Origin of the sequence: Herbidospora galbida, assembly GCF_005233835.1 — a bacterium.
GTDB classification, from domain to species: Bacteria; Actinomycetota; Actinomycetes; order Streptosporangiales; family Streptosporangiaceae; genus Herbidospora; species Herbidospora galbida.
The window spans coordinates 1-55947 of sequence record NZ_SZQA01000024.1; the positions used below are offsets into that span (position 1 = coordinate 1).

Genomic DNA, 55947 nt, shown 5'->3' on the forward strand with positions numbered 1-55947 from the left:
GGCGGCCTGACCGCCTCCGGTGCCGCCCACGACGACGTCGACCCGCCAGCGCCCTCCGAGCACGTCACCGAGGGCGGCGGCGACGACCTCGTCCCGCTTGCCCTTCAGGAAGCCCTGGACGTCGCCCGGCTTCTCGAACCCCACCGTCACCACGTTGCCCTCGGCGCCGAGAAGGCGGCCCTGGGCGTTGAGGATCATCCAGGCGACCCGCTGCCGGTTCTTGACCGCCTCCAGCACCTGCGGCCACACCTGGGCCACCGCCCCCGCCCCGGCAGACGCCTGCGGCGCCTGGGGCGCCTCGGCCTGCGGCGCGGACGGGACGTCGGCGGGCCGGCCCCCGGAACCGGGCTTGGCGGCCGCCGGCCAGTCATCGGCCGGGGGAGCGGCGGGCTGACCGCCCGAGCCGGGCTTGACGGTCTCGGGCCAGTCGTCGGCTTGGGAGCCGGTGGCCGAGGGCGCCGCTCCGGGCTGGCCGCCGACGTGCCCGGCACCGGACTGGGTATCGGGGGAGCCGGGCTGCTGAGCCGAACCGTGCTCCTGCTGCGTGCCAGGCGCGCCTTGGTGCCCCCCGGCCTGCGGCGCTTGGTCTTGGCTCTGGTTGGCACCGTGCTGTGAAGTCTGCACTCCAGACGGCGTGGCCTGGCCCTGAGGGACACCGTGCCGTGAAGCCTGCCCTCGGAGAGCCCCAGGCTGGGCAGCCTGCCCTTGCACGCCAAGCTGCGGAGCTTGACCTTGGTTCATGCCCGGCTGCGGAACCTTGCCGACACCTGCTGATGGGCCGCCCGCATAACTCCCCGCCTGCGCATAAGACACGGGCTGCCCACCCGCACGAGGTGCCGCGACCCCGTCGCGCTCCAGCCGCTCCAGCCGGGTCAGCACCGCCGCCTCGCCGCCCTCGGCCGCCGGCAGCAGGATGCGGGCGCACATCAGCTCCAGGAGGAGCCGAGGCGACGCCGCCCCCCGCATCTCCGTCAGCCCCGCGTTGAAGATCTCCCCCGCCCGCGTCAGCTCGGCGGGCCCCATCGCGGCCGCCTGCCCCTGCAGGCGCTCCAGCTCGTCGGCGGGCCGGTCGAGCAGGCCGTTGGCGGCCGCCTCGGGCACGTTCGCCAGGATCACCAGGTCGCGGAACCGCTCCAGCAGGTCGGTCGCGAAACGGCGCGGGTCGTGGCCGCCCTCGATCACCCGGTTGACCGCCTGGAAGACCTGCCCGCCGTCACGCCGGGCGAAGGCGCCGACGATCTCGTCGAGAAGGTCGCCGTCGGTGTATCCGAGAAGGGACACCGCGCGGGAGTAGGTGATCCCGTTCTCGTCGGCGCCGGCCAGGAGCTGGTCGAGGATCGACAGCGAGTCGCGAGCCGAGCCGGCCCCGGCGCGTACGACCAGAGGAAGAGCCGCAGGCTCGTAGGGCACCGACTCCGACGCGAGGATCTCCTCCATCAGCGCTTTCAGAGTCGCCGGAGGCATCAGCCGGAACGGGTAGTGGTGCGTGCGCGACTTGATCGTCCCGATGACCTTCTCGGGCTCCGTGGTCGCGAAGACGAATTTCAGGTGCGGCGGCGGCTCCTCGACGAGTTTCAGCAGCGCGTTGAAACCCTCGCGGGTCACCATGTGCGCCTCGTCGATGATGTAGATCTTGAACCGCGCCGACACGGGCGCGAAGAAGGCCCGTTCACGCAGGTCACGCGCGTCGTCGACACCACCGTGCGAGGCGGCGTCGATCTCGATCACGTCGAGGTGGCCGGGCCCGGTCGGGGCCAGCGCGACACACGACTCACACACGCCACAGGGATCGGGCGTCGGCCCCTGCTCGCAGTTGAGGCTCCGGGCGAGGATCCGCGCGCTCGACGTCTTGCCGCATCCGCGGGGCCCGCTGAAGAGGTAGGCATGGTTCACGCGCCCGCTTCTGAGGGCCTGGCGGAGCGGGTCGGTGACGTGCTCCTGCCCTTTGACCTCTGCAAACGTCCCAGGACGGTATTTGCGGTAGAGCGCGAGACTCATGAACGGTCTCCTCGGGGAGAGCAGAACCGGAAGCAAAGAACCCCCCGCACACCCGCCAGAGCCCGCTTATCCTTGCTGCCTTCCGGCCCTGGGGAGGTTCACAGGATGACGCCGCGCGAGGGGTCCGAGGACAGTCTAGCCGCCACCCGCACCACCTGTGCCCAGCCCTCCGAACAGAAGGACGGCGCATGCGCCAAGTCATGTAAACTTCTCGGCGGAGGATTCGCCTAGTTGGCCTAGGGCGCACGATTGGAAATCGTGTTTCGGGAGACCGATCAGGGGTTCAAATCCCCTATCCTCCGCCACCAGAAGGGGCAGGTCATATCCGACCTGCCCCTTCTTTTTTCCGTTACGGCTCCGCCGCACCGGGCCGAGCCCCGCAACCGGCGCCAACCGGCCGCGCAGCCCGAGCCGGCAACGACGAACGCCGAGAAACCCGGGACCGAAGCCGCACTACCGCGCCGGACGATCCCCCCGTGGCCCTCCGCCCCAACCGCCGGCGATCCAGACCCCGCCCGGATCCGGCCAGTCGTCAGGCGCCTGCCGGGCTTCCCACCGGTCCACATACGCCGAGATTCCGGCCTCCGTCTTCGGCGTGGCCAGCCATTCCTCGACCGCCAGCCGGACTTCGCGCATCGCGATGGCGTCCGTCTCGTCGCCGTAGTCGACGGGCCAGGCGTCGAAGATGTCGTCGATGTTCATCCAGACGCGGTAGAGCCCGCCTGCGGCTCCCACGTCCACGTATTCCGTGACCGTCCCGGCCGCGCTCAGGAAGGGGTCGCGCATCTGTTCCGGGTCGTCATGGGCGAGCGCGGCGGTCAGGAACTGGTCGAGTTCGGCCACGAGCTCGGCCAGCCGTGCGGCTTCTTCCAAGGGGGTCATCCCCGCATGATCGCTCATCAGAAGGGCAGTAGCGCGCCCATGGATTTCGATGACCAAGCGCAACTCGACTCGTCTCAGGTCGAGAACCGTGGCCGGGGCGGGATCCCCGGTGGCGGGCTTGCGATCGGCGGTGGCGCGGCCGGCATCATCGCGCTGATCGTCGCCCTCGTCTTCGGCATCAACCCCGGTGACATCACCGGAGGGGGAGGCGCGGAGAACCCCGGCGTCCAGCCGTCGAGTGATCTCGGCGAGAAGTGCAAGACCGGCGCGGACGCCGACCAGGACGAGCAGTGCCGGGTCGTCGGTGTCGTCAACAGCTTGCAGGACTACTGGTCCACGCAGGTCGACGGCTACCAGAAGGCCAAGACTGCGCTCTTCGAGCAGGGCGTCCAGACCGAGTGCGGCGCGGCCGACTCGGCCGTGGGGCCCTTCTACTGCCCGGTCGACCGCTACATCTATCTGGACCTGAGCTTCTTCAACCAGTTGGAATCCCAGCTGGGCGCGGCGAACACCCCGTTCGCCCAGTCCTACGTGATCGCGCACGAGTACGGCCACCACGTCCAGAATCTCACCGGCACGCTCGAACAGAGCGGTGGCGAGGGCGCCGACAGCGGATCGGTCCGGGTGGAGCTCCAGGCGGACTGCTACGCGGGGGTCTGGGCCAAGAACGCCGTCGACACCGGCTTCTTCGCCAAGCCCTTCACCGACGCCGACATCCAGGAGGCGCTCGACGCCGCAGCCGCGGTCGGCGACGACTCGATCCAGCAGAAGAGCGGCGGCCAGGTGAACCCCGACGCGTTCACCCACGGCACCTCGGAGCAGCGGGTGACCTGGTTCACGAACGGCTATAAATCAGGAGATCCCGCACGATGTGACACGTTCTCCGGGTCGATCTGACCCGGGCCACCTTCGTCTCATAAACTACATAGCGTGATCTTTAAGTTGGTCGGCGACGAACGCCCTTATCCCGAGCACGGTCTCGGACACCGCGAGTGGGCGCAGATTCCGCCCCGCCAGGTCAGACTGGACGCGCTCATCACCACCAAGGCCAACCTCGACCTGCACTCGCTGCTGGCCAAGGACTCCACCTTCTACGGTGACCTCTTCCCACACGTCGTGCAGTGGGAGGGCGATCTCTACCTGGAAGACGGGCTCCACCGGGCCCTGCGCGCGGCGCTCCACCAGCGCTCGGTGCTGCACGCGCGGGTGCTCGAACTCTAGAGACGAAAAACGAAAGACCCGGTGTGATGATCACACCGGGTCTTCGTATGCGTGGCGGTGGTGGTGGGATTTGAACCCACGGTAGGTTGCCCTACACGCGCTTTCGAGGCGCGCTCCATCGGCCACTAGGAGACACCACCGCAGAGCAGCTTACCGGAGAATGGTCACTGCTCGCGCCTCGCGGCGAAGAAGGCCGAAAGCAGTGCAGAACATTCTTCTTCGCGTACGCCCATGACCACCTCCGGCCGATGGTTCAGCCGCCGGTCACGCACCACGTCCCAGAGCGACCCGACGGCCCCGCCCTTCTCGTCGACGGCCCCGTAGACGATCCGGTCGACCCGCGACAGCACGGCGGCCCCCGCGCACATCGTGCAGGGCTCCAGCGTCACGATGAGGGTGCACCCGGACAGCCGCCATTCGCCCAGCGCCGCAGCTGCGGCCCGGAGCGCCAGGATCTCGGCGTGCGCGGTCGGATCGCCGGAGGACTCCCGCGCGTTCGAGGCCCGCGCCAAGATCCGGTCACCGGACACGACGACGGCGCCCACGGGCACCTCACCCCGCTGCGACGCCTCCAGCGCCTCGGCGAGGGCCAGGCCCATCACCTGGTCGTACAGAGAAGATCACCTGAGCCGGTCGAGTTCTTCGCCGAACGCGAGGCGCTCGGCGACGACCGACAGGACGTCGGCGGGCAGCATGCCCTCCTCGACGCTCAGCTCCAGCAGCTCCTCGGCGCGCAGCCCGAAGTCGGCCAGCAGCTCGAAGTCGCCGCCGGGACGGACCCCGAGGTCGGGCGTCTCCTTGTCGACCGCGATGCCGGCCAGCTCGGCGAACAGCTCGCCGAGCGGGTCGGTCACCCCGGCCTGGGCGTCGGACAGGAACACCCTGGGGTCGAGGTCGCCCTCGTAGCGCACGAGGGCGAACCATTCGTCTTCGACCTCGACGCAGAGCAGCACGAGCTCGTCACCGGACAGGCCGAGAGCCTCGCCGACCGCGTCGCCGACGTCGTCGGCGATCTCGGCCTCGGACAGGTCGACCTCGGCCCCCGACCAGCGGCCGTTGGTGCGCAGGAAAGCGGCGGCGAAGAGATTGGTTCGCGTGGGCATGGCGAGGTCCCGAGGTTTTCTCAGCCGATGATGGCGTCGACGGCGCGTTCGAAGGGGTCGCGGAATCCGAGTCGGGCGGCGATGCTGAACAGCACCTCGTCGGGGTAGAGGTCGCGGTCGCCCGACAGGGCACCCAGCTCCATCTCGTCGAGGCCGAGGTCGGCGAAGACCGACAGGTCGCCTGCGGGCAACACGCTGTCGAGCTCCTCCTCCTCGGGGACCGGGACGTCGATGAAGTCGAGCACCTGCCGCGCCAGCGGCCACTCCCACGACGCGGTGATGTCTGACAAGAAGACACTCACCCGCTCGCCGAAGACCCGTAATGCCACGAAGAAGTCATCCCCAACAGCGACCAGGCCAATCGTTCCGGCGTTGCTGGGCTGCTGGCGCAGCGCCTGGAGCAGGCCCCGGAGGTCAGAGGTGAGGGCCACCGGGAGCATTTCGGCCTCCCAGTGGTCGTCTTCGCGGTAGACGACGATGGCGAAGTCAAGTACGTCTTCGTCTGTCATCTGATCTCCACCGACACGGTCATCACGGCCGTAATGGTTTCAGACGCGCGACACCCCCGTCCGGTTGTCGCGCAAATTGTGATCAAAACCGCCGGGCGGGTTCGGATGTCTGTTCCGCTAGCGATACCTTTTGTCCCATGGAGACCCATGTCGTTGACCACCCGCTCGTTTCGCACAAGCTCACGACCCTTCGTGACGTGCGGACCGACTCGCCGACCTTCCGGCGGCTGGCCGACGAACTGGTGACCCTCCTCGCCTACGAGGCAACCCGGGACGTACGCGTCACCGAGGTGACCGTGGAGACGCCCCTCACTCCCACTCAGGGGGTACGTCTGTCCCGCCCCACACCTTTGGTAGTGCCGATCCTGCGGGCGGGCCTCGGCATGCTCGACGGGATGATGCGGCTGCTCCCCACGGCCGAGGTCGGCTTCCTCGGGATGATCCGCAACGAGCAGACCCTCGAGGCCTCCACCTACGCCACCCGGCTGCCCGACGACCTGTCGGGCCGGCAGTGCTTCGTGCTCGACCCGATGCTCGCGACCGGCGGCACCCTGGCCGCCGCGATCCAGTTCCTCTTCGCCCGGGGCGCCGTCGACGTGACCGCGCTCTGTCTCCTGGCGGCCCCCGAGGGCATCGCCCACCTCGACTCGGTCTTCAAGGACTCCGGCCACCCCATCAAGCTCGTCACCGCGGGTCTCGACGAGCGGCTCAACGAGCAGGGCTACATCCTCCCCGGCCTCGGCGACGCCGGAGACCGGCTCTACGGAGTCGCCTGATTAGTTACACTTGGTGACTGCTCGGGTACGTACAGTAGTGACGACGTCTCTTTAGCGTCACTCGGTGTTACGTGGGGCGCGCACCAGGGAGAGCCATGAGTCAGTATGAGCAGGTCGAGGCCGTGCTCCGTGACGAGTTCGCCGGAATTCACCCGGCCTCCACTGTCACGCGCTGTATTCAGGCCGCCCACCATGGGGCCGTGGAAGTGACGGGTCACGCCTATCCCGGGCTGGTGGAGCGCATCGCGCGCCGGCACCTCCAGGTTCTCGCTACCGCGACGGAGTCATAGCGAGGCCGGTAGTTCCGGCTTTATGCGCTTTACCGAACCAGGTGCCTGGGTAATCTATGACTCAGTGGGAGTGGTGACCGCAGTGCAGGTCAAGAAGATTCTCAAGTGGGGAGCTGTTGCTCTGGTGGCTTTCTACCTGTTGTCGCGGCCGCATGACGCCGCCGACACCGTGACCGGCGCGGTCACCGGGGTCGTCAACGGCGCCAACTCAGTCGCCCAATTCTTCGCGCGACTGTCATGAGACTAGTCACCCACGGGGACTCCGCCCCGTCCTCCGTCAACCGCTACTTACTTCCCCACGAGCATCAGGTCATCATGGTTCGCCGCCATCCGGCCGTGCTGCTCAGACCGGTCGCCGAGATCTTCGGCGGCCTGATCATCGCGGGGCTCGCCAGCCAGTGGCTCGGCCCCGCGAGCGGTGGCCAGGCCCTTGTCATCATCTGGTGGGCCTGGCTCCTGCTGTTGATCCGCTTCGTGTGGAAGGTGGCGGAGTGGTCTGTCGACTACTTCGTCGTCACCTCTCAGCGCATGATGCTGGCCACCGGGCTGATCACTCGCAAGGTGGCGATGATGCCCCTCGGCAAGGTCACCGACATGAGCTTCCAGCGTGACCTCATGGGCAGGATTCTCGGTTACGGCGAATTCGTCATGGAATCGGCCGGTCAAGACCAGGCGTTGCGGACGGTCCCTTACATTCCGTATCCCGAGACGCTATACCTCGAGGTCTGCCAGATGATCTTCCCGAACAAGGACGACTCGGACGACTAACGTCCGTTATGCCGCTTTCCAGCGAGGATTCCCGAGGCGCGAACATAGTTCGCCCTCGGGATTCTTGACGGGAGGGTTACCCGATTCGACAGCTTCGTGCCATCATGGCGGGACCATTGACCAATCCCCTGCCCTGAGAGAACAGATGCCGAGTCAGGGAACCATAGGCGACCGCGTCCGAGCGCTGCGACTGAGCAGGCGCATGTCCCAGGCCCAGCTCGCTGGGCCCGATCTGTCCGACAGCTACGTCTCTCTCATCGAATCGGGGAAGCGAACGCCGACGCCCGTCGTCGCCCGCCTTCTCGCCGAGCGACTCGGCTGCACGACGGAGTTCCTCCTTCATGGAATCGAGCCGCGTCAGCGGATCGACACCGAGCTTGGCCTCCGGCACGCCGAACTCGAGCTGCACCACGGCGACCCGGCCATGGCGGCCGACCGATTCAGCGACATCGTCAAGGCGGCCGGCGAGGACAACGCCATGCTCGCCGCCCACGCCCGTCTCGGCCGGGCCCGCGCGCTTGAGGCGCAGGGCCGCATCGGCCGGGCCGTCGAAGCATACGAACGACTCCGGCGGGAGGCCGGCGCCCACCCCGAGCGCCTGGCCGCACTGCCGCTCACCGTCGCCCTCTGCCGGTGTTACCACCGGGCCGGCGACCTTGCCCGCGCCCGCGACCTGGGTGCACACGCGCTGAGCCGCGTCGAGGCCCTCGGGGTGACCCAGGGCGAACTCGCCGTCGAGCTCGCCGCGGCGCTCGCCGAGACCGAGACCGGACTTCCGTTCGTCGACCGCGTCCTTGTGGCCAATGGGCTGCCGCAGGTCGAAGACCGAACGACCGAGATCCTCGCGCTCTGGCAGGCCAGCGTGACCGCCGCAGAAGGGGAGGACTCGGCGCTCGCGGTGCAGCTCGCGGAGGACGCGATCGCGGCCGGACGGCCGTCGCGCATGGCGGTCCGGATGGCCCGCATCGCGATGACCTGGGCAAAGATCACAGCCACCCACCCCGAAGACGCCGATCTGGACCGCGCCAACGCCCTCGCGGCGTCCGCCGGCTCAGTGCTCGGCGCCTTCCCGGCCGAACACCTCGACCACGCTCGCAGCCTGATCGTGATGTCGTCGGTACGGCTGCGCTCCGGCGACACCGAAGGGGCGGCCGAACTGGCCAACCGCGCGCTCGACCAGCTGGTCGGCATCCGGGGCACGATTCCGGCGACGGCCTACCTCGTGCTCGCGGAAGTCCATTTGGCACGGTCCCAAAGCGCGACCGCCGAGCTGCGCAAGGCGCAGGACCTGCTCTCCGCGACCGGGCCCGCGCCCGACCGCGAGGCGGCCCGCACCTGGCGTGAGCTGGGTGACCTGTGGGGTCAGGCCGGTTCCCGTGAAGATCAGTCGAAGGCGTATCGTAGGGCGCTCGAAGCGGTGGGCGTCCACGCGAACATGCCGGGGGTCGTCGCGCCGGCCGTTCTCACCCGGTAGGACGACGCGAGACGCGGGCAGCCGAGGGCCGTCCGCGGGCCCGTACTCAGAAATCCGCCTCAAGACAAGCACCGGATTTGTGCCGGAAGCTCTGGAATAATTAGGGTCGACCAGTCATTGACTCATGGGATGACTGGTTTCCCCTTAGGAGGCGGACTGTTGTGAGTCTGCGTACGGCGCAGCGGGCGTCTCTCGTGGACCAGGTGATCGATCAGCTCAAGGAGCAGATCACTTCGGGCTCGTGGAAGCTGAACGCCAAGATCCCGACCGAGACCGTTCTGGCCGAGCAGCTCGGAGTGGGGCGCAACACGGTTCGTGAAGCCGTGCGGGCGCTGACCCACGCCGGGCTGCTCGACTGCCGTCAGGGCGACGGCACCTATGTCAGGGCCATCAGTGAGCTGTCCGGCGCGATGGCGCGGCGGCTCCGGGCGGCCGAGCAGCTGGAGATCCTGGAAGTCAGGCGAGCCCTCGAGGTCGAGGCGGCCCGGCTGGCGGCGACCCGGCGGAGCGACGGCGACATCGTCAACATCCAGGCGGCGCTGACCCAGCGCGAGCAGGCCTGGGCCTCCGGCGACGTCGACGCGTTCGTCGAAGCCGACCTGGCATTCCACGTCGCGGTCGTGCAGGCCACCCACAACCGGGTGCTGATCGACCTCTACGTCGACTTCTCGGCGGCGCTGCGCACGAGCATCGCGGCGGCCGGCGGGTCACTGGAGCAGAACTACATCCCCCACGACGGCATTCTGCGGGCGATCGCCTCGGGCGACGCCACGGCGGCCGAGCACGCGGGGCACGCGTGCATGGAGCACATCCTGATCGCCCTCACCGAGACGGGCGAGCTCGACTAGTTGATCCGCAGCGACATCACGAGGTAGCGGAAGGCCGGGTCGTCGCCCGCGTCGGTGATCAGCGCCGGGCGGGTGGGCGAGTCGAGGTGGATGACCGCCTGCTCGGTCTCCACCCCGGCCAGGCCTTCGAGCAGGAAATGCGGCTGGAAGGCGATGAGGATGTCGTCGCCGTCGAGGTCGGCCTCCATCATCTCGGCGCCCCGGCCGATCTCGTCACCTGCGGCCTGGATCAGCACCTGGCCCTGGGAGAACGACAGACGTACGGCCGAATTGGAGCCGGAGACCAGGGCCACCCGGCGGATCGCCTCGAGGAACGGCTGCACGCTGACCGTGGCCCTGATGCCCCAGTCGCCGCTCAGCCGTGAGCGGTAGTCGATGAACTGCTCGTCGAGCAGGCGGACCGTCGTCGACCTGCCGGCGCTCTCGAAGCCGGCGACGTTGCCGCCGAGGCAGATGCTCACCTCGCCGACGCGGAGCGACTTGGCGACGTCGACCAGCACCTTCGCCGGGATCATCGCGCCGTATTGCTGCTGGGCCTCGCCCTCGGGGTGCCACAGGAAGTCGCGGGCGGCCATGCGGTAGCGGTCGGTCGCCGCCATCGTCATGTTGACGCCGTCGGTGTCGACGCGGATCGCGGTCAGCATCGGCAGTGTGTTGTCGCGGCTGGCGGCCACCGCCACCTGGGCCACCGCCGAGGCGAACAGGGCGCCGCCGACCGCGCCGACCTTGGCGGGCATCGGCGGCAGCGTGGGGAAGTCGTCGGCCGGCATGGTCAGCAGGCCGAACTCGGCGCTGCCGCAGGTCAGCACCGCTTCGGTGCCGCTGGTGGTGATGTCGACCACCTCGCCCGGCAGGCTGCGGACGATCTCGGCCAGCACCCGGCCGGGCAGCAGCACCTGCCCCGGCTCGGCGACCGCTGCGTCGACGTCGGCCCTGGCCGACACGTCGTAGTCGAAAGCGGAGATGCGCAGGTCGCCAGAGGCGTCGAGGAGCAGGCCCGTGAGCACCGGCAGCGCCGGACGGGTCGGCAGGATGCGGGCGCACCAGCCCACGGCCTCAGCCAGCACATCGCGGTTGACCTGGACTTTCACCGTTGACCTCCGACCTCACCACTGGCAGTGACGACACGCTACCCATCACTACCGACAAAACCCGACCATCACCGCCCGTTCAGGTATGCCAGAACCGCCAATACCCGCCGATTGTCGTCATCACTCGGGGACAGGTCGAGTTTGCCGAAGATGCTGGCCGTGTGTTTGCCCACGGCGCTCTCGCTGAGGAAGAGGCGCTGGCCGATCGCGGCGTTCGAGCGGCCTTCGGCCATCAGTTCCAGGACCTCGCGTTCGCGAGGGGTCAGGCGGCCGATCGGCTCGTTGCGGGCGTTGCTGACCATGAGCTTGGCGATCACGTCGGGGTCCATCGCGGTGCCGCCGGCCGCCACCCTCCGGACCGCGTCGATGAACTGCTCGGTGTTGAAGACGCGGTCTTTCAGCAGGTAGCCGATGCCGCCGGTGCCGTCGGCGAGCAGTTCGCGGGCGTAGAGCTGCTGGACGTGCTGCGAGAGGACCAGCACCGGTAATCCGGGGACCTGTTTGCGGGCGGCCAGCGCGGCCTGGAGCCCTTCGTCGGTGAAGGTGGGCGGGAGCCGTACATCGACGACCGCGACGTCGGGGCGGTGGGTGACCAGGGCCTTCAGGAGTTCGGGGCCCGATTCCACGGCGGCGACCACGTCGAACTCATGGGCGCGGAGCAGGTGGACGAGGCCCTCGCGCAACAAGTGGAGGTCTTCGGCCAGTACGACCCTCATGATCGGTCAGCATACGCCGCCCGGAACGCGGTTGGACGCCGGGTTGAGCCGGATCCCGGTGGCCAGCATGATGGCGCCGAGCGCGATCATGAACGCGACCGTGGGCCACTGGAACGGCGGCGGCATGTACAGGGCCAGGAACCACGACCGCTCCTCCGGCTGGAAGATCAGCATGAACGTCGCCACCAGTCCCTGCGGGAACAGCGGCAGCCAGCACAGGCTCCAGCAGACTCCGTAGAGCAGGCCGCGCCAGCCCTTCGGCAGTGCGTTGACCGGCTCGACGTCCTCGCCGCCGGGAAGCGCGTCGAGCACCTCGATGGTCGCGGTGGTGCCGCCGCCGGGCGGGCTCGACAGGGCCAGCACCCCGTCGAAGGCCGCCAGCCGCCGCTCGATGCCGGCCAGTCCCCCTCCCGGTACGGCCTTCGCCCCGCCCGGCCCGTCGTCGGTCACCGTCACCCGCAGCGCCCGGCCGCGCCTGCTGATGTCGATGGCGACCTTGGACGCGTACCGGGAGGCGTTGGCCAGCAGCTCGCTGACGGCGAAGTAGACCGCCGACTCGACCGGCGACTCGGGCCGTTCCAGGAGGTCGGCCTGGACCTTGACCTTGAGCGGGCTGTCGAGGGCGAGCGCCCGGATGGCGTCGCCGAGACCACGTTCGGCCAGCACGGGCGGGTGGATGCCCCTGACGAGCTGCCGGAGCTCCTGGAGGGCGGTCGCCGACGACTCCCTGGCCTTCGCCAGGAGCGCCTTCGCGGCGGCCGGGTCGGTGTCGACGAGCTGTTCGGCGGCGCCGATCGTCATGCCGACGGCCACCATGCGGGCCTGGGCGCCGTCGTGGAGGTCGCGTTCGATCCGGCGGAGCTCGGCGGCCTGGAGGTCGAGCTGGTCGGCCCTGACCTGGTTGAGCCTGTTGACCTGCCCGACGAGCTGTGTGTTCGCGGTGGGGCCGAGCAGCGCCAGGGCGTACAGCGCGTAGTTCTTCAGTGCCGCCGGGGCAAGGAAGAAGGCGACGACGGAGAGGGCCAGGCCCCAGTACAGGCCCTCGACCACCGTCAGGTAGACGCCCCAGCCGATGACGAATGTGGGGCCGAACGTGAGCACCGACCGGGTCCACGGGTCGAGGATGATCCACACCAGCTCGCGCCAGGTCGCCGGATCGGTGATCACCCAGGCGAGCATCCGGTCGATGTGCGGCGAGGTCGCCGTGCGGTAGCGCTTGCCCTTGTGGTGGTAGTAGCCGTCGCGGGCCCGCACCAGCGCGGGCGGGCGCGGCCGGTAGGGGGTGGGGATGTCCACCCCCACCCAGCGCCGCATCAGGCGCCGGTCGATGCCGGCCATGAAGCGGATCAGCCGAACGGACGGCTCCAGCAGGAACACCATGCCCGCGACCGTCGACACCAGCACGCCGAGGATCGCCACCAGCGCGACCGGGATCTGGACGACCACCAGCGCCGCCAGCGCGAGGCCGTGGCCGAGCGCTCTGATCTGCTTCATGCGCATCAGTCTGACCGCGCGCGGCCTCCGAGGGGAGTGCACGAAGCCGCCCGAGGGGGGTGGGGTTTCCTCCACCCCGGATGGGTCACCAGACGCATTACCTCCGACCTCGCGAATTTCTACCGTTCTGGCCATGGCAATCATCACGGTGCAGAACCTGCGGAAGCAGTACGGCGACAAGGTCGCCGTCAAGGATGTCTCGTTCTCCGTGGAGGAGGGCGAGATCTACGGGATCGTCGGCCGCAACGGCGCCGGCAAGACCACGACCGTCGAGTGTGTGGCGGGCCTGCGCAAGCCCGACGGCGGGAGCATCCGCGTCGACGCCGACCTCAAGCAGCAGGTGGGGGTGCAGCTCCAGGAGAGCATGATGCCCGACAAGCTGCGGGTCCGCGAGGCGCTCGACCTGTACGCGTCCTTCTACGCCAACCCCGCGCCGGTGCAGGCGCTCCTCGACGAGGTGGGGCTCGACCCGAACGTCGCCTTCGCGAAACTGTCGGGCGGTCAGCGCCAGCGGCTCTCGATCGCGCTGGCCCTGGTGGGCAACCCCAAGGTCGCGATCCTGGACGAACTGACCACCGGCCTCGACCCGCAGGCCCGGCGCGAGACGTGGGAACTGATCACCCGGATCCGCGACCGCGGCGTGACGGTGCTGCTGGTCACCCACTTCATGGAAGAGGTCGAGCGGCTCTGCGACCGGGTCGCGGTCATCTCCAAGGGCACCGTCCTCACCGTCGACACCCCCGCCGGGCTGATCTCGCGCTCGGGCGGCGTCCAGCGCGTCACCTTCAAGTCGACGGTCCCCGTCGACAGCCTCAAGGACCTGCCCGAGGTCCACTCGGTCACCGTCGAGGCCGGCCAGGTGATCGTCACCGGCGACGACAACGTCCTGCGCGCCGTCGTCACGGCCCTGCCGAGCACGGCCGTCTCCAACATCAAGACCGAGACCAGCACGATGGACGACGCCTTCCTCGCCCTGACCGGCGAATGACCACCCCTCAGAACGAATCAAGGAGCTCTGCCATCATGGCCATCACCGCCCCCCAGGTCCGCCGGCTCACCTCCGTCGAGACCAAGCTCTACCTCCGCGAACCGGCGGCGATCTTCTTCGCGATCGGCCTGCCGATCGGCCTGTTCCTCATCCTCGGCGGGACCATCCCCGACTTCATGAAAGCCGACCCCGAGCTCGGCGGGTTACGCCCCATCGACACGCACCTGCCCGGAATGATGATCCTGCTATGTGTCCTGACCTGCGCGTTCTCGCTGCTCCCGACCGTGCTGGTCACCTACCGGGAGCGCGGCATCCTGCGCCGGATGTCGACCACCCCGGTCAGCCCCGTCACCGTCCTCGGGGTGCAGCTCGTCCTCAACGTCGCCACGACGCTGGTGACCACCCTGCTCATGCTCGTCATCGGCAATCTCGTGTACGACGTCCCGTTCCCCCGCGCGCCGCTCGCCTTCACCGGGGTGCTGCTGCTGGGCATGGTGTCGTCGTTCGCCATCGGGCTGCTGCTGGCCGCGCTCAGCCGTAACTCGCGGGTCGCCCAGGGTCTCGGCATGGCGGTGTTCTTCCCCAACCTGTTCTTCGCCGGCATGTGGGTGCCCCGGGCCCTGATGCCCGAGGCGGTGCGGGTCGTCGCCGACTTCACCCCGTCGGGGGCGTTCGGCGCCGCGATCGTCCAGGTGCTGACCGACGGCACCGCGCAGTGGCTGCACATCGGCGTGATGGCCGCGTGGGCCGTGGGCGCCGGGGTCGTGGCCGTCCGGTTCTTCCGCTGGTCGTGATTACCCGCCGGGTAATCGCCCACATGACCTGCCAGTGCTTAGGTTCGGAGACGTGACGATGACCTCAGTCGGCCCCCTGCTCCGCGGATGGCGGGAGAACCGCCGGCTCAGCCAGCTCGACCTGTCCGTCGCCGCCGACATCTCCACCCGGCACATCAGCTTCCTGGAGACCGGCCGGGCCCGGCCCAGCCGCGAGATGATCCTGCGCATCGCCGACTGCCTCGACCTGCCGCTCCGGGAGCGCAACCGCCTGCTGCTCTCGGCCGGTTTCGCCCCGGTCTACGGCGAGACCTCCCTGTCCAACCCCCGGATGGCCGCCATTCAGGCGGCCATCCGGCAGGTCCTCACCGGCCACGAGCCCTACCCCGCGGTCGTCGTCGACCAGCGCTGGAACCTCGTGGACGCCAATGCCGGCCTCGCCCTCCTCGCCGACGGCATCGACCCCGACCTGACCGCCAACGTGCTGCGCGCCTCCCTCCACCCGGAGGGCCTGGCCCCGCGCATCGTCAACCACGGCGAGTGGCGGGCCCACCTGCTCCACCGCCTGCGCCGCCAGATCGCCTTCACCGCCGATCCCGAGCTCACATCCCTGTACGAGGAGCTCCGCGGCTACCCCTGCGACCAGCCCGAACCCGAGATCGAGTTCCCCGGGCCCGGCGACATCTTCGTCCCGATGCGGCTGCGCCACGACGAGGGCGAACTCCGCTTCTTCAGCATCATGGCGACCTTCGGCACGCCCCTTGACGTGACCGTGGCCGAGTTGGCCATCGAATCGTTCTTTCCCGCCGACGATCACACTCGCCGGGTGATGACAGAATTCGCGAGATAAGATCACGTTCTACCCCGGAGGCCCAGCGTGCCGGACCAGGTGTTGAAGAACACGTTCCACATCGGCGTCGAGCCCAAGGTGGTCTTGGACCATCTGACGACCCCGGAGAACTACATCGGGCTCTCCCCGATCGTGGTCGCCGTCAAGGATGTGGACAAGTCAACTCCGGGAGTCGTCCGCTACACCGCCACCGAGCGGTTCCGGTTCTTCGGGTTCATCAAGTGGGACAACCCCATCGCGGTCGAGCTGTTCACCGACGACAGCGCGGTGTGGGGAGACGTGAAGAGCCCGGGCGGGGTGCGGATGGCGTACAGATTCGACCTCAGCGCCGAAGGAACCGGGACCCGCATGGACGACGTCCTCAACCTGTCGGCACCTTCACTGATCATCAAGTACGCCGCCTCCGAGGCCCGCAAGGTGCAGCTGGCACGGGCGCGTATCCTCGTCGAACGGCTCGCCTAGGAGGTCCAGATGATCGTCGTGGCCCACGTCAGCGACACCCACATCGACGGCGGTCCCCGCGCCGGCGAACGGACCGAACGGGTCATGCGCCACGTCGACGGCCTCGCGGTCGACGCCGTGATCGTGACCGGCGACATCGCCGACAACGGCGCGCCGGCCGAATACGAGATCGCCCGCAAGCTCCTGACGACCCGGCACCCGACGCTCATCTGCCCCGGCAACCACGACTCGCGAGGCCCGTTCCGCGAGGTGCTGCTCGGCTCCTCCGGCTCAGAACCGGTCGATCAGGTGCTGTCGGTCGGATCGTTCAGCATCGTCCTGGTCGATTCGAGCATCCCGGGCCGCGCCGAGGGCCGCCTGGAGGCCTCGACCTTGGCGTGGCTCGACGAGACGCTCTCGGGCCTGCCCGGCAAGGCGTTCGTGGGCATGCACCACCAGGCGTCGTCGCTGCACAGCCCCTATGTCGACGGGATCGGGCTACGGAACCCGGGCGACCTGGCCGAGGTGCTGGGACGGCACTCCAACGTGGTGGCGGTGCTCTCGGGCCACGCCCACACGGCGGCCGCCACGACGTTCGCCGGGCTGCCGCTGCTGGTCGGACCGGGGGTGGTCAGCACGGGGCTGACGCCGTACGAGAGCGAGGCCCGGCCCCCGGTGTCGCTGGAACAGCCGCCGGGGTTCGCGCTGCACGTGTTCGACGGGGAGCACCTGGTCACCCACTATCGGGTGGTTCCGTGAGCAGGCCGAGACGACGGGCCTTTCCAATGGCGGTGACCCGGTCATTCGCAGATAGTTTGCGATAGACGTTCTCTTTGTGCTTGACGACCGTTCTTTCTTTTATGCCCAGTCGGCTGCCGATGGCGCGGGCGGTCAGTCCTTCGGCCAGGAGCACCAATACGGCCATCTCCCTCGGCGTGATGTCGGAATCGACGGTCCGCATCATCGCGGCGTGCACGTCGACCGTGTCGAGCAGCGACCGCGCCAGGGCGGCGTACTCCAGATCGGCCGACGCGTAGCCGACGCCCTCCCGGCTCATGATCACGCCTCGGAAGCGCCCCGGCTCCGACCGCAACGGCAACGCGATCTGCCGGTCGATCCCGATGGCCTCCTTGCCCGCCCAATAGGCCTCGCTGTCCCACCAGTCGTCGCTGGCGACATCGTCCAAGGTCAGGGGCGTGCGGTCGGCGGTCTGCGCGTAGTGGCGCAGCAATGGGTGGACCCGCATGTGGGAGTGGATCAGCGCGTCGAGCGGGGCCTCGTGCAACCAGTCGGGAGCGCCGGTGAGCGCACGGCCCGTCCCCGCCTCCCAGTCGAGGTCGATGAGCACGGCCAGGTCTCCCGGCAGATCGGCGGTCAGCCGCTCCATGAGCAGAGGCCAGACCCGCACCGGCTCCCTCGCGGTCAGGATGTCCATGGCAAGATCGTGAATTCGTTTGGCCATTTCCCCCATACCTGAATGGTGAACTACGAAGTTCTCCGTATTCTCCGAATCCGGAAAACCACCGCACGGTATGGCCATGAGCAGAAAACTCCTCCCCCTGGTCCTGGCCGCCACCACCCTGTGGCTCCCCCAGGACGCCGGCGCCGACCCGGCCCGCCCACCCGGCCCCGACGGCCTGGCCGAGGTCATCAAGGCCATGTCCCGCGACCTGAACATCGACGAGGCCACCGCGCGGCGCCGGCTCGTACAGGAAGAGGCCGCCGCGACCGCGGAAGCCGCTCTCGTGCCGGCCCTCGGCACCGCCTACGGCGGCTCGTGGTTCGACGCCCGCACCGGCAAGCTCGTCGTCAACATCACCGACCAGGCCAAGGCCGCGGTGGTGAGCGCACGGGGCGCCACCCCGAGGCTGCTCAAGAACGGCTACAGCATGGCGCGGCTGACCGCCGTCAAGGCCAAGCTCGACAAGCTGGCCCTGACCTCCCCGTCGTCGGTCAAGGGCGTGCACTCCTGGTCGATCGACCCCGTCGCCAACCGCGTCGTCGTCACCGAGCTCGCCGGAGACGAACGCGGCGCCCTCGCCGAGACCGCCCTCGCTTTGGGAGACGCGGTGCGCTTCGAGACCACCACCCAACCCGCCGTCTCCAGCGCCGACTACCTCGACGGCGGTGAAGGCATCAACTCCGGCAAGGACTGCTCGCTCGGCTTCAACGCGCGGCTGACCTACTCAGACCTGCCCGGCGTCAGCGACCCGGTGGTCCTCTCCGCCGGCCACTGCGCGAACCTGCCCACGGTCACCGGCTACGGCAACACCCGCAGCGACCAGCCGACCAGAACCTCCTATCCCCTCGGACGCTGGTGGCTCGTCAACCGCGACTACGACTGGGGCGTGATCGGTTCCCTCGACCTGCAGAGGTGGATCCAGGGGCCGTACATCGCACTCCACACCCCCGACGACCGTTTCCTGCAGGTCCGGGGCACCCAGCAGCGACCCGAGGGCAGCTCGATCTGCAAGTCGGGCTTCATGACCAGAATCACCTGCGGCGTCATCGACAGACGCGGCCAGGCGGTCTGGATCTTCAACGCCGGACGCACCGTCTTCAACCTGACCGGCCACACGGCGTGCAGCGACCCGGGCGACTCCGGCGGCCCGGTCTACACCGCCGACGGCCAGGCCCAGGGCATCATCAGCGCCAGCAGGGTCGGCTGCTCGGGGACCGGCGACAAATACGGCTGGTACGTCGAGATCAACCACATCCAGGGGGTCACCGGGGCGCGGGTGCTGACCCTGTGACGACCGGTCAGTGGCTGGCCATGTCGACGAAGCGGGAGTAGTGGCCCTGGAAGGCCACCGTGACCGTGGCGGTGGGGCCGTTTCGGTGCTTGGCCACGATCAGGTCGGCCTCACCGGCGCGGGGGGACTCGCGCTCGTAGGCGTCTTCGCGGTGGAGCAGGATGACCATGTCGGCGTCCTGCTCGATCGAGCCCGACTCACGAAGGTCGCTGACCTGCGGCCGCTTGTCGGTTCGCTGCTCGGGGCCACGGTTGAGCTGGGAGATCGCGATGACCGGGACTTCCAGCTCCTTCGCCAGCAGCTTCAGCGCACGTGACAGCTCCGACACTTCCTGCTGGCGGCTCTCGGTCTTCTTCGGGGAGCTCATCAGCTGGAGGTAGTCGACGATCACGAACTTGAGGTCGTTGCGCTGCTTCAGCCGGCGGCACTTGGCCCGGATCTCCATCATCGACATGTTGGGGGAGTCGTCGATGAACAGCGGGGCCTGGGCGACCTCGCCCATGCGGCGGGCCATGCGGGTCCAGTCGTCGTCGTTCATCATGCCGGAGCGCATGGCGTGGAGGGCGACCCTGGCCTCGGCGGACAGCAGACGCATGGTGATCTCGTTGCGCGACATTTCCAGCGAGAAGATCGCGGTGGTCATGCCGTGCTTAATCGCCGCAGAACGGGCGAAATCTAGACCCAACGTCGACTTGCCGATGGCCGGGCGGGCCGCGACGACGATCATCTGGCCCGGGTGGAGGCCGTTCGTCAGCGCGTCGAGGTCTTGGAAGCCCGTGGGGACGCCGACCATCTGGCCGCCCCGGCTGCCGATCGCCTCGATCTCGTCGAGGGCGCCCGGCATGATCTCGGAGAGCGGCAGATAGTCTTCGGACGTGCGGCGCTCGGTGACCTTGTAGATCTCGGCCTGGGCGCGGTCGACCAGGTCGTCGACCTCTTCGTTCTGGCCGCCGTAGCCGTAGGAGACGATGCGGGTGCCGGCCTCGATCAGGCGGCGGAGCACCGCCTGTTCGCGCACGATCTTCGCGTAGTAGCCCGCGTTGGCGGCGGTGGGGACGACGGCGGTCAGCGTGTGGAGATAGGCGCCGCCGCCCACGCGGCCGACCTCGCCGCGGCGCTGCAGGTCGTTGAAGACCGTGACGGCGTCGGCGGGTTCGCCCCGGCCGTAGAGGTCGGTGATGATCTCGTAGATGATCTGGTGGGCCGGTCGGTAGAAGTCGTCGGCGCGGAGGACCTCGACGACGTCGGCGATCGCGTCTTTGGAGAGGATCATGCCGCCGAGGACGGACTGCTCGGCTTCGATGTTGTGCGGCGGGGTCCGTTCGAAGGACGGCTCGGAAGGCCCTCCGGAGAAGTCGATGACGCTCACTTGGCCCTCCCCCCTCGCTCGCACCCACCCCCAGTTGTAGATGACGCCTCCGACAGTTTCCCGCCACCTCACGCCATCAGCAACGTAGGCCTGTGGATAACCCTGTGGACAACCTGTGGACGACGGCCTCCAGGGTGTGGGCAGCTTGGGGATTAGCCTGTGTATAACCTTTCCACATGTCTGTGGATAACGCTCTGAGCTGCGGAGATGTTATCCACCCCCTGTGGATAGAAGTTTTTTCTGCACCGGCAGAATGAGTTCCATGTCCCCCGACGATCGCGAGATCCTCCGGCTCGCCGTCCCCGCGTTCGCGGCGCTCGTCGCCGAGCCTCTCTTTCTGCTGGCCGACTACGCCATCGTCGGGCGTCTGGGCACCGGTGCGCTCGGCGCGCTGAGTGTCGCGGGCACGATTCTGGCGACGATCGTCAACCTGTGCGTGTTCCTCGCCTATGGAACCACCGCCGCCGTCGCGCGGCGCATCGGGGCGGGGGCGCGGCGGGAGGCCGTGCAGGGCGGGATGGACGGCCTGTGGCTGGCGGCGGCCATCGGGCTCGCCGTGGTCGTGGTCTGCTGGCCGCTGGCGCCCTGGCTGGTCGGCCTCGTGGGGGCCGAGCCGGGCATCGTCGACGACGCGGTGACCTATCTGCGCGTCAGTCTGCTCGGCGCTCCTGGGATGCTGCTCGTGCTCGCCGGTACGGGGGTGCTGCGCGGCCTCCAGGACACGCTGACTCCCCTAATCGTCTCCGTTGGCGGGTTCGCCCTGAACGCGGCGCTGAACGCCTGGTTCGTCCTGGGCCTCGACTGGGGGCTGGCCGGCTCCGCGTCCGGCACGGCCGCCGCGCAGACCCTCATGGCGGTGACCTATCTGGTCATGGTGGTCCGCGGCGCCCGGCGGGAGGGCGCGTCGCTGCGGCCCGACATCTCGGGCATCAAGGCCTCGGGCCTGGCCGGGGTCGCGATCCTCATCCGCACGCTCTGCCTGCGCGTCGTGCTCATCGTGGCCACCGTGATGGCGGCCCGGATGGGCACCGCCCAGGTGGCCGCGCACGGGATCATGTTCCAGATCTGGACCCTGCTCGCCTTCGCCCTGGACGCCATCGCGATCGCCGGCCAGGCCATCATCGGCCGCCAGCTGGGGGCCGGCGCGCTGGCGGCCGCCCGGCGGGCGACCTGGCGGATGATCCTGTGGGGCATCGGCTCGGGCGTGGTCCTCGGCCTCGGGCTGCTGGCCGCCGGGCCGTTCGTCCCCGCCCTGTTCGACGCCGACGCCTCCGTCACGGCCGCGCTCGCGTCGATCGTCTGGATCGCGGCCGTGCTCCAGCCGGCGGCGGGCGTGGTCTTCGTCCTGGACGGCGTGCTGATCGGCGCCGGAGACCAGCGTTACCTGGCGTGGGCGGCGGTGGCCACCACGATCGCCTTCCTCCCCTTCGCCCTGGTGGCCGGCAGCCTGGCCGGGCTGTGGCTGGCCATCGGCGTCTGGGTGGCGGCCCGCCTGATCACCCTGGGCACCCGCGCCTACGGTTCGAAGTGGCTGGTCGCGGGCCCGACCGTGGCCAAACCGCCCGCCCCATGACCACGGCCGAACAGCCACATGACACAACGAAGCCCCCTCCGGCCGGGCCGGAAGGGGCTTGTCGTGCAGGCCGGACTAGCTGGCCAGGACCTCGATGTCGACCGGGGCGGCGACCTCGGGGTGCAGCTTGACGCTGACCCGGTGGGTGCCGGTGGTCTTGATCGCGTTGTCGATGACGATGCGACGACGGTCGAGGGTCGGGCCGCCGGCCGCCTTGACGGCGTCGGCGATGTCGCCCGTGGTGATCGAGCCGAAGAGGCGGCCCGAAGCGCCGGCCTTGGTCTTCAGCTTGACCTTGAGGGCGCCGAGCTGGCCGGCGACCTCCTTGGCGGTGCCCAGGTCGCGGATCTCGCGGGCGTCGCGCGCCTTCTTGATCGAGGCGATCTGGGTCTCGGCGCCGCGGGTCCACAGAATCGCGTACTGGCGCGGGATGAGGTAGTTGCGGCCGTAGCCGTTCTTGACCTCGACGATGTCGCCAGGGGCGCCGAGGCCGGAGACCTCAGTGGTCAGAATGAGCTTCATTTTCCCAAGGCTCCTTTCTTAGCGCGCGGTGGAGGTGTAGGGCAGCAGCGCCATTTCGCGAGCGTTCTTGATCGCGGTGGCGACGTCGCGCTGGTGCTGGGTGCAGTTTCCCGTCACCCGGCGGGCGCGGATCTTGCCGCGGTCGGAAATGAACTTCCGCAGCAGGCCCGTGTCCTTGTAGTCGACGTAGGAAATCTTGTCGTGGCAGAACAGGCAAACCTTCTTCTTGGGCTTGCGCAGTGCCGGCTTGGCCATCGTGGTGCTCCTTTCAGAGCCCCGCGCGAGGCGGGAATGGTCGCTCGGTGTTTACATGGATTAGAAAGGCGGTTCGTCGCTGTAGTCGCCGCCGAAGCCGCCGCCCTGCGGGCTGCCGCCGCCGAAGCCGCCACCACCGCTGTTGCCGCCGCCCTGGAAGCCGCCGCCTCCGGACGGGGCCGGGGACGCGGTGGCCCACGGGTCGTTGGCGGGGCCGCCGAAGCCGCCTCCGCCGCCTCCGCCGCCCTGACGGGCGGTCTTGTTGACCTTGGCGGTGGCGTTGCGCAGCGAGGGGCCGACTTCGTCGACCTCGACCTCGTAGACGGTGCGCTTCTCGCCTTCCTTGGTTTCGTACGACCGCTGGCGCAGCCGGCCCTGCACGATCACCCGCATGCCGCGCTGGAGGCTCTCGGCGACGTTCTCCGCCGCCTGACGCCAGACGTTGCAGGTGAGGAACAGGCCCTCGCCGTCTTTCCACTCGTTGGTCTGCTTGTCGAGGAACCGCGGAGTGGACGCGATGCGGAACCGGGCCACCGCCTGCCCCGTGGGCGTGAAGCGGAGCTCGGGGTCGTCGACAAGGTTGCCGACGATGGTGATTGTGGTGTCGCCTGCTGCCATCGGTCGTAGCCTTTCGTATCCCGCCGACGTATTAGTCGCCCAGCGTAAAGCCAGGCTCCGACAAAACGTCAGTGAAGTTCGGGACGCAGCACCTTCGTACGAAGAATGCCCTCATTGAGGTTGAGCTGACGGTCCAGCTCCTTGACCGTGGCCGGCTCGGCCGAGAGGTCGACGACGGCGTAGATGCCTTCGGACTTCTTGTCGATGTCGTAGGACAGCCGGCGACGGCCCCAGACTTCGACCTTCTCCACGGTGCCACCGTCGTTGCGGACGACGGCGAGGAACTGGTCGAGTGAGGGCTGCACGGTGCGCTCATCGAGGGACGGGTCGAGGATGACCATCATCTCGTATCGACGCATGCGGAATCCAACCTCCTCTGGACTCTGCGGCCACGACGCCTTGCCGTGACAGGAGGACGCGCGTCCTTAGCAGACGCAGCCTGTCAAGGCTACCAGGGCGGCGGTTGTGTCCGGGCCGGTCCGGGAATCAACGGTGGAAGCGAGAGGCGGACGGCCGAAGGCCGGTCGTGGCTCGCGTTCTGAATCTGCCTGAAAGACAGGAGAAGGGGTGGCGCTCATGCCACACATCTTGGATCCCGTCGGGGGCCAGCCGCGAAAACTCACGCTCAACACCGACGGCCGGCCCCACCGGCTGCAGAACACCCTGTGTCTGTCGGTGTTCACGATCGGCGTCTTCGCCTTCATCTTCGGGTTCATCGTGGTGCTCCACGTGCCCGCGTCGTGGCTGGGCGCCATCGGCTTCTTCACTGGGTTGTTCTCCCAGTTCATCTCGGTGACCACGCCCCAGCGGGTGTTCAACATCATGGGCATCGTCGGGTCGTTCGTCGGCGCCGGGCTGGGCATCGCCCACGGCGGATTCGTCTAGACACCACGTACAGAGAGAAAGGCCGCAGCACGCGCTGCGGCCTTTTCCATGGAAATCACTTGCCGATATGCAGGTCAACGCCGAGAAGGACGAGGAACCACAGGAAGATCGAAAGAAGTGCCTCGGCGATGTCACGAAGAATGCCGGGCGTGAGGTAGTCGTAGACCCACGCCACATAAATGCCGACCAGGATGTAGATCAGCAGGATGAAACTCCCGACCCGGTAGCGCATGTCATCTCCTTTTGTCGTGACGCGCGAGACGCAGGGCGCGTCAACCGCCATCGCGACTGCCCGGACGATCACCTTTGAAACGCTCACGAAAAGCCCGTTAGGCTCGTGTCCATGGTGCGAATCGGAGCTCATGTCGACCAGGACGACCCGCTGGCCCACGCCGCCGCTCGCGAGGCCGAGGTGGTGCAGTTCTTCCTCGGTGATCCGCAGGGGTTCAAGGGGCCGGTCATGCCCGCGAGCGCCGACGCGATCCGCGAGTCCGACGTTCAGGTCTTCGTCCACGCGCCCTATCTGATCAACGTCGCCACGACGAACAACCGCATCCGCATCCCCAGCCGCAAGCTGCTGGAGGGCCAGCTCAAGGCCGCCGCCGAGCTCGGCGCGACCGGGCTGATCGTGCACGGCGGCCACCTGAACAAGGGCGAGGATCCGCAGAAGGGGTTCGACAACTGGGGCAAGGTGTTCGAGCGGATGGACTGCCCGATCCCCGTCCTGATCGAGAACACGGCCGGGGGCGACAACGCCATGACCCGCCACCTCGACACGATCGCCCGTCTCTGGGACGCGGTGACCGCGAAGGCCCGCGAGCCCGAGAAGATCGGCTTCTGCCTCGACACCTGTCACGCCCATGCCGCCGGGGAGAACCTGGAGGGCATCGTCGACCGGGTCATGGCGATCACCGGCCGCATCGACCTGGTCCACTGCAACGACTCGCGCGACGCGTTCGACTCAGGCGCCGACCGTCACACGAACCTGGGCCACGGGCAGATCGATCCGGAGATCATCCTGGAGATCTGCCGTCAGGCCGGCGCCCCGATCGTGGTGGAGACGCCGGGCGGCGGCCAGGCCGACGACATCGCCTTCCTCAGGAAGAACCTGTCATAGGGCAGATTTCCAGCGGCGCGAGCCACGACCGGCCTTCGGCCGTCCGCGTCTCGCTTTCCACAGCCTGTGGATAAAGTCTGCGGATTCCCGCGCTCAAGAAGTGGGTACGGTCTGGAGCTCCCGCTCGCCGGCGTCGTCTTCGGCCGGGGGGCGCCGGGTGCTCGTCCACAACCTTCTGAACGACAGCACCGCGGCCATCAGCAGCAGCAGGTTGCGGGCGGCCAAGATCAGGGTGCCGGGGAGCTCGCCCTTCCACGAGTAGTGCTCCTCGACCCACGGATAGGCGATCCCGGTCAGCAGCGTGGCCGCCAGCAGCAGCCACGCGACCGGCTTCTGGCTCGACCTCGGCACCGAGAACACCACGGCGGCCAGGCCGATGAGCCAGATCAGGTACTGGGGTGAGAGCACCCGGCTGGTCACCACGAGCAGCAGCACGGTCGTCAGCGCCGCGTCGTAGAAGGTGGCCTCGGTCGGGTGGGCCCGCAGCCACCACACGACGAGCAGCACGGCCGCGACCGGGGTGGCCAGCACGGCGATCCTGATGGCGGTGTCGACCCCCGTGCCGGCGAGTTCCATCGCGCCGTGCTGGTAGGTGGAGAAGCCGTCCCACAGGCCGAGGGCGCGCAGCAGCACGAACGGCGTCGCGGCCATCGACTCCACCTGGAGGCCGCGTTCCTGCTGGGCGGTCAGGAAGTCGAGCGCGTTGGGCATGACCAGCGCGGTCGCGCCGCAGGCGACCACGGTGGCGGCCACCGCCGAGGCGCCGCCGGTGAGCAGTTCGCGCCAGCGGCGCAGCCCGGCCAGCAGCGCGATCGGCCACACCTTGATCGAGAACCCGATGCCGATGAGCGCGCCCCGGACCGCCGGGTCGGTGGACGCCGTCAGCGCCGCCACCGCGAAGATCGCCACCATCAGGTCGTAGCGGGCGATCAGCAGCGGCCCGAGCAGGACCGGCCCGACCACCCAGGCCCAGACGGCCCCGTTCCCGCCGCCGGTACGCCGGCAGAACCGCCAGATCAGCAGCAGGATCCCCAGGTCGCACAGGATCGCGATGAGGAAGAAGGACACCAGGTAGTCGAAGAACGGCAGCAGGTGCGGCGCCAGCATCGGGATCGCCGCGAACGGCGGATACTGCCACTTGTCGTCGTTGTCCGGGAACTGCCCGGTGAGCAGCACGTTCGACCAGTCGGAGTAGAGGCGGATGTCGTTCTCGAACGACATCGAGAAGCCCACCGGAATGATTTGCATCGCCGCCATGAAGAGCAGGGCGCGGGTCAGCAGCCACACCGGCACGGCGTATCGCATCTCAGCTCGCTTCGGTCTTGGCGGCCCGGCGGAAGAGCACGAACCGATCTGGCGCTCGGTCGAACACCCCGCCGGCTTGGTCGTCGATCCCGGCCACTCTGACGACGTCGCGGTCGGGCATCAGGATGTCGAGCACGACCAGCACCATCAGCGCGATGACCGCCAGCGCCCGCGCCCAGACGGCCAGGAAGTAGGGCCCGTCGCCGATGCCCTGCGCCGAGTGGTTGGGGTCCATCCCGACGAAGTAGAGCCAGATGGCGAAGAAGTACCAGACCTCGGTGACCTGCCACACCGCGAGCGAGGGCCACTTCGGCCGGGCCAGCACCGCGAAGGGCATCAGCCACAGCACGTACTGGGGCGACCAGACCTTGTTGGTCACCATGAACGCGGCCAGCGCCAGGAAGCAGATCTGCATCAGCCGGGGGCGGGTGGGCGCCGCGAGGGTGAGGATCGTGATGCCGAGCAGGAGCACGCCGACCGCGATCATCGCCATCAGGTTCAGGTGCTCGCCGTCGGCCAGGACGCCCCATTGGTACTTCTGGAAGAAGAACCACAGGCCGCCCCAGTCGACCCCGCGCTCACTGCTGAAGGTGTAGAAGCGCTTCCAGCCGTCGAAGCTGGCCAGCATGACCGGCCCGTTGGCCAGCAGCCACACGCCGACCGCCGCGCCGAGCATCTTGAGGAACGGCATCCACTTGGCGGTCCGCACGGTCAGCAGGAACAGCGCCCCGAGGAACATCAGCGGGTAGAACTTGGTCGCCACCGCCAGGGCCAGCAGCGCCCCGGCGAGATAGTGGCGCTCGCGCGCCCAGGCCAGCAGCCCGCCGAGCGCGAGCGCTCCGGCGGCCAGGTCCCAGTTGATGTACGCCGACAGGATGACCGCCGGCGCCAGTGCGTACCAGAGGGCGTCCCACTTGCGGGTGGGCCCGGCCAGCGCGGCCATGCACAGGACGCCGATCACCAGGCTCACGCCCATGATGATCACGGTGATGTCGTAGAAGCGGACCGCGTCGCCGAACGACAGCCGGCGCACCAGCTCCATGATCCCGCCGATGCCGACGGGATATTCGACCTCGCCCTGAATGTAAGGGATCTTTCCTTCATTCAGACCGCGGGCGAACCAGAGCGGATAGATGTCGGTGTAGCAGAAGTTCGTGTACTGATCGATGCCGGAGTTCCACGCGCCGCCGAACCGGCAGGCGGACTTCCAGTAATAGGCCAGGATCGCGCCCAACGAGGCCAGCAGCCCCAACGGCACGTAGGGAATGAGTCCGTTCACGACCGCCGCGCGCGGGCCGGGGGCTTCTGTCGTCCGGGTCATCATGAGGCCATTCGATCAGGTGTCGGGGTGTCGCACTGTACCTGCGACACCCCGACCTGGACGAGTCGAACTTACGGCCGGCGCCCCTGGGACGCCTGGGTGGAGGACTGCTTGGCCGGTGTGGCCGGTGAGCTGAACGGGTCTTCGAACGGCACCTCGGCGCCGCCGTCGGGGATGTCGACCTCACACTCGGGCGCCCCGGGGAAGCACTCGGACTCGCCGGGGCCCTGGCCGCCGTCGTCCTCCCAGGGGAGGGTCGGCTCCTCGACGATCTCGTCTTCCGGCTTGGGCGTCGGGGTCGGGCTGGGCACGATGTCCTGCGGAGCGCCGACCCCGGCCTTCGGCGGGAACTGCGCGACCGGTTTGTTCTTGTGGGCCTCCAGCATGAACTCCCGCCAGATGCGGGTGGGGAAGCTGGCACCGGCGAAGCCGAGCGACACCTCGAAGGGGGTGCTGTACGGGTTGGTCATCGTGAACTTGGGGTCGCCCTTCTCCGGCGACTTGCCCTTCCAATAGGGGCAGCGGGCGTTCACCGGGGGCACGACCTTGCCGGATTTGGTGCGGCACTCTTCGCGGTACATGCCGACGGCGGTGGAGACCTGGGGGGTGAACCCGACGAACCAGGCCTCCTTCTCCTCGTTGTTGGTGCCGGTCTTGCCGCCGGCCGGACGGCCGATGCCCTGGCCCCCGGCCGTACCGGACTTGAGGACCTCTTCGAGGGCGACGACCGCGTCGGCCGACGCCTCGGGCGAGATGACCTGCTTGACCGGCTTGCGCTCGGGCAGCTTGAGCGTCTTGCCGAGGTACACGCCCTTCACCACGTGGTAGTTCACGTGCTTGCCGGCGTTGGCGAAGATCGAGTAACCGGCGGCCTGCTCGACCGCGGTGACCGGGGCCGAACCGATCGAGAACTGGTAGTGGTGCTCGTCGATGTCCTTGGTCATCCGGTCTTCGGAGAACCCGGCGTCGAGCACGATCTGCTTGACGGGGTCGAGTTCGCCGATCTTCCCGGCGTCCTGGTCGAGCTTGTAGGCCATCGAGACGTACGCGGTGTTGACCGACGCCGAGGTCGCGGTGATCGCGTTGACGGCCGCCGGGCCGCCGTGGTCGTTCTTGAAGCCGTTCGCGGCCTGGCCGGGGATGACCTTCGGCACGGTCTCGTTGCCCGGCAGCCAGCTGTTGAGGCTGTAGCCGGCGTCCAGCCAGGCGGCCAGCACGTAGGGCTTGAACGCCGACGCGGCCTGCTTGGCGGAGTCGAAGGGCTCGTTCCAGTTGTCCTTGGTGTAGTCGTCGCCGCCGTAGAAGGCGATCACCCGGCCGTTGGTCGGGTCGACCGCCGCCAGGCTGGCGTGCACCTCACGGTTGTTCGGCACACTCGACATGACGTTCTTGACGACCTTCTGGGCCGTCTTCATCAGCCTCTGGTCGAAGGTCGAGACGATCTTGTAGCCGCCGCTCTGGACCTCCTCCTCCTTCAGGCCGCGCTCGCTGAGCTCGTGCATGACCACCGAGACCATGTAGCCCCGCAGACCGGTCATCTGGTCGAGGTTGGGGTCTTTGACGGTCTTGGGGAACTTGGCGGTCTGCGGGAGGGTGCCGTACTTCTCCGGGTTGAGCCGGGCCATCGCGTTGAGGACGTCCTTGAAGCGCGCCTGCAGGCCGGGGGCGTCGGGCGACCAACTGGGCGTCTGGATGCGGGCGGCCAGGTAGGCGGCCTGGTCGGGGGTGAGCTTGGCGGCGGTCATCCGCTTGCCGAAGTAGGCCTGCGTGGCGGCCTCGATGCCGTAGGCCCGGCCGAAGTTGATCGTGTTCAGGTACTGCTCGAGGATCTCGTTCTTCTCCATGGTCTTGTTGATCTTCACCGCGACGAAGATCTCCATGACCTTTCGCTTGACGGAGACGTCCTGGCTCAGCCCGTCGTAGTAGTTACGGGCCATCTGCTGGGTGATCGTCGAGGCGCCCTGGAGCTGCTGGCCGGTGGCGGTCATCCACACCGACCGGAACATGGCGGGGATGGAGATGCCCGAGTCCTCGCGGAAGGTGTCGTTCTCGATCGCGATGACCGCGTCCTGGAACACCTCGGGGATCTTGGAGATGTCGACGATGATCCGCTTGGTGCCCAGGTGGGCGATCGGGGTCTTGCCGTCGGAGTAGTAGATGGTGGAGCCCTGGGCCAGCGCCTCGGCCTGGGCGTCGTTCTTGTCGGGGACGGGAGTGTTCGCGTACGCGATCGCGATCATCCCGAACACCCCGGCGACGACCACCGTGACACCGGCCACGACGATCTTCCAGCTCGGCACGAAGCGGCGCCAGCCGGTGCGGCGGCGCGGCTCGTCATCGTCGTCGTCGAAGTCGTCGGGCCCCTTCGGCCCGCTCGGGCCGCCGGGCCCGCCTCCGGGCAGGGGCTGCGGCGGGCCGCCACGGCGGCGGCGACCGCCATTGGCGCCCATCATCTGGGTCGACTCACCCTCGGCAGGGCGCTGGAAGCCACCGGTCGCGCCGGCCGGCGCGACGGGCCGCGGACCCTGCGGAAAGGGCAGGTTTCCGCCAGGTCCGCCAAGTCCGCCAGGTCCGCCGGGGCCACCCGGCCCGCCGGGTGGGCGGCCTATGCGAGTGGGCTGCCCCGGGCCCGGCTGACCGGGGCCCGCGGGCGGGGGAACGGCGCCCATGGAGGCGGTGTCCTCGAATGCGGCCTCCTGGCGGCGGCCCGGCTGGCCGGGCCGCGGGGCGGGGGGCTGCGCGGGTGGCGCGCCCCAGCCGCCGGTCACCGGCTGTTGCGGCGGTGCCTGCGGTGCCTGAGGGGGACCCGATTCTGCGGGCGAGCGACGGCGCCGCCCAGGTCGGGGCCCACGACCGGCACCCTCCGAGGGGCCGCCCGTCTGTCCCGGGCCATAGCTGCTGTTACTCACGCGTCCTCGTCAAAGTTCGTGGGGAATGCTCGTCGACGTCTACTCGGCGTCTGTCCCGAGGACGTACGAGACCACCAGACGGTTCCGGTCACAACCTTGACAGGTCTCCGGCGCCCCGTCGGGGTATTCGCCGGATTCATGGGCCATCGGGGCCCTTGCTGACCGGGCTTTTACCCAGCGTGCGGGCATGGCGCCGGGCCGCATCGGCCCTCCTGCCACTCCCGTCCGCTGTGACCACATGTGGGCAAGATTACGTCCCTTTGCCAAATCGTGCCCAACCGTTGGCTCTCACCCCAGGCAGATTCCGGGGCGCGAGCCACGGTCGGCCTTCGGCCGCCCGCATCTCGCGTTGCACGCTATAACGAGCCGACGTATCCTGCAGATGTATCAGCTCGATACATCAGCCATCAATAGTCCGGAGCACGCGGGAGGTGGTTGCAGTGACCGGGTCCAGAAGCGGGGTCTTGGAGCTCGCCGTCCTCGGCTCACTCCACGAGAACCCGCTGCACGGCTACGAGCTGCGCAAGCGCCTCAACACCCTGCTCGGGATGTTCCGCGCGTTCTCCTACGGCTCGCTCTACCCGTGTTTGAAGGGTTTGCTCACCGACGGCCTGATCGTCGAGGAGGAGCCGCCGGACGACGTGGTCCTCGGCCGCCGGTCCAAGATCGTCTACAAACTCACCGCCGAGGGCAAGGAACGACTCCAGGAGCTGCTGACCCAGGCGGGTCCCTCTTCCTGGGAGGACGAGAGCTTCGGCATCCACTTCGCGTTCTTCCGCCACACGGAAGCCGAAGTACGCCTGCGGATCCTCGAAGGGCGGCGCAGCCGCCTGGAGGAACGAATGGAAAACGTCCGCACGGCCCTGGCCCGAACCCGTGAGCGGCTCGACAGCTACACCCTTGAGCTGCAGCGGCACGGGCTGGAGTCGGTGGAACGTGAGGTCCGCTGGCTCAACGAGTTGATCAACACTGAACGGGCGCAAGCCGCCGATAAAAACCAATCAGAACGGGGCGAACGCCCCGATTCCGGTGAATAACGATCCAAAGGAGCGAGTGCGATGGGTTCGGTGCGCGTAGCCATCGTAGGTGTGGGGAACTGCGCCGCCTCACTGGTGCAGGGCGTCCACTACTACAAGGACGCCGACCCGGCCATGCGTGTGCCGGGCCTCATGCACGTCCAGTTCGGCGACTACCACGTCGGCGATGTCGAGTTCGTGGCGGCGTTCGACGTCGACGCCAAGAAGGTCGGGCGCGACCTCTCCGAGGCGATCCTGGCTTCCGAGAACAACACCATCCAGTTCTGCGACGTGCCGCCGCTCGGCGTGAACGTTCAGCGTGGCCCGACCCTCGACGGTCTCGGCGAGTACTACCGCGAGATCATCCAGGAGTCCGACGACCACGCGGTCGACGTGGTCCAGGTGCTCAAGGACGCCCGCGTCGACGTGCTCGTCTCCTACCTGCCGGTGGGCTCGGAAGAGGCCGACCGGTTCTACGCGCAGTGCGCGATCGACGCCAAGGTCGCCTTCGTCAACGCGCTGCCCGTCTTCATCGCCTCCGACCCCGAGTGGGCCCAGAAGTTCACCGACGCCGGGGTCCCGATCGTCGGCGACGACATCAAGTCGCAGGTCGGCGCGACCATCACCCACCGGGTGATGGCCAAGCTGTTCGAAGACCGCGGTGTGGAGCTGCTGCGCACCTACCAGCTCAACTTCGGCGGCAACATGGACTTCATGAACATGCTGGAGCGCAAGCGGCTCCAGTCGAAGAAGATCTCCAAGACGCAGTCGGTGACCTCGCAGATCCCGCACGAGATGGCCAAGGCCGACGTCCACATCGGCCCGTCCGACCACGTGCCGTGGCTCGACGACCGCAAGTGGGCCTACGTCCGCCTCGAGGGCCGCTCGTTCGGCGACACGCCCCTCAACCTCGAATACAAGCTCGAGGTGTGGGACTCGCCCAACTCCGCCGGCGTCATCATCGACGCGGTCAGGGCCGCCAAGATCGCCCTCGACCGGGGCATCGGCGGGCCGATCCTGTCGGCGTCCTCCTACTTCATGAAGTCGCCGCCGGAGCAGTACTCCGACGACGACGCCCGCGACGCGGTGGAGGCCTTCATCCGCGGCGAGGTCGAGCGCTAGACCACAGCCGAGGGGCCCCGGGAGATCTCCCGGGGCCCCTCGGCTTTCTCTACAGATCGCGTACGGCCGGAGGAAGCTCCCCCGGGTCGGCCACCGGCCACGTGAGGGGATCGGGGCCGAGCGCGACCAGCTGGGGGAGCTGCTCGGTGGCCCACGGGGAGATCGCCAGCTCACCCGCCAGCACCCGGTCGGAGAACTCCTTCCAGGGCATCCACAGGACGCTGCCGACCTCTTCGGGGTTGGCGGACGGCTCCTCGCCCACCAGGGCGCGGTAGACCGGGCACAGTTCGTGCTCGACGGTGCCGTCGGGCATGACCGCGCGGTAGGAGAAGCGGGGCAGCAGCAGGTCGACCGAGGAAACGGTCAGCGAAAGCTCGTGGGACAGCCGGCGAATCACAGCCGACGGGAGGCCCTCACCGGGCAGGGGGTGACCACAGCAGCTGTTGGTCAGCACCCCTGGCCAGGTGATCTTGTGGTCGGCGCGGCGGGTGAGCAGCACGTTGCCCGACGCGTCGAAGACGTAGCTGGAGAAGGCCATGTGCAGGGGGGTGGCCGTGCCGTGGACCGTGGACTTGGGGGCGGTGCCCACCGCGTTGCCCGCAGGGTCAACAAGCACGACGTGTTCATCGTTCGTCACGCAATGAGACTACGGTCTCTTCCGTTCCGGTTCTGCCCTATCCGGGATGACCCTGATGTCCCAGGCTCGGGCCACGCGTAGGCTGGCCGCGTGTCCTACGTCTCAGATCTTCGCGTCGTGCTGCGGGGCAGGGACTTCCGACGGCTCTTCGGCACCCGCCTGGTCTCGCAGTTCTCCGACGGGATCTTCACCCTCGCGGTCGCCGGATACGCCTTCTTCAGTCCCGAGAAGCACACGTCGGTCGCCGACGTCGCGGCCGCGTTCGCGGTGCTTCTGCTGCCCTACTCGATCGTCGGCCCCTTCGCCGGGGTGTTCATCGACCGATGGTCGCGCCGGCAGATCCTGGTCATCGGCCCGCTGGTCAGAGCCGCCCTCCTGTTCCTGTCCGCGATCGTGGTCGCGGTGCAGGCGCCCGACTGGATCTTCTACGCCACGGCCTTCGGGGTGCTGGGCGTCAACCGGTTCTTCCTCTCGGCGCTGGGGGCCTCCCTGCCCCACGTCGTGCCCAAGGACACGCTCATGATCGCGAACGCGGTCACGCCGACGTCCGGGACCGTCCTGACGTTCGTGGGCGCGGGTTTCGGCTTCGTGCTCCGGTGGGCCTTGGGGCCCGATCCCTCCGACACGGCCGCGATCCTGGTCATCTCCGGTGTGATCTTCGCGTCCAGTGCGCTGATCGCCCGCCGGATGGGACGGGAACTGCTCGGCCCCTCCTACGACTCCGACCGGCCCCAGGCCCGCGACGCCGTGCGCCACGTCCTCAGCGGGCTGGTCGACGGCGTCCGCTACATCGCGCACCGGCGCGGTCCCGCTGCGGCCCTCGGGAGCATGGCCGCCCACCGGGTCCTCTACGGCATGTCGCTCGGCATGGTGCTGATGCTCTACCGCTACTACTTCACGACCGACGCCGAGGTCGGGCTCACCGCCCTCAGCGGCGTGGTGGCCACCTCGGGGCTGGGCTACTTCGCGGCCGCGTTCCTCACGCCGTGGGCCACCCAGCGCTTTCGGATCGAGTCGTGGATCCCGATCAGCCTGGGCCTGTGCGGCGCGCTGGAGTTCGTGCTGTGCGCGCCGTTCCAGCAGTGGGGGTTCCTGGTCACCGGGTTCGTGACCGGCGTCCTGGGCCAGAGCGGCAAGATCTGCACCGACGTCGTCGTCCAGCGCGGCATCGCCGACGCCTACCGGGGGCGGGTCTTCTCGATCTACGACCTGCTGTTCAACGGCATGATGGTGGCCGGCGTCTCGATCTCGGCGCTGCTGCTGCCGCCCAACGGCCGGTCGTTCTTCGTGCTGACGCTGATCACCGTGCTCTACTTCGTGGCGGCGGGCGCCTACCGGCTGGCCGTGCTTCCGGTCGTCCGGCAGGCGGAGCCGCTCACCGTCAAGCCGTAGCCGCCGCGACCATCGCCTTGGCGATGGTCGCCACCTCCGCCTCGGTGCAGGAATAGGGCGGCATCGCGTAGACGAGCTTTCCGAAGGGGCGCAGCCAGACACCGTGGTCGAGCGCGGTGTCCTGCGCCTTCTTCATGTCGACCGGCTCGTGACACTCGATGACGCCGATGGCGCCGAGGACGCGTACATCGGCCACCGAGGCCTGCGCCGGAGCCAGGCCCTTGCGCAGGGTCTCCTCGATGAGGCCGACCTCCGCGCGCCACGGCCGCCCGGCCAGCAGGTCGAGTGACGCGCCGGCCGCGGCGGCGGCCAGCGGGTTGCCCATGTACGTCGGCCCGTGCATCAGCAGCCCGATGCGCTCGGCGATCTCGGGAGTGGTCAGCGTGGCGGCCATGGTCATGTAGCCGCCGGTCATCGCCTTGCCGAGGGTGACGATGTCGGCCCTGATCCCGGCGTGGTCGCAGCCGAACAGCTCGCCCGAACGGCCGAAGCCGGTGGCGATCTCGTCGGCGATCAGCAGCAGCCCGTGGCGGTCGCAGATCTCGCGGAAGGCCCGCAGGTAGGCCGGGTTGTAGAACCGCATCCCCCCGGCGCCCTGGACGACCGGCTCCAGGATCACCGCGCCGACCGCCGGATCGCCCGCCAGCCGGTCGACCTCGTCGACGTAGGCCTGGTCGACCGGGGCGTCGTAGCCCAGCGGCGGCACCGGCGCGAAGACCTGCTCGGCCACCGCGCCGGAGAAGATGTGGTGCATCCCGTTGACCGGGTCGCAGACCGACATGCAGCCGAAGGTGTCACCGTGGTAGCCGCCCCGGACCGTCAGCAGCCGCCGCTTCCCGGTCGCCTGGACGGCCATCTTGATCGCGACCTCGACCGCGACGCTGCCCGAGTCGGCCAGGAAGACCTTCTCGTAGCCGGTCATCGCGGCCAGCCGCTCGGCCAGCAGGATCGCCGGCTCGTGGGTGAGCCCGCCGAACATCACGTGGGCCATCCGGCCGAGCTGGCCCGTGATCGCGGCGTCGATCTCCGGCACCCGGTAGCCGTGGATGGCCGCCCACCACGACGACATGCCGTCGATGACCTCGCGGCCGTCGGCGAGCCTGAGCCGCACACCTTCCGCGCTCTCCACCACGTGGGTGGGCACGGCCGGGGGCACGGTCGCGTAGGGATGCCAGACGTGCCGCGCGTCGAGCTCCGCGAGGTTCACTGGGTGGCCGCCCATTCGAGCAGGCGGGCGCGGGCGACGTCCTTGCCGAGAATGCCCTCGTCCATCCGCAGGTCGAGCAGGAACTTGTAGGCCCGGCCGATCATCGGGCCCGGCGGGATGCCGAGGATCTCCTGGATCTCGTTGCCGTCGAGCTCGGGCCGGATCTTGGCCAGTTCCTCCTCTTCGGCCAGCTTCGCGATGCGCTCTTCGAGCTGGTCGTAGGTGCGGGCCAGGGCGGCGGCCTTGCGCTTGTTGCGGGTGGTGCAGTCGGCCCGGGTCAGCTTGTGGAGCCGGTCGAGCAGGTGGTCGGCGTCGCGGACGTAGCGGCGCACCGCGCTGTCGGTCCACTCGCCGGTGCCGTAGCCGTGGAAGCGCAGGTGCAGTTCGACCAGGCGGGCGACGTCGGAGGTCACCTCTTTGGGGAACCGCAGCGCGGTCAGGCGACGCTTGGTCATCTGGGCGCCGACGACCTCGTGGTGGTGGAAGGAGACCCGGTTGCCGGGCTCGTTCCTGCGGGTCTTGGGCTTGCCGATGTCGTGCAGCAGCGCCGCCCAGCGCAGCACCCGGTCGGGGCCGCCGACCTCCTGCGCGATGGCCTGGTCGAGCACGATCAGCGTGTGCTCGTAGACGTCCTTGTGACGGTGGTGCTCGTCGATCTCCAGCCGCAGCTTGGGCAGCTCGGGCAGGACGTGGTCGGCCAGGCCCGTCTCGACCAGGATCGTCAGGCCCTCGCGCGGGTGGGCGCCGCAGATCAGCTTGTCGAGCTCGGCCTGGATGCGCTCGGCCGAGACGATCTCGATGCGGCCGGCCATCTCGGTCATCGCCCTGACGGCGTCGGGGTCGACGGTGAACCCGAGCTGCGAGGCGAACCGGGCCGCGCGCAGCATGCGCAGCGGGTCGTCGTCGAACGACTGCTCCGGCGTGCCGGGCGTGCGCAGCACCTTGCGGGCCAGGTCGGCCAGGCCGCCGTAAGGGTCGACGAACTCCCGGCCCGGCAGCCGGACCGCCATCGCGTTGACCGCGAAGTCACGCCGGGCCAGGTCGGCTTCGAGCGTGTCGCCGTAGGCGACCTCGGGCTTGCGCGACTTGGGGTCGTACGACTCGCTGCGGTAGGTCGTGATCTCGAGCTGCCAGTCGCCCTTGCGTACGCCGACCGTGCCGAAGTCGATGCCGATCGTCCAGATCGCGTCGCCCCAATCGCGCACGATCTCCAGAACGCGTTCGGGATGGGCGTCGGTGGTGAAATCGAGGTCGGCCCCCGACCGGCCGAGCAGCACGTCGCGCACCGGCCCGCCCACGAGGGCCAGCTCGTGGCCGTGTTTGGCGAACAGGTCGCCCAGTTCGTGGGCGACGGGTTCGATCCGGCGGAGCAGGTCGGCCAGAGCGTTCTCTATCGGGTTTGTAGGGGACAAGCTGGGTAGGTCCTTCGGTTACGGAACAGGTGCCACTGGGCTAATACACCTATGGCGATCAGCAGGCTACGTTCAGTGCAGATCTGTCGGGGGCCGGGAGAAGGAGCACACCACATGCAGGACGCCCTCGCGATCCATCGCTGGCTCCTCGCCCGTCAAATCCACCATGAAATCGTACGGCTTCCGCGCGTCCTGACTTCCGCCGACGAGCTGCCCGAGGTGCTGGGAGTTCCGCCCGAGACCTGCGTGACCGTCACCGTGTTCGAGGTGACCACCCGCGGCTGCCGCGAACCCGTCGCGGTCATCAGCTCGGTGGCCCGCAAACCACGGCCGAGCGTGATCGCCGCCGCGTTAGGCGCCGAACGGGTCAGGCCCGCCTCCTCCTACACGGTCAACGCGGTCACCGACTACGCGGCCGGGCTGGTGTCCCCGCTGCTGCTGCCCGAGAAGCTCACCCTGCTGATCGACCGGCGGCTGGTCGACGCCACCGATCCCGACGCGTTCGTGCACACCGCGACGGGCGAACGCATGACAGCGCTGCGACTACGCGCTGTGCATCTGTTCCCTCTGGCCTCGGGAAAGCCGGTGGAGCTCGCCGGTCACGGCCTGGCAAGCTGACATCGGCCATATGGCCGGGGCCTATAGCATTCAGGGCGTGCGTCGCCTCGGTCCCGTCTTGTTCGCCTTTCTGCTCGCCGGTGCGGGCCTGGCGATCCCGGCGGCCCCCACAGCGTCGGCGGCCACCGCGCGGGCGGCCGACCCGGTCACGCTGAGTGAGTTCAGCCCCGAAACCCCCACCCGGGCCGACCAGACGATCACCATCGCCGGCGCCGTCACGGGCATCCCGCAGAGCTTCGTCCGCGTCCAGGTGAGATACGCCGCCGGACGCCCCTTCGCCTCCCGCGCCGACATCGCCGCCTACGTCACCGGCCAGACGATCTTCACGAACTCGTGGCGGACGAAGGTGCAGTCGACCCAGCTCGACGGGACGGGCAAGCTGCCGTTCACCATCTCGGTGTCTCCGGCCGAGCTCAGCATCACCCAGCCCGGCGTCTACCCGCTGGAGGTGGAGGCCGTCGACGGCGCCACCGGCCAGGTCGTCGGCGTCGAGCGCACCTTCCTCACGTACGTCCCCAAGGGCACCGCCGTGAAGCCGACCCGGCTGGCGCTGGCCCTCCCGCTGACCGCGCAGCCGAAGCGGGCCGACGACCAGACGTTCCTCGACGACGACCTGTTCGGCGACGGCCGCCTCAACAACCTGCTCGCGCTGGCCACCGCGACCGACGAGACCGCCACCTGGTTCGTCGACGGCTCGGTGCTCGACGACGCCCAGCGGGTGTCGCGGCCCTACTACCTCGAGGGCACCGCGAAAGACGGCCTGGCCCAGGGCGCCGAGTGGGTGACCTCCCTGCGGTCGGCGCTGGCCGACAACCCCGTCATGGCGATGCCCTACGCCGACGCCGACCTCGGCGCGATCGTCCACAACGGGCTCGACACGACCACCCCCACGGCGCTCCTCGTCGGCTCGTTCGCCACCAACCAGCTGCTCAAGGTGGGGTCGGCGACGACGTCCACCGTCTGGCCGGTCGGCGGGGTGATCGACCGCGACACCCTCGACGCGCTGGCCGTCAACGGCGTCGACACGGTGCTGCTGGCCCAGGCCGCGGTGCCGCCCGAGGCGACCGCGGCACGGGCCGGGTCGGCCGGGGTGGTCGACACGGTGAGCGGGCCGGTGATCGTGCAGACGGCCGATCCGGTGCTCAGTGGGCTGCTCGGCACCGACGGCCGCGCGGCCGGTGCGACCGTGGCGGCCCGGCAGCGCTACATCGCCGAGACCGCCATGAACGGGCTCACCGCCAACCGGGCGGCGCCGCTGATCGCGATGCCGTCGAACCACCTGTGGAACCCCGATCCGACGTTCATGACGGCCCTGCTCAAGCCGCTGCCGTGGGTGCGCGACGTGCCGCTGGCCTCGATCAGGCCGGCCAAGAACGCCCCGGTGGGCGACCTGGTCTATCCGGCGCAGGCGCGGCAGCAGGAGTTGCGCAAGTCGTACATGAACGGGGTTCGCCGGCTGGCCCGCACGGCCGAGGTCGCGATGGCGCTGCCGACGAGCGGGCAGCGGACCTACGACCGGGCGGTGCTGCGGCTGACCTCGGCGTCGTGGCGGGGCGGCAAGAAGGCCCCCGAGTTCGCCAAGCAGGTCAACTCGTCGATCGTGAAGCAGATGGACCGGGTCTTCATCGTCGGCGCCGACGACCCGTTCGCGGTGGCCGGCACCAACGGGCGCATCCTGGTGACGGTGCGCAACACGCTCCGCGAGAACGTGAACTTCAACCTCGAGGTCCGGTCGCGCGACCCCGACCAGCTCCAGGTCGACGCGGCCGGCGGCGTGTTCGTCGAGAAGCAGGCCGAGGTGCAGGCCGGGAAGGCCGGCACCTACGAGATCCCCGTCGTGGTGCCCGCCGACCACGGCCAGGCCAAGTTCGACGTGCAGCTGCTGACCGCCGACGGCCGCAAGTACGGCAAGCCGACCGAGATCGTCATCTCCGCCACCGGATACACCGGCATCGCCCTGGTGATCGTCGGCGTCGCGGTGACGATCATGCTGGCCGCCGTCGTCCTGCGGCTGCTCCGCCGCCATCAGCGCAAGGACCCGGTCTTCCCGGCGCCCGTGCAGATGCCCATGGAGCAGGAGGAGCCCCAGGGGGCGTAGCCTCGTCTCGCTGTAGGCCGGGTGGATCAAGGAGCTGATCGATGAGCCGGATGCTGCGCGCGAGCGCGATCATGGCGGCGGGCACGCTGGTGTCCCGTGTGACCGGTTTCCTCCGGACCGCCATCCTGGCCTCGGCCATCGGCACGGCGATCCTCGGCGACGCCTACAACGTGGCCTACACGATCCCCTTCGTGCTGCTCGACCTGCTGATCACCGGCGTGCTGAGCAGCGTGGTGGTGCCGGCGATCGTGCGGCGGCAGAAGATCGACGCCGACGGGGGAGCCGCCTACGAACAACGGCTCCTGACCATCGCCGCGCTCGGCCTCACCGCCGTCGCGATCATCGCCGTCGTGCTGGCCCGCCCCCTCGTGCTCCTGTACGCCGACAAGCTGCCCCCCGAAGGCGTCACGGCGGCCGTGACGATGGCGCAGTTCATCCTCCCCCAGATCGCCTTCTTCGGCGTGGGCGCCGTGGCCGGGGCCATCCTCAACGCCCGCGACCGGTTCGCCGCCCCCATGTGGGCCCCGGTGCTGAACAACCTCGTGGTCATCGGCGTCGCGGCGGCGTACCTGCTGAGCGACGGCCCCTCGAACATCGATCAGGTCACCCATGCCGACCTGGTGCTGCTCGGCCTCGGCACCACGGCCGGCATCGTGGCCCAGGCGTTCGTGCTGGTCGTCTCGCTGCTGCGGGCCGGGGTGCGGTTCCGGCCGAGGTTCGACCTGCGCAACGCGGGGCTGGGGGAGATGGCCCGGCTCGGCGCGGGCGCGCTGGCCTTCACGGTGATCAACCAGATCGGCTTCGTGATCACCACCAACCTGGCCGTCGGAGCCGGCGCCGCCGCCGCGGAGGAGGGCGTGCACGGCCGGGGCCTGACGCCCTACTCCTACGCCTTCCAGCTCTTCCAGCTGCCGTACGGGATCATCGCGGTCTCGGTGATCACGGCGCTGCTCCCCCGGCTGAGCCGGTTCGTCCACGACAAGGACTTCGCGTCGGCCCGTGAGGAGTTCGCGGGCGGGGTCAGGACCGTCAGCGCCCTGATCGTGCCCGCCGGGCTGCTGCTGATGGTGCTCGGCCCCTCGGTGACCGTGCTGATCTTCGGCCGTGGGGCGGTCACGGTCGAGCAGGCCGTCTACATCGGCAACGTGCTCCAGGTGTTCGGCCTCGCGCTGGTGCCGTTCTCGGTCTTCCAGCTGCTGCTGCGGGTTTTCTACAGCTTCGGCGACACCCGCACCCCGGCCGTGATCGCCGGGGCGAACGTGCTGGTCAACGCGGCGATCGGTCTTACTTTGTACTTCACTATCCCGCCCGACCTGGTTGTCATGGGTTTGGCGGGTTCGTTTACTGTGACGTACGTTCTGGCGTGCGTCCTCACGTGGGTGCTGGCGTCGCGGCGGGTCGGCGGACTCGGCGGGCGGGCCGTCGCCTCGGGGCTGATGCGCATGTACCTCGCGGCGATCCCGGCCGCCCTCGTGGCGCTGGCGGTGCTGTGGGCGAGCGTGCGGATCACCGAGGTGACCGTGCTCAGCTCGCTGGTCGTGCTCGTCGTCGGCGGCGGCCTCGCGCTCGGCGTCTACCTCGCGCTCGCGCACCGGCTGGGCATCCAGGAAGTGCGGTCCATCATTGGAATGGTGACGAGACGGGTAGGACGCTAACGGTTTCCGTGCCAACGGGGCTTAAGGTCCGGTTGATGCGACTCCGAAGGGGAAGGCGGGCAAGACCGGCGCGGCACTAGCATGGTGCGCCACAGAGGGCCCTCAGTGGGCGCGGTGTAGACGGTGTAGACAAGGTCGAGCGGAAGCGAGCAGGTGTGGGCGGATCCACCCGGAGTCGGCTGCCGTTCTTGGGAGCGGCGGCGTGAGTATGTCCACTGTCGAACCCGGAACCCGCCTCGCTGATCGATTCCGGTTGGAAGACCGGGTGAACGAGTCGTCCGGGGCCACCTTCTGGAAGGCCATCGACGAGGTGCTGGCCCGGCCCGTGGCCGTGCACACGTTCGCTCCCGACTTCGAGCGCCAGCACGAGGTGGTCACCGCCGCCCGCGCCGCCTCCCGGCTCACCGACCCCCGGCTCACCCAAGTCTTCGACGCCGCCGACGAAGACGGCGTCGCCTATGTCGTCAGCGAGTGGGTCTCCGGAGAGTCGCTGCTCGATCTGCTGTCGGCCGGCCCGCTCGAGGCCGAGCGCGGCGCCGCCCTGGTCGCCGAGGCCGCCGAGGCCATCGCCCACGCCCACGAGCACGGCCTGGCCCACCTGAACCTCACCCCCAACCGGCTGATGTGGACCTCCGGCAACACCGTGAAGGTCCTCGGGGTCGGCGTCGACGCCGCGATCCTCGACATCGCCGACAGCCTGACCGAAGAAGAACGGGCCCAGGCCGACGCCGAGGGTCTCGGCCGTCTCCTGTACGCCGCCCTCACCGGCCACTGGCCTTCGCCCGACGACGACTGCGGCCTGCCCGAGGCCCCGCTCGACGACGACCACTACTGCACCCCGCGCCAGGTCACCGCAGGTGTGCCGGGCTACCTCGACACGATCGCCTCGCGCATCCTCGGGCTGCGCAAGTCGGTCGAGCCGATGGACTCCCCGATGGAGGTCGCCGAGGCCCTGGCCGAGGTGCCCCGCCCGGCCCCCGCCTCCGTCTCGACCCTGCCCCCGTCCGTCGAGCTGCGCTCCGAGCCGGTCGACACGATCGGCCGGGTGCCGATGCCGCCGATGATCCACCGCCCGGCGCCGCGCCGCTCCCCCATGCTGTCGCGCTTCGTGCTGACCGTGGTGGTGCTGCTGGCCATGGTCGTGGTCGGCGTCGGCGCCTGGACGCTCGGCAAGAGCCTGGGCACCGAGCCCGCCGTCCCCAGCGCCGCCCCGAGCGCCACGGCCGAAGAGGGCCAGGCGGCCGGCAAGCCCGTCGAGGTGAAGATCGCCGGGGCCACGGGCTTCGACCCGCTCGGCGACGGCGAGGAGCGCAACGAACTGGCCGCCCTGGCCATCGACGGCTCGGCCACCACCGACTGGCACTCCGAGACCTACGGCGGCCCCGACTTCGGCCGCCTGAAAGACGGTGTCGGCCTGCTGCTCGACCTGGGCAAAGAGACCCGGCTGACCCAGGCGGTGATCGACTTCGGCGCCTCCGGCGGGACGGTCGAGCTGCGTACCGGCGCCTCTCCCGAGCCTGACAGCCTGAAGACCTTCCTCACTCGCGAGAACGTCAGCGGCAAGGTGACCTTCGACCTGAACGGCTCGTCGGCCACCCGCTACCTGCTCGTCTGGTTCACCGAGTTGCCCCCGCACAACAGCGGCTACCGGACCATGATCCGCGACGTCAAGCTGATGGGGTCCAAGGATTGACGCGAGCCGGGAATCCGCCTGATAGAAGCAGGCCGGTTTGATCTGGTTTACGCGCTTTGCCGTTCGCAGAGGGAAGTATGGTGGCACCATCGTGCACGTGAACCCCTCGGGATCGGCAGACCAGTGACCTCGCCGCCAGACATTCCCCCACCGGCCGACCTCTCCGGTCGGACGGCGCTGAGTGATGCCGATTTGCTGACCCGTCACATCGAGGGCGACTCCACGGCGTTCAGCGAGATCGTCAAGCGCCATCGCGACCGCATGTGGGCCGTCGCCCTGCGCACGCTCGGCGACCCCGACGAAGCCGCCGACGCGGTCCAGGACGCCTTCGTGTCCGCCTACCGCAAGGCCGAGAGCTTCCGGGGCGACGCCGCCGTCACGACCTGGCTGCACCGCATCGTGGTGAACGCCTGTCTTGACCGTATGCGCCGGAAATCGGTCCGCCCGGTCGCCGACGACGAGCTCATCGAGGCCGCCGAGCGCGACATGCCGCTGCCCGACCAGACCGCCGAGCGCGAGGTGTCTCTCGAGGTCACGGCCGCGCTCAAGCTGTTGCCGGCCGACCAGCGGGCCGCTCTGGTGCTCGTCGACATGATGGGCTACTCGGTCGAGGACGCCGCCGCCGTACTGGACGTTCCGGCCGGAACGGTGAAGAGTCGATGTGCGCGGGGGCGCGCGAAACTTGCCCCGATTCTTTCGCATCTGCGGAACCGATCCGACCTCACTCGCGTCTCATCCCCGAAGGGAGCACAACTTCGTGACGGGTGACACGCACTACGACCTGGAGATCCTGGCCGAGCTCGCCGAGGGCCTCCTCGACGACGTGACGGCCCTGGAGGTCCGGTCGCATCTCGCGATCTGCGACGCCTGCGGGGAAAGCCTCGCCGGTCTGGCCGCGGTTCGCGAACTCCTCTCGGCGGTCCCGGTGACCGCGATGCCGCTGGGCGTCGCGATGCGCATCGACCGCGCCCTTGAGGCAGAGGCGGAGCGGGGTGGCCTCCGCCTCGTCGAGACGCCTGACTGGGACGAGATCATGAAGGACTCGCCCTGGGAGCAGCCCACCGCCGCGCCGGCCCCCGAGCCGCTGCCCGCGCCGGTGGTGCCGCTGGCCGCCCGGCGGAGGAAGCCGCGCCGCGCCTGGGGCATGCCGATCGCGGCCGCCGCCGCGGCGGCCGTGGTGTTCGGCGGAGTCGGCCTGGCCACGCAGTTCGTGGCGTCCGGATCGGGTGACGGCGGAGTCACCGTGGCCGGACCCGCCGCCTCGCCCGAGAAGTCGCCGCTGAAGACCGCGGAGTCGGCCTGGGCCGTGCGGGCCAGCGGTCACAACTACACCTCGCGCGAGCTGAACGGGCCGCTGCTCGGCTACTTCGGTCCCGAGCCCGGCACCGGCAGCAACAGCGACGAGCAGACCGACAAGTGCGTGGCCCGCAAGGCCAACGAGCTCGACCGCCAGCCGATAGCCGTCGACCGGGCCTTCTACAACGGCCAGGACGCCACGATCATGGCCTTCTGGGAGGACAAGACGATCAACGCGGTCCGCGTGGTCGTGGTCGGTCCCAATTGCCACAGTCTGCGTCCCGAGGGTCTCGCGACCTGGAACTGAGTTTCAACTGATCAAGGCCCCGTAGAACACCGCGGGGCCTTCGTCATGTGTGGCGGGAATCGCCGACGCCTAGGATCTGTTGACGCCCGTGCAGAGCTTGAAGGAGAGGCAGAGCGTTGAGCGACGTCCGTAACGTGATCATCATCGGGTCGGGCCCGGCCGGCTACACGGCGGCCGTCTATTCCGCCCGAGCCGATCTACGTCCCCTGGTCTTCGAGGGCTCGGTGACCGCCGGTGGCGCCCTCATGAACACCACCGACGTGGAGAACTTCCCCGGTTTCCCCGACGGCATCATGGGCCCCGACCTCATGGACAACCTGCGCAAGCAGGCCGAGCGGTTCGGCGCCGAACTGGTCGCCGACGACGTCGTCGAGGTCGACCTGAACGCCAACCCCAAGGTGGTCAAGACCTACACCGACACCTACTACGCCAAGTCCGTCATCCTGGCGACCGGCTCCGGCTACCGCGAGCTCGGCCTGACCAACGAGAAGCGGCTGTCCGGCAAGGGCGTGTCCTGGTGTGCCACCTGCGACGGCTTCTTCTTCCGCGACCAGGACATCGTGGTCGTCGGCGGTGGCGACACCGCCATGGAGGAGGCCACCTTCCTGACCCGCTTCGCCCGGTCGGTCACCGTCGTGCACCGCCGCGACGAGCTGCGCGCCAGCAAGATCATGCAGGAGCGGGCGTTCAACAACGAGAAGATCCGCTTCCTCTGGGACAGCGAGGTCGTCGACGTGCTGGGCGAGGCCAAGGTCTCCGGCGTGCGGGTCCGCAACGTCAAGACGGGCGAGGAGTCGACCGTCGATGCGACCGGCCTGTTCCTGGCGATCGGCCACGACCCGCGCAGCACGATCGTGGCGGGCCAGATCGACCTCGACGACGAGGGCTACATCAAGGTCGAGGCGCCCACCACCAAGACCAACATCCCCGGCGTGTTCGCCTGTGGCGACGTCGTCGACCACACCTACCGCCAGGCCATCACCGCAGCGGGCACCGGCTGCGCCGCGTCGCTCGACGCGGAGCGCTGGCTCACCGACCAGGAATAGTTCCCACCCAACACAAGGAGAGCCATCGTGGGCACCGTCAAGAACGTCACCACCCAGGACTTCGCGTCCGAGGTCCTGCAGAGCGACAAGCCCGTCATCGTCGACTTCTGGGCCGAGTGGTGCGGGCCGTGCCGCCAGGTCGCGCCGATCCTCCAGGAGATCGCCAACGAGCACGCCGACAAGCTGACCGTCGTGAAGCTCAACATCGACGAGAACCCCGACATCGCGCGTGACTACGGCATCCTGCAGATCCCGACGATGAACGTCTACAAGGGTGGCGAGGTCGTCAAGCAGATCATCGGCGCCAAGCCGAAGGCCATGCTGCTGCGCGAACTCGACGGCGTGATTTAGTTTCGGAAGCCCTCCCTCCGGGGAGGGCTTTCTTTTTGCCTGTACGGCTCTCAGATCGTTTCAGACGGGCCGAAGGGCCCTTTCGGGGCTCATGGAGCCGAGGAGCCGTTCGAGGGCCACCTCGACGTCCTCACGCCACGAGACGGCGGTCTTCAGCTCCAGCCGCAGGCGGGGGAACCGCAGATGGGGCCGGACGGTCTTGAACCCCACCGACAGCAGGTAGTCGGCCGGCATCACGCACGCCCCCGGCTGCTCCCATTTCAGGTCGCCGAAGGCCTCGATCGCGCGTACACCCCTGCGGGTGAGATCTTTCGCCACGCCCTGCACGAGCATGCGCCCGAGCCCGCCGCCGGAGAACTCCGGGATGATGTGGGCCGTCATCAGCAGCACCGCGTCGGAACTCACGGGTGACGTGGGAAAAGCGACTGATCGCGGTACGTAGAGCGGCGGCGCGTACAGGACGAATCCGGCGGCCACTCCGTCGACATATGCGATCTTGCCGCAGGAACCCCATTCGAGCAGCGTGGCGGAGACCCAGGCCTCCTTCTCGAGGCTCGGCTCCCCGGCCTGCACGGCCCGCTCGGCCCCCATGGGGTCAAGCTCCCAGAACACGCAATTGCGACACCTGCGCGGCAGGTCATCGAGATTGTCGAGCGTGATGCTGGCCAGCCGACGCGACACGTGACGCCCCTATTCCCGGCATTGGTCCCGGCAGTTTTGCTGGAATAGTAGCCGGTGCTCCCGGTCCGAACAGGAATTCGGCGCGCAGCACACGGCGCTTCTCTCATGCTGATACCGATTGCGGACCGTTCACCCCGCTGCCTTACCCTCTGAATTAACGCCTATGAAACGGAGGTGGACCGTGACGAATGAGACGGATCACGGTCGGACACCCGCGACCCACGGGTCACGCATCGATGCCTACGTCGATCGGTACGCCGCACGAGCTACCGGGATGGTCGCCTCCGAGATCCGAGCTCTGTTCGCCGTCGCCTCGCGTCCCGAAGTGGTCTCGCTGGCCGGCGGCATGCCCTACGTCACGGCGCTCCCCCTCGACGTGGTCGGCGAACTGGTCGCCGACCTCGTCAACCGCCGAGGCCCCGAAGCCCTCCAATACGGCTCGGGCCAGGGTGACCCCGCACTGCGCGAGCAGATCTGCGAGGTCATGCGCATGGAGGGCATCGACGCGGGCGCCGACGACGTCGTCGTCACGGTGGGCTCGCAGCAGGCGCTCGATCTGATCACCCGCATCTTCGTCGACCCCGGCGACATCGTCCTCGCCGAAGGTCCGTCCTACGTCGGCGCCCTGGGCACCTTCTCGGCCTACCAGGCCAAGGTCGTCCACATCGCCATGGACGACCAGGGCCTCATTCCCGAGTCCCTGGCCCAGACGATCTACGCGCTCCAGGCCTCCGGCCAGCGCATCAAGTTCCTCTACACGATCCCGACCTTCCAGAACCCGGCCGGCGTGACCCTGAACCTGGTCCGCCGCCGTCAGGTCCTGGAGATCTGCCAGAGGGCCGGGATCCTCGTGGTGGAAGACAACCCCTACGGCCTGCTGGGCTTCGACGGAGAGCCGCTCCGCGCCCTGCGCGCCGACGACCCCGACGGGGTGGTCTACCTGGGGTCGTTCTCCAAGACCCTGGCACCGGGCTTCCGGGTCGGCTGGGCCCTCGCGCCCCACGCGATCCGCCAGAAGCTCGTGCTGGCCATGGAGTCCGCGGTCCTGTCGCACTCGACCTTCACGCAGCTGGCCGTCGGGCAATACCTGGCGACGCAGCCGTGGCGGGAGCAGATCAAGACCTTCCGCGAGCTCTACCGCGAACGCCGCGACGCCCTGCTCGGCGCACTCGAGACACTGATGCCCGAGGGCTGCACCTGGACCAAACCCGCCGGCGGCTTCTTCGTGTGGATGACCCTGCCGGAGGGCCTCAACTCGAAGGCCATGCTGCCTCAGGCCGTGGACAAGCGCGTCGCGTTCGTCCCCGGCACAGGCTTCTACGCCGACGGGTCGGGCTCCAGGCACATGCGGCTGTCCTACTGCTACCCGCAGCCCGACCGCATCCGCGAGGGCGTCCGGCGGCTCGCCGGCGTCATCGAAGAAGAGCTCCGGACCGTCGAGATGTTCGGCACCAGGTCCCGGGGTGGTCACTCCGGGGTGGACACCCCCGGTCCAGACCTCGCCTGATCCTCTGTACGGCTAGCCTGTTCGGGCTAGCCGTACAGGAATCGGAGAAAGGCCGGGCTATGAGCGATCTCGGGCACGTGCTCGTACTGGCAGGAGGACTGTCCTACGAGCGGGAGGTCTCCATCCGGTCCGGACGACGGGTGGCCGAAGTCCTGCGTGCCCAAGGTGTCGACGTGGAGACCCGCGACACCGACTCCTCCCTGGTTCCCTCGGTCCTAGCCGACCGGCCCACGGCGGTGTTCGTGACCCTGCACGGCGGAGCCGGCGAGGACGGCGCGATCCGGACCGTCCTGGAGCTTCTCGGGGTGCCTTACGTGGGGGCGGCGCCCGACGCCTGCCGGGTGGCCTTCGACAAGCCGACGGCGAAGGCCGTGGTGCGGTCGTGGGGGTTGAACACGCCCGACTCGGTTTCGCTGCCGAAGGAGACTTTTCACGACCTGGGCGCTTCCGCGGTGCTTTCGCGGATCGTCGACTCACTTGGGTTGCCCCTGTTCGTCAAGCCTTCTCGTGGGGGGTCGGCGTTGGGGGCCTCGATCGTGAGGTCGGCCGAGGAACTGCCGGCGGCGATGGTGGGGTGTTTCGCGTACGGGGACACCGCGCTGATCGAGACCTACATCGAGGGTGTCGAGGTCGCCGTGTCGGTGGTTGACCTGGGGGAGGGGCCAGTGGCGTTGCCTCCTGTGGAGATCGTGCCCGACGGTGGGGCTTACGACTACGCGGCTCGGTATACGGCGGGGCGGACTGAGTTCTTCGCGCCTGCTCGGCTGGGGGATGAGGCCATGGCGGCTTGTGAGGCCATGGCTGTGGCGGCGCATTCGGCGTTGGGGTTGCGGGATGTGTCGCGGACCGACCTGATCGTGGATGGGGATGGGAAGCCCTGGTTCCTTGAGGTGAACGTGGCTCCTGGGATGACGGAGACGTCGTTGCTGCCTATGGCTGCTGAGGCGGCTGGGAAGGATCTGGGGGCGCTTTGTCGGGGGTTGCTGGAGATTGCGGCTGGGCGGGGTTGATCGCGGCCTGGGGGCGCGTTGGGGGCTTCGTAGCGGGGAGCTGGCGGAGCCTCTGTGGCCTTGCCTTAGCCGCGGCGGCTTGAGCGGCCTATCCACGGCTGCGCCGGGAAAGTGAGTTTCCCGTGTGTGTAGGAGCGCGCTGGGCGCTGTCGGGACGTTGTGGCGCGGCCGCAGTTCTTACGCAGCTTGCGGGGCACCGGGATCTCGGCGACAACGGTTTGCCCGGGCCTTATCCACACGCGGCTTGGAAAGCGGGTTCCAGAGAGTTGCCGAGATCGCGGGTGGGAGCTGCCGTGAGAAGACAGGTAGCTCGGCAGATTTGCTGCGCCAAGCGGGAGCACGCTCGACGATATAGGCCTACGTAGCGCGGCCCAGCTCTTGCGCGGCCCAGCTACGCGCCAGGCCCGGCAAGGATGGCGCGAAGCCAAGGACAGCACAAAGTGGCCGTGCGGACCGAGTAGGCAATCTTCCTGATCCGCGGTGAGACCGGCATGGGCTAAGAACGAGATATCACGTGCAGAGAGACGTCGCGGCACGGAGACGTCGCGGGCTCGACGCCCGACGGCCACTCGATCCACATGGCGTCCGATCATCTTGGGCCTTCGCTCACATCCACATCGGAACCGCCTACTCCCCCCTCAATGGATGGAAGCGCTGACTCCGGGACCTCCGAACCGGTCGGTTTCGATTGCTCCGGCCGGTCCACGGGCGTTGCGTGGCTTTGAGCACGGGGTCGCGGCCAGGTCTGACCTGGGGATCGGGGTGGGAGAGCGCTGACCTAGGCTTGGCGGGTGGTTCATGCGAAAAGCTTTGGTAGTGACAATCATGCGGGTGTTCATCCCGAGGTGATGGCAGCGGTCGTGGCGGCCAACGACGGTGACACGCTCCCCTATGGCAGCGATCCCTGGACGGCCGACATGGAGAGCGCCGTCAGGGAGGTCTTCGGGGAGCAGGCGCAGGGTTACGCCATGTTCAACGGGACCGGTGCCAACGTGGTGGGGCTGGGGTTGATGCTCCGGCCGTACGACGGGGTGGTCTGCCCGGCCAGTGCGCACATCAACGGCAACGAGGCCGGCGCCGCCGAGCGCGTTCTCGGGACGAAACTGCTCACCGTGGCGACCGATGACGGGAAGCTCCGCCCGGCCGACGTGCTCGCCCAACTCGGCGCCGTGGGCAACGAGCACCTGTCGCAGCCCCGGGTGGTGTCCATCTCCCAGGTGACCGAGTGCGGGACGGTCTACACGCCTGAGGAGATCACGGCGCTGGCGGAGGTCGTCCATGAGAACGGCCTCTTCCTCCACATGGACGGAGCCAGACTGGCCAACGCGGCCGCCGAGCTCGGCTGCGGCCTGGCCGACATCACGACCGCGGTCGGCGTGGACGTCCTCAGCTACGGCGCGACCAAGAACGGCGCCCTGGGGGCCGAGGCGCTGATCGTCCTGCGGCCGGAACTCGCGCCTGGGGCGCTCTTCCTCCGCAAGCAGGGCATGCAGCTGGCTTCGAAGATGCGGTACGTCTCCCCCCAGATCACCGCCCTGCTGCGTGGCGACCTGTGGCTGCGGAACGCCTCGCACGCCAACGCGATGGCACACCGGCTGGCTGACGGCGTGGCTTCGGTGGTGAAGTTCCGGTACGAGGTGCAGTCGAACGCGGTGTTTCCGGTGCTGCCGGAGAAGGCGATCGCGTACCTGATGGAGAGGTTCACCTTCGGGCATTGGGACCGGGCCGGGGGAGTCGTGCGGTGGGTGACCGCCTTCGACACGACCGAGGATGACGTCGACGCGCTGATCGCGGCTACGCATGAGGCGCTTAGTTTCACGTGAAACATCGCGATGGGGTCGGCTGGAGTCCTGGCTGGCCCCATCTGATGCCCGCCAGAGGTTGATGCATCCCCGCCTATGCGCGGTGGTTGTTTGGTCGCGCAGAGCTTAGGCACCCGGTTGATGATGGCACCGTGATCCGCTGGCTTCTCCCCGATGGGTAGCCGGGCGATCCTCGCGCTCACACCGTTTCCTGAGCTTCCTAAGCGCACTCGCGTCTCGGCCGGTGAACCCAACGTTGCACCCCGCCACAGAGCAACTAGGCTCACCGCCAGCCCTACACAGCATGGATGCTCGGATGGCGGCATGCGCCTCGACTTGAGCACTTGAGGCGCGACCTGAACGGACCTCTCAGAGTTCCGTCCGTTGGCGTCCTTTCCGGTGGGTGAGCAGTACTGATGGCCAGGCCCTCCTCACGCCCCAAGCAAACGATCGCGAACAGAAGGTTGCCGGCTCAGCCTGTTGATTAGCGCGTGAGCTGAGCACGATCGAGGTGCGGTTGCGACGAGCTAGGGCGCCAGCGGCCAGCAGACCACGACCACGGCGAGCCCGATGGCCGCCGCCAGCCACCGCGATTAGGTCGCTTCTCTGGGAGAGAGAACCGCCTATCCCGGTTGACTGTCGATGAGTGACCTCAAGTCGAGCGGTGTTGGCGTCTGGCTGCGGATGCCGTTGCTCTGAGAGGTGAGGGTCAAGTAGTCCTCGCCGACGTCTGCACCGAGTCGCGAGCACGTCCGCGATTCCTGTCGAGGGAGGCGTGGTTCAGCGCGATGTTTCACGTGAAACGCTGCGACTGAACGGCGGCGCGTCAGCGATGTCGCCGAGGAGGGGGCAGGGGCGCGTCCGCTCCGGAGCCCGTTTCTAACCAGGCGTCCCGTGTCAAGGCGAACTGGCACCGGAGCCTGACGGGTGGTGCTGTGCAGAGACACCGTGAGAGAGGCAGCTATGAACCAAGGCACCCGCGGCGAGCTCATCAGCCGGCTGGCGGAGGCGATCAGCTCTGTCACCACGGCGCACCCGCTGCGAATCGCCATCGATGGGCCGCCTGCCGCCGGCAAGACCACGCTGGCCGACGAACTCGCCGTCGTCCTGCGCGGGCAGGACCGCGACGTCATCCGTGCGACCATCGACGACTTCCTCTTTCCCCGTGCCCAGCGCTACCGACGCGGGCGGTACTCGGCCGAAGGCTGTTACTTCGACGCCCACGACCACGCCGCGCTGTGCCGAGTCCTGCTCGATCCGCTGGGTCCAGGCGGAGACCGAAGGTTCCAACACACCATCTACGACAGAGACACCGACACCTCATCGTCCCCGCCGGCCATGACCGCCGCGGCAGATGCCGTACTGCTCTTTGACGGCGTCTTCCTCCTGCGCCCAGAACTCGTCGATCGGTGGGACCTACGCATCTTCGTGTCCGTCCCGTTCGAGCAGACGGTAGATCGCGCCCAGGATCGAGGCTCAGCACTGACCGAATCCACTGCTGACACCGCCGAGATCGAACGGTCCTGGCGCCATCGCTATATCCCGGCCCAACAGCTCTACTTCGCCACAGCCCGACCAACCGAGCACGCCGACATCCTCGTGTACAACGATCAGCTCCACCGGCCGACTTGGGAAGTCCGACCACGCTCATCGATACGCAGGATTTAGCGATTGCTCTCCTCGCTGCCTCTCAATCTCCTGGGCCTACGTGCCGTCTCCAGCGGGCGGCCGGCCGAGAAGCAGCGTCCTGCCCGCGCTCGCGCACACTCAGGCGTAGCCCGATCGTGCCCTTCCCGCAGCAGCACGGTCGAACCTCACCATCGGACAGACGAGTCGCGCCGATGTCTGTGCGAGCGTCACCGCCGGGGCGATGTTGAGCCCGGCATGCCCTTGGCGAAGAAGCTACGAAGCACCCCGAGATCCCCCCAGCGGGAGGCTGCGGTGGAAGTGCGGGGCGGGTCCGCTGGGTTGGCGCCCATGTCCCAGCTGGTAGAGGGTGAACATGCCGTCGGTGGTGGCACCGGTTGTGAAGTAGGTGCAGCTGCCGCCGTTCTGGTAGGTGATGTAGGGCGGGGCGCCGTGCGGGAGGTAGGTGGCGTTGATCTCCTCCTGCACCACACGAAAGGGCTGGGATCCCACGGCCGAGCTTCAGGTGAGACGAAGTCCGTCGCTGCTGGCCGGGCTCCCGATCTCAAGGACCCTCGATTGTCGCCGCATACGCAATGACCCCCAGGCCTTGGTTTGAAGGAGCCTGTCTCACATGAGACCAAGTCCCTCCCCCTGGCTAGGCCCCACCCCCTGAGAAAGGCTTCGAGGGGTTCTCGCCACGTAACAACTTTTGCGCCCATGCCTGACAGAGCTGCTTTCGTGGAGACACCATGTGCTCCTCCTGACGGCTGGGCTCCCTACCCCAAGAGACTGCAAGTGTCGGCGCGTACGCCAAGCTCTCGGGCTCACCTTCGAAGGAGCTCGTCTCAGGAGAAACCGAGTCCGGGGCTACGGCTACGCCCCACCTTCGAGAGGCCCTTAGACGGCCCCGCAACGCAAAGCTGCCCGGGCCACGCTCGACGTGCTCGCAGACGTGAAAGGAATCCGTCCCTGATGGCCGGGCTTCCCATTCCGAATCGGGCTCACAGCCGTCCCTGCAGCCGCAAGCTCCCGGCCCAGGCCTGGGCACTCGTTTCACGTGAAACCAGGCCCGCCGCGGCTCGGTGCCCATCCCCGAAGAGGCCCTGAGAGGTCCCCGCCGTGCCAGCTCCCCCGACCCCACGCTCACGGAACTTGTTCACGTGAGACGAAGTCCGGCCCCTAGTCGTCCCCGCCGCCACATGCTGCCGGGGCCCAGGTCGGGGGAGCAGCTCGTTTCACGTGAAACCGAGTCCCTCCACGGGCCAGGCTCTCAACCCCGAATAAGCACCCCGGTGACCCCCACCACGCAAAAGCTCCCCCGAATCCACGTCCGAGGGAGCCTGTGTTTCACGTGAAACCTAGTCGTTCTCCTGGTCTCGCATCTGGTTAGCCGCGTCCGGTGCCATCGTCCCAATGATGCGCTCAAGGTCGTCGATCGTGGAGAACTCCACCACGATCCGCCCTTTCCGACGCCCTAAATCGACCTTCACCTTGGTCTCGAAGTGGTCCGACAGCCGATCCGCCAGCGTCCGCAGCGCCGGCGCCACCGGCTGCTTCGTCCGCGGCTTCCGGGGAGCGGGGCCAGCCGTCGCCTCCCCCAGCGACACGATCTCCTCTACCGTCCGGACCGTCATGCCTTCCTTCACGATCCGGGTAGCCAGGTGCTCCTGCGCCTCCGGGCTGTCCAGGGACAGCAGGGCCCTCGCGTGGCCGGGAGTGATGGAGCCGGCGGCCAGGCGGCGCTGGACGTTCGGGGGGAGGTTCAGCAGGCGCAGGGTGTTGGTGATGTGGGAGCGGGAGCGGCCGATCTTCTTGGCCAGTTGCTCGTGGGTGGCGCCGAAGTCGTCGAGGAGCTGGCGGTAGGCGGCGCCTTCTTCGAGGGAGTTGAGCTGCTCTCGCTGGAGGTTCTCGATCAGGGCCTCGCGCAGCATCTCGTCGTCGCCCGTGCTGCGGACGATCGCGGGGATGCGTTCCAGGGCGGCCAGGCGACTGGCACGGAGCCGGCGCTCGCCCATGATCAGTTCGAACTGGTCCTTGCCGTATTCGTCTACTCCGGCTGCGCGGACGACGATCGGCTGGAGGAGGCCGACTTCCAGGATCGAGTCGGCCAGTTCGCGGATGCGGTCGTCGTCGAAGACCGATCGGGGCTGGCGGCGGTTCGGGATGATCTGGGTGACGGCGATCTCGTGGAAGTAGGCCCCGGCCACCGGGATCAGGTCCCGGTCACCCGGTGGAGTAGGGGCCGGCACGCCGACGACCGATGGGTCGACGATGGGGCCGGTGGGGATGAGGGCTCCCAAACCCTTGCCGAGCCCCCGACGCTGCTGACTCACCCTTGCTCCTCACCCGCACCGAAACGCCGCATGGCTGATCTCCGTCAGCCCGTCGTACCGAAACGCCGCGTCGTTTCTCAAACGCCGCGCACGATTGTAAGAGGCTACAGGTTCACGCTTCCGCGACAGCGGCACCGCGATAGGCGATCTCTCGTGCCGCGTCCATGTAGGCCATCGCGCCGCTCGAACCCGGGTCGTAGGTCATGACCGACTGGCCATAACTGGGCGCCTCGGACACCCGAACGCTTCGGGGGATGACCGCGTCGACCACGGTGGCGCCGAAGTG

General features: G+C 68.6%; 57 protein-coding genes, 2 tRNA genes and 1 other RNA gene (1 of these 60 only partly in view). 33 read left to right on the forward strand and 27 right to left on the reverse strand.

Annotated elements, in window-relative coordinates; genetic code table 11:
* Nucleotides 1-1998 (reverse strand): DNA polymerase III subunit gamma and tau (locus tag FDA94_RS23380; RefSeq protein WP_137249228.1); only part of this gene is annotated, 1998 nt, incomplete at its 3' end.
* 31 nt (nt 1999-2029) lie between these two features.
* Nucleotides 2030-2127, reverse strand: an RNA gene (ffs, locus tag FDA94_RS23385) — signal recognition particle sRNA small type.
* An 87-nt stretch (nt 2128-2214) separates the two neighbouring features.
* On the opposite strand from ffs, the gene FDA94_RS23390 reads away from it, so the two are divergent.
* Nucleotides 2215-2303 (forward strand) — tRNA-Ser (locus FDA94_RS23390).
* A gap of 148 nt (nt 2304-2451) precedes the next feature.
* Here FDA94_RS23390 and FDA94_RS23395 read toward each other — a convergent pair.
* The gene (locus tag FDA94_RS23395; RefSeq protein WP_170991083.1) at nt 2452-2937 is read right to left on the reverse strand and encodes a hypothetical protein; all 486 of its coding nucleotides are present in this window, start codon (nt 2935-2937) and stop codon (nt 2452-2454) included.
* On the opposite strand from FDA94_RS23395, the gene ypfJ reads away from it, so the two are divergent.
* Together ypfJ and FDA94_RS23405 are read left to right on the forward strand one after the other, a co-directional pair.
* Nucleotides 2920-3777, forward strand: coding sequence for a KPN_02809 family neutral zinc metallopeptidase (ypfJ, locus tag FDA94_RS23400; protein ID WP_137249230.1), 858 nt, complete (start codon nt 2920-2922; stop codon nt 3775-3777). The genes FDA94_RS23395 and ypfJ overlap by 18 nt on opposite strands.
* A 33-nt stretch (nt 3778-3810) precedes the next feature.
* On the forward strand, nt 3811-4101 hold the full coding sequence (locus tag FDA94_RS23405; RefSeq protein WP_137249231.1) for a type II toxin-antitoxin system VapB family antitoxin: 291 nt from the start codon (nt 3811-3813) through the stop codon (nt 4099-4101).
* A 52-nt stretch (nt 4102-4153) separates the two neighbouring features.
* On the opposite strand, the gene FDA94_RS23410 is transcribed toward FDA94_RS23405, so the two are convergent.
* The 4 genes from FDA94_RS23410 to FDA94_RS23425 form a co-directional block, all read right to left on the reverse strand.
* Nucleotides 4154-4241, reverse strand: a tRNA-Ser gene (locus FDA94_RS23410).
* 24 nt (nt 4242-4265) lie between these two features.
* Nucleotides 4266-4700: a tRNA adenosine(34) deaminase TadA gene (tadA, locus tag FDA94_RS23415; RefSeq protein ID WP_137249232.1), complete on the reverse strand. Its 435-nt coding sequence runs from the start codon at nt 4698-4700 to the stop codon at nt 4266-4268.
* Between the two features lie 21 nt (nt 4701-4721).
* Nucleotides 4722-5204, reverse strand: a complete 483-nt coding sequence (locus FDA94_RS23420; RefSeq protein WP_137249233.1) for a tRNA adenosine deaminase-associated protein — start codon at nt 5202-5204, stop codon at nt 4722-4724.
* A 20-nt stretch (nt 5205-5224) separates the two neighbouring features.
* Nucleotides 5225-5713, reverse strand: coding sequence for a tRNA adenosine deaminase-associated protein (locus FDA94_RS23425; protein ID WP_030452653.1), 489 nt, complete (start codon nt 5711-5713; stop codon nt 5225-5227).
* Nucleotides 5714-5850: 137 nt separating this feature from the next.
* Here FDA94_RS23425 and upp point away from each other — a divergent pair, with 137 nt between their 5' ends.
* The 6 genes from upp to FDA94_RS23450 all read left to right on the forward strand — a co-directional run bounded on the left by upp (nt 5851) and on the right by FDA94_RS23450 (nt 9869).
* A complete protein-coding gene (gene upp / locus FDA94_RS23430) occupies nt 5851-6489 on the forward strand; it encodes a uracil phosphoribosyltransferase (RefSeq protein WP_137249234.1) in 639 nt (212 codons plus the stop codon).
* A 95-nt stretch (nt 6490-6584) separates the two neighbouring features.
* The gene (locus FDA94_RS23435; protein ID WP_030452651.1) at nt 6585-6779 is read left to right on the forward strand and encodes a three-helix bundle dimerization domain-containing protein; all 195 of its coding nucleotides are present in this window, start codon (nt 6585-6587) and stop codon (nt 6777-6779) included.
* 73 nt (nt 6780-6852) lie between these two features.
* Complete coding sequence (locus FDA94_RS39385) at nt 6853-7020, forward strand: hypothetical protein (protein WP_157519910.1); 168 nt, start codon at nt 6853-6855, stop codon at nt 7018-7020.
* Complete coding sequence (locus FDA94_RS23440; RefSeq protein WP_030452650.1) at nt 7017-7547, forward strand: PH domain-containing protein; 531 nt, start codon at nt 7017-7019, stop codon at nt 7545-7547. Before FDA94_RS39385 ends, FDA94_RS23440 begins: the two co-directional genes overlap by 4 nt.
* A 145-nt stretch (nt 7548-7692) precedes the next feature.
* The gene (locus FDA94_RS23445; protein WP_137249235.1) at nt 7693-9021 is read left to right on the forward strand and encodes a helix-turn-helix domain-containing protein; all 1329 of its coding nucleotides are present in this window, start codon (nt 7693-7695) and stop codon (nt 9019-9021) included.
* 161 nt (nt 9022-9182) lie between these two features.
* Nucleotides 9183-9869, forward strand: coding sequence for a FadR/GntR family transcriptional regulator (locus tag FDA94_RS23450; protein WP_137249236.1), 687 nt, complete (start codon nt 9183-9185; stop codon nt 9867-9869).
* Here the strand turns inward: FDA94_RS23450 and dnaN are convergent.
* The 3 genes from dnaN to FDA94_RS23465 all read right to left on the reverse strand — a co-directional run bounded on the left by dnaN (nt 9866) and on the right by FDA94_RS23465 (nt 13170).
* Nucleotides 9866-10960 carry a DNA polymerase III subunit beta gene (dnaN, locus tag FDA94_RS23455; RefSeq protein ID WP_137249237.1) on the reverse strand — a complete coding sequence of 365 codons (1095 nt, stop codon included), beginning with the start codon at nt 10958-10960 and terminating at the stop codon, nt 9866-9868. The genes FDA94_RS23450 and dnaN overlap by 4 nt on opposite strands.
* Before the next feature lie 68 nt (nt 10961-11028).
* The gene (locus FDA94_RS23460) at nt 11029-11676 is read right to left on the reverse strand and encodes a response regulator (protein ID WP_137249238.1); all 648 of its coding nucleotides are present in this window, start codon (nt 11674-11676) and stop codon (nt 11029-11031) included.
* Nucleotides 11677-11682: 6 nt separating this feature from the next.
* A complete protein-coding gene (locus FDA94_RS23465; RefSeq protein ID WP_170991085.1) occupies nt 11683-13170 on the reverse strand; it encodes a sensor histidine kinase in 1488 nt (495 codons plus the stop codon).
* 133 nt (nt 13171-13303) lie between these two features.
* Here FDA94_RS23465 and FDA94_RS23470 point away from each other — a divergent pair, with 133 nt between their 5' ends.
* The 5 genes from FDA94_RS23470 to FDA94_RS23490 are packed head-to-tail and all read left to right on the forward strand — an operon-like array spanning nt 13304 to nt 16981.
* Nucleotides 13304-14158, forward strand: coding sequence for an ABC transporter ATP-binding protein (locus FDA94_RS23470; protein WP_137249240.1), 855 nt, complete (start codon nt 13304-13306; stop codon nt 14156-14158).
* Nucleotides 14159-14193: 35 nt separating this feature from the next.
* Nucleotides 14194-14952 carry an ABC transporter permease gene (locus FDA94_RS23475; protein ID WP_137249241.1) on the forward strand — a complete coding sequence of 253 codons (759 nt, stop codon included), beginning with the start codon at nt 14194-14196 and terminating at the stop codon, nt 14950-14952.
* Between the two features lie 58 nt (nt 14953-15010).
* The gene (locus FDA94_RS23480; protein WP_137249344.1) at nt 15011-15781 is read left to right on the forward strand and encodes a helix-turn-helix domain-containing protein; all 771 of its coding nucleotides are present in this window, start codon (nt 15011-15013) and stop codon (nt 15779-15781) included.
* A 27-nt stretch (nt 15782-15808) separates the two neighbouring features.
* Nucleotides 15809-16243, forward strand: a complete 435-nt coding sequence (locus FDA94_RS23485) for an SRPBCC family protein (RefSeq protein ID WP_137249242.1) — start codon at nt 15809-15811, stop codon at nt 16241-16243.
* Nucleotides 16244-16252: 9 nt separating this feature from the next.
* Nucleotides 16253-16981, forward strand: a complete 729-nt coding sequence (locus FDA94_RS23490; RefSeq protein WP_137249243.1) for a metallophosphoesterase family protein — start codon at nt 16253-16255, stop codon at nt 16979-16981.
* Here FDA94_RS23490 and FDA94_RS23495 read toward each other — a convergent pair.
* Nucleotides 16956-17657, reverse strand: a complete 702-nt coding sequence (locus tag FDA94_RS23495) for a helix-turn-helix transcriptional regulator (protein ID WP_170991086.1) — start codon at nt 17655-17657, stop codon at nt 16956-16958. The two genes, FDA94_RS23490 and FDA94_RS23495, sit on opposite strands and share 26 nt — an antisense overlap.
* 103 nt (nt 17658-17760) lie before the next feature.
* Here FDA94_RS23495 and FDA94_RS23500 point away from each other — a divergent pair, with 103 nt between their 5' ends.
* Entirely contained in the window at nt 17761-18975 is a 1215-nt protein-coding gene (locus tag FDA94_RS23500; protein WP_170991087.1) for a S1 family peptidase, read from the forward strand.
* Between the two features lie 7 nt (nt 18976-18982).
* Here FDA94_RS23500 and dnaB read toward each other — a convergent pair whose 3' ends face one another.
* Entirely contained in the window at nt 18983-20344 is a 1362-nt protein-coding gene (gene dnaB / locus FDA94_RS23505) for a replicative DNA helicase (protein ID WP_246060110.1), read from the reverse strand.
* Between the two features lie 262 nt (nt 20345-20606).
* Here dnaB and FDA94_RS23510 point away from each other — a divergent pair, with 262 nt between their 5' ends.
* Nucleotides 20607-21917 (forward strand): MATE family efflux transporter, encoded by a 1311-nt coding sequence (locus FDA94_RS23510; RefSeq protein ID WP_246060111.1) that lies wholly within the window; start codon nt 20607-20609, stop codon nt 21915-21917.
* 75 nt (nt 21918-21992) lie between these two features.
* On the opposite strand, the gene rplI is transcribed toward FDA94_RS23510, so the two are convergent.
* The 4 genes from rplI to rpsF all read right to left on the reverse strand — a co-directional run bounded on the left by rplI (nt 21993) and on the right by rpsF (nt 23671).
* Nucleotides 21993-22439, reverse strand: coding sequence for a 50S ribosomal protein L9 (gene rplI / locus FDA94_RS23515; protein ID WP_137249247.1), 447 nt, complete (start codon nt 22437-22439; stop codon nt 21993-21995).
* Between the two features lie 18 nt (nt 22440-22457).
* The gene (gene rpsR / locus FDA94_RS23520; RefSeq protein ID WP_030452635.1) at nt 22458-22694 is read right to left on the reverse strand and encodes a 30S ribosomal protein S18; all 237 of its coding nucleotides are present in this window, start codon (nt 22692-22694) and stop codon (nt 22458-22460) included.
* Nucleotides 22695-22754: 60 nt separating this feature from the next.
* A complete protein-coding gene (locus tag FDA94_RS23525; RefSeq protein ID WP_137249248.1) occupies nt 22755-23312 on the reverse strand; it encodes a single-stranded DNA-binding protein in 558 nt (185 codons plus the stop codon).
* 68 nt (nt 23313-23380) lie between these two features.
* Nucleotides 23381-23671 carry a 30S ribosomal protein S6 gene (gene rpsF, locus FDA94_RS23530; protein ID WP_030452633.1) on the reverse strand — a complete coding sequence of 97 codons (291 nt, stop codon included), beginning with the start codon at nt 23669-23671 and terminating at the stop codon, nt 23381-23383.
* Nucleotides 23672-23888: 217 nt separating this feature from the next.
* On the opposite strand from rpsF, the gene FDA94_RS23535 reads away from it, so the two are divergent.
* On the forward strand, nt 23889-24197 hold the full coding sequence (locus FDA94_RS23535) for a hypothetical protein (protein ID WP_246060112.1): 309 nt from the start codon (nt 23889-23891) through the stop codon (nt 24195-24197).
* A gap of 55 nt (nt 24198-24252) precedes the next feature.
* Here FDA94_RS23535 and FDA94_RS23540 read toward each other — a convergent pair whose 3' ends face one another.
* Nucleotides 24253-24516 carry a hypothetical protein gene (locus FDA94_RS23540; protein ID WP_137249249.1) on the reverse strand — a complete coding sequence of 88 codons (264 nt, stop codon included), beginning with the start codon at nt 24514-24516 and terminating at the stop codon, nt 24253-24255.
* 24 nt (nt 24517-24540) lie between these two features.
* Between FDA94_RS23540 and FDA94_RS23545 the strand changes: the two genes are divergently transcribed.
* Nucleotides 24541-25314: a deoxyribonuclease IV gene (locus tag FDA94_RS23545; protein WP_137249250.1), complete on the forward strand. Its 774-nt coding sequence runs from the start codon at nt 24541-24543 to the stop codon at nt 25312-25314.
* Between the two features lie 93 nt (nt 25315-25407).
* Here the strand turns inward: FDA94_RS23545 and FDA94_RS23550 are convergent, their stop codons facing one another.
* From FDA94_RS23550 to FDA94_RS23560, 3 genes are all read right to left on the reverse strand, one after another.
* Complete coding sequence (locus tag FDA94_RS23550; RefSeq protein WP_137249251.1) at nt 25408-26619, reverse strand: glycosyltransferase family 87 protein; 1212 nt, start codon at nt 26617-26619, stop codon at nt 25408-25410.
* A gap of 1 nt (nt 26620) precedes the next feature.
* On the reverse strand, nt 26621-27943 hold the full coding sequence (locus FDA94_RS23555; RefSeq protein WP_246060113.1) for a glycosyltransferase family 87 protein: 1323 nt from the start codon (nt 27941-27943) through the stop codon (nt 26621-26623).
* Nucleotides 27944-28011: 68 nt separating this feature from the next.
* Nucleotides 28012-30393: a transglycosylase domain-containing protein gene (locus FDA94_RS23560; RefSeq protein WP_137249252.1), complete on the reverse strand. Its 2382-nt coding sequence runs from the start codon at nt 30391-30393 to the stop codon at nt 28012-28014.
* Nucleotides 30394-31289: 896 nt separating this feature from the next.
* Here FDA94_RS23560 and FDA94_RS23570 point away from each other — a divergent pair.
* Together FDA94_RS23570 and FDA94_RS23575 are read left to right on the forward strand one after the other, a co-directional pair.
* Entirely contained in the window at nt 31290-31886 is a 597-nt protein-coding gene (locus FDA94_RS23570) for a PadR family transcriptional regulator (RefSeq protein ID WP_137249254.1), read from the forward strand.
* Between the two features lie 21 nt (nt 31887-31907).
* Complete coding sequence (locus tag FDA94_RS23575) at nt 31908-32987, forward strand: inositol-3-phosphate synthase (protein WP_137249255.1); 1080 nt, start codon at nt 31908-31910, stop codon at nt 32985-32987.
* A gap of 49 nt (nt 32988-33036) precedes the next feature.
* Here the strand turns inward: FDA94_RS23575 and idi are convergent, their stop codons facing one another.
* Nucleotides 33037-33624 (reverse strand): isopentenyl-diphosphate Delta-isomerase, encoded by a 588-nt coding sequence (gene idi, locus FDA94_RS23580; protein ID WP_137249256.1) that lies wholly within the window; start codon nt 33622-33624, stop codon nt 33037-33039.
* A 90-nt stretch (nt 33625-33714) separates the two neighbouring features.
* Here idi and FDA94_RS23585 point away from each other — a divergent pair, with 90 nt between their 5' ends.
* Nucleotides 33715-35016 carry an MFS transporter gene (locus tag FDA94_RS23585; RefSeq protein ID WP_137249257.1) on the forward strand — a complete coding sequence of 434 codons (1302 nt, stop codon included), beginning with the start codon at nt 33715-33717 and terminating at the stop codon, nt 35014-35016.
* Here the strand turns inward: FDA94_RS23585 and FDA94_RS23590 are convergent.
* Nucleotides 35006-36238: an adenosylmethionine--8-amino-7-oxononanoate transaminase gene (locus FDA94_RS23590; RefSeq protein ID WP_137249258.1), complete on the reverse strand. Its 1233-nt coding sequence runs from the start codon at nt 36236-36238 to the stop codon at nt 35006-35008. The genes FDA94_RS23585 and FDA94_RS23590 overlap by 11 nt on opposite strands.
* Entirely contained in the window at nt 36220-37635 is a 1416-nt protein-coding gene (locus FDA94_RS23595; RefSeq protein ID WP_137249259.1) for a CCA tRNA nucleotidyltransferase, read from the reverse strand. The genes FDA94_RS23590 and FDA94_RS23595 overlap by 19 nt, the downstream gene beginning before the upstream one ends.
* A 114-nt stretch (nt 37636-37749) precedes the next feature.
* Between FDA94_RS23595 and FDA94_RS23600 the strand changes: the two genes are divergently transcribed.
* The 8 genes from FDA94_RS23600 to trxA all read left to right on the forward strand — a co-directional run bounded on the left by FDA94_RS23600 (nt 37750) and on the right by trxA (nt 46699).
* Nucleotides 37750-38253 carry a YbaK/EbsC family protein gene (locus FDA94_RS23600; RefSeq protein WP_137249260.1) on the forward strand — a complete coding sequence of 168 codons (504 nt, stop codon included), beginning with the start codon at nt 37750-37752 and terminating at the stop codon, nt 38251-38253.
* Nucleotides 38254-38290: 37 nt separating this feature from the next.
* Complete coding sequence (locus FDA94_RS23605) at nt 38291-40351, forward strand: DUF6049 family protein (protein ID WP_137249261.1); 2061 nt, start codon at nt 38291-38293, stop codon at nt 40349-40351.
* A gap of 41 nt (nt 40352-40392) precedes the next feature.
* The gene (gene murJ / locus FDA94_RS23610) at nt 40393-42006 is read left to right on the forward strand and encodes a murein biosynthesis integral membrane protein MurJ (RefSeq protein ID WP_137249262.1); all 1614 of its coding nucleotides are present in this window, start codon (nt 40393-40395) and stop codon (nt 42004-42006) included.
* 265 nt (nt 42007-42271) lie between these two features.
* Nucleotides 42272-43699: a protein kinase family protein gene (locus FDA94_RS23615; protein WP_246060115.1), complete on the forward strand. Its 1428-nt coding sequence runs from the start codon at nt 42272-42274 to the stop codon at nt 43697-43699.
* Between the two features lie 123 nt (nt 43700-43822).
* The gene (gene sigM, locus FDA94_RS23620) at nt 43823-44467 is read left to right on the forward strand and encodes an RNA polymerase sigma factor SigM (RefSeq protein WP_137249264.1); all 645 of its coding nucleotides are present in this window, start codon (nt 43823-43825) and stop codon (nt 44465-44467) included.
* Nucleotides 44457-45302 (forward strand): anti-sigma factor family protein, encoded by an 846-nt coding sequence (locus FDA94_RS23625; protein ID WP_137249265.1) that lies wholly within the window; start codon nt 44457-44459, stop codon nt 45300-45302. Before sigM ends, FDA94_RS23625 begins: the two co-directional genes overlap by 11 nt.
* A gap of 116 nt (nt 45303-45418) precedes the next feature.
* On the forward strand, nt 45419-46348 hold the full coding sequence (trxB, locus tag FDA94_RS23630) for a thioredoxin-disulfide reductase (protein ID WP_137249266.1): 930 nt from the start codon (nt 45419-45421) through the stop codon (nt 46346-46348).
* Nucleotides 46349-46375: 27 nt separating this feature from the next.
* Nucleotides 46376-46699, forward strand: a complete 324-nt coding sequence (gene trxA, locus FDA94_RS23635; RefSeq protein WP_062346957.1) for a thioredoxin — start codon at nt 46376-46378, stop codon at nt 46697-46699.
* A 60-nt stretch (nt 46700-46759) separates the two neighbouring features.
* Here trxA and FDA94_RS23640 read toward each other — a convergent pair whose 3' ends face one another.
* A complete protein-coding gene (locus FDA94_RS23640; RefSeq protein WP_246060117.1) occupies nt 46760-47311 on the reverse strand; it encodes a GNAT family N-acetyltransferase in 552 nt (183 codons plus the stop codon).
* 232 nt (nt 47312-47543) lie between these two features.
* Here FDA94_RS23640 and FDA94_RS23645 point away from each other — a divergent pair, with 232 nt between their 5' ends.
* From FDA94_RS23645 to FDA94_RS23660, 4 genes are all read left to right on the forward strand, one after another.
* Nucleotides 47544-48887, forward strand: a complete 1344-nt coding sequence (locus FDA94_RS23645; protein ID WP_137249268.1) for an aminotransferase-like domain-containing protein — start codon at nt 47544-47546, stop codon at nt 48885-48887.
* A 59-nt stretch (nt 48888-48946) separates the two neighbouring features.
* Nucleotides 48947-49897, forward strand: a complete 951-nt coding sequence (locus FDA94_RS23650; RefSeq protein ID WP_137249269.1) for a D-alanine--D-alanine ligase family protein — start codon at nt 48947-48949, stop codon at nt 49895-49897.
* 791 nt (nt 49898-50688) lie between these two features.
* The gene (locus FDA94_RS23655; protein WP_281286615.1) at nt 50689-51720 is read left to right on the forward strand and encodes a threonine aldolase family protein; all 1032 of its coding nucleotides are present in this window, start codon (nt 50689-50691) and stop codon (nt 51718-51720) included.
* A gap of 942 nt (nt 51721-52662) precedes the next feature.
* The gene (locus FDA94_RS23660; RefSeq protein ID WP_137249271.1) at nt 52663-53367 is read left to right on the forward strand and encodes a cytidylate kinase family protein; all 705 of its coding nucleotides are present in this window, start codon (nt 52663-52665) and stop codon (nt 53365-53367) included.
* 234 nt (nt 53368-53601) lie between these two features.
* Here FDA94_RS23660 and FDA94_RS23665 read toward each other — a convergent pair whose 3' ends face one another.
* The 3 genes from FDA94_RS23665 to FDA94_RS23675 form a co-directional block, all read right to left on the reverse strand.
* Nucleotides 53602-53814 carry a hypothetical protein gene (locus FDA94_RS23665; RefSeq protein ID WP_170991088.1) on the reverse strand — a complete coding sequence of 71 codons (213 nt, stop codon included), beginning with the start codon at nt 53812-53814 and terminating at the stop codon, nt 53602-53604.
* An 872-nt stretch (nt 53815-54686) separates the two neighbouring features.
* Nucleotides 54687-55661 (reverse strand): ParB/RepB/Spo0J family partition protein, encoded by a 975-nt coding sequence (locus FDA94_RS23670; RefSeq protein ID WP_137249273.1) that lies wholly within the window; start codon nt 55659-55661, stop codon nt 54687-54689.
* A 112-nt stretch (nt 55662-55773) separates the two neighbouring features.
* On the reverse strand, nt 55774-55947 hold the final stretch of the coding sequence (locus FDA94_RS23675; protein WP_202610223.1) for a ParA family protein. Its footprint extends 732 nt past the window's final position; 174 of the gene's 906 nt are visible here — the last part of the coding sequence; its start codon lies off the right edge, out of view — the gene reads right to left on this strand; the stop codon is at nt 55774-55776.

Excerpts from the sequence above, each read along its gene's own strand:
- FDA94_RS23510 (WP_246060111.1), top strand. The coding sequence starts at position 20,607 with ATGTCCCCCGACGATCGCGAGATCCTCCGGCTCGCCGTCCCCGCGTTC.
- FDA94_RS23590 (WP_137249258.1), bottom strand. The coding sequence starts at position 36,238 with ATGGGCGGCCACCCAGTGAACCTCGCGGAGCTCGACGCGCGGCACGTC.
- FDA94_RS23650 (WP_137249269.1), top strand. The coding sequence starts at position 48,947 with ATGAGCGATCTCGGGCACGTGCTCGTACTGGCAGGAGGACTGTCCTAC.
- ypfJ (WP_137249230.1), top strand. The coding sequence starts at position 2,920 with ATGGATTTCGATGACCAAGCGCAACTCGACTCGTCTCAGGTCGAGAAC.
- FDA94_RS23500 (WP_170991087.1), top strand. The coding sequence starts at position 17,761 with ATGAGCAGAAAACTCCTCCCCCTGGTCCTGGCCGCCACCACCCTGTGG.
- FDA94_RS23575 (WP_137249255.1), top strand. The coding sequence starts at position 31,908 with ATGGGTTCGGTGCGCGTAGCCATCGTAGGTGTGGGGAACTGCGCCGCC.
- FDA94_RS23460 (WP_137249238.1), bottom strand. The coding sequence starts at position 11,676 with ATGAGGGTCGTACTGGCCGAAGACCTCCACTTGTTGCGCGAGGGCCTC.
- FDA94_RS23525 (WP_137249248.1), bottom strand. The coding sequence starts at position 23,312 with ATGGCAGCAGGCGACACCACAATCACCATCGTCGGCAACCTTGTCGAC.
- FDA94_RS23660 (WP_137249271.1), top strand. The coding sequence starts at position 52,663 with ATGAACCAAGGCACCCGCGGCGAGCTCATCAGCCGGCTGGCGGAGGCG.
- rpsF (WP_030452633.1), bottom strand. The coding sequence starts at position 23,671 with ATGCGTCGATACGAGATGATGGTCATCCTCGACCCGTCCCTCGATGAG.
- FDA94_RS23560 (WP_137249252.1), bottom strand. The coding sequence starts at position 30,393 with ATGATGGGCGCCAATGGCGGTCGCCGCCGCCGTGGCGGCCCGCCGCAG.
- FDA94_RS23420 (WP_137249233.1), bottom strand. The coding sequence starts at position 5,204 with ATGCCCACGCGAACCAATCTCTTCGCCGCCGCTTTCCTGCGCACCAAC.
- FDA94_RS23465 (WP_170991085.1), bottom strand. The coding sequence starts at position 13,170 with ATGAAGCAGATCAGAGCGCTCGGCCACGGCCTCGCGCTGGCGGCGCTG.
- FDA94_RS23600 (WP_137249260.1), top strand. The coding sequence starts at position 37,750 with ATGCAGGACGCCCTCGCGATCCATCGCTGGCTCCTCGCCCGTCAAATC.
- FDA94_RS23445 (WP_137249235.1), top strand. The coding sequence starts at position 7,693 with ATGCCGAGTCAGGGAACCATAGGCGACCGCGTCCGAGCGCTGCGACTG.
- FDA94_RS23435 (WP_030452651.1), top strand. The coding sequence starts at position 6,585 with ATGAGTCAGTATGAGCAGGTCGAGGCCGTGCTCCGTGACGAGTTCGCC.
- FDA94_RS23645 (WP_137249268.1), top strand. The coding sequence starts at position 47,544 with ATGAAACGGAGGTGGACCGTGACGAATGAGACGGATCACGGTCGGACA.
- FDA94_RS23475 (WP_137249241.1), top strand. The coding sequence starts at position 14,194 with ATGGCCATCACCGCCCCCCAGGTCCGCCGGCTCACCTCCGTCGAGACC.
- murJ (WP_137249262.1), top strand. The coding sequence starts at position 40,393 with ATGAGCCGGATGCTGCGCGCGAGCGCGATCATGGCGGCGGGCACGCTG.
- upp (WP_137249234.1), top strand. The coding sequence starts at position 5,851 with ATGGAGACCCATGTCGTTGACCACCCGCTCGTTTCGCACAAGCTCACG.
- FDA94_RS23440 (WP_030452650.1), top strand. The coding sequence starts at position 7,017 with ATGAGACTAGTCACCCACGGGGACTCCGCCCCGTCCTCCGTCAACCGC.
- rpsR (WP_030452635.1), bottom strand. The coding sequence starts at position 22,694 with ATGGCCAAGCCGGCACTGCGCAAGCCCAAGAAGAAGGTTTGCCTGTTC.
- FDA94_RS23550 (WP_137249251.1), bottom strand. The coding sequence starts at position 26,619 with ATGCGATACGCCGTGCCGGTGTGGCTGCTGACCCGCGCCCTGCTCTTC.
- tadA (WP_137249232.1), bottom strand. The coding sequence starts at position 4,700 with ATGGGCCTGGCCCTCGCCGAGGCGCTGGAGGCGTCGCAGCGGGGTGAG.
- FDA94_RS23555 (WP_246060113.1), bottom strand. The coding sequence starts at position 27,943 with ATGATGACCCGGACGACAGAAGCCCCCGGCCCGCGCGCGGCGGTCGTG.
- FDA94_RS23490 (WP_137249243.1), top strand. The coding sequence starts at position 16,253 with ATGATCGTCGTGGCCCACGTCAGCGACACCCACATCGACGGCGGTCCC.
- FDA94_RS23545 (WP_137249250.1), top strand. The coding sequence starts at position 24,541 with ATGGTGCGAATCGGAGCTCATGTCGACCAGGACGACCCGCTGGCCCAC.
- FDA94_RS23470 (WP_137249240.1), top strand. The coding sequence starts at position 13,304 with ATGGCAATCATCACGGTGCAGAACCTGCGGAAGCAGTACGGCGACAAG.
- FDA94_RS23495 (WP_170991086.1), bottom strand. The coding sequence starts at position 17,657 with ATGGACATCCTGACCGCGAGGGAGCCGGTGCGGGTCTGGCCTCTGCTC.
- FDA94_RS23535 (WP_246060112.1), top strand. The coding sequence starts at position 23,889 with ATGCCACACATCTTGGATCCCGTCGGGGGCCAGCCGCGAAAACTCACG.
- FDA94_RS23425 (WP_030452653.1), bottom strand. The coding sequence starts at position 5,713 with ATGACAGACGAAGACGTACTTGACTTCGCCATCGTCGTCTACCGCGAA.
- rplI (WP_137249247.1), bottom strand. The coding sequence starts at position 22,439 with ATGAAGCTCATTCTGACCACTGAGGTCTCCGGCCTCGGCGCCCCTGGC.
- FDA94_RS23480 (WP_137249344.1), top strand. The coding sequence starts at position 15,011 with ATGACCTCAGTCGGCCCCCTGCTCCGCGGATGGCGGGAGAACCGCCGG.